40 protein-coding genes, 3 pseudogenes and 1 riboswitch are annotated in these 57,671 nt (G+C 58.1%); of the genes and pseudogenes, 18 read left to right on the forward strand and 25 right to left on the reverse strand.

Annotated features, from left to right (window positions below):
* The 3 genes from I6F36_RS31920 to I6F36_RS31930 all read right to left on the reverse strand — a co-directional run.
* Nucleotides 1-1,816 (reverse strand): amino acid adenylation domain-containing protein (locus I6F36_RS31920; RefSeq protein WP_225130828.1); only part of this gene is annotated, 1,816 nt, incomplete at its 3' end.
* An 808-nt stretch (nucleotides 1,817-2,624) separates the two neighbouring features.
* Nucleotides 2,625-3,011, reverse strand: a complete 387-nt coding sequence (locus I6F36_RS31925; protein WP_225130830.1) for an ectoine synthase — start codon at nucleotides 3,009-3,011, stop codon at nucleotides 2,625-2,627.
* Nucleotides 3,012-3,784: 773 nt separating this feature from the next.
* Nucleotides 3,785-3,994 carry a hypothetical protein gene (locus I6F36_RS31930; RefSeq protein WP_225130838.1) on the reverse strand — a complete coding sequence of 70 codons (210 nt, stop codon included), beginning with the start codon at nucleotides 3,992-3,994 and terminating at the stop codon, nucleotides 3,785-3,787.
* Nucleotides 3,995-4,386: 392 nt separating this feature from the next.
* Between I6F36_RS31930 and I6F36_RS31935 the strand changes: the two genes are divergently transcribed.
* Together I6F36_RS31935 and I6F36_RS31940 are read left to right on the forward strand one after the other, a co-directional pair.
* Nucleotides 4,387-4,590, forward strand: coding sequence for a hypothetical protein (locus tag I6F36_RS31935; protein WP_225130840.1), 204 nt, complete (start codon nucleotides 4,387-4,389; stop codon nucleotides 4,588-4,590).
* A 1,347-nt stretch (nucleotides 4,591-5,937) separates the two neighbouring features.
* Nucleotides 5,938-6,141 carry a hypothetical protein gene (locus tag I6F36_RS31940; RefSeq protein ID WP_225130842.1) on the forward strand — a complete coding sequence of 68 codons (204 nt, stop codon included), beginning with the start codon at nucleotides 5,938-5,940 and terminating at the stop codon, nucleotides 6,139-6,141.
* A gap of 231 nt (nucleotides 6,142-6,372) precedes the next feature.
* Here I6F36_RS31940 and panC read toward each other — a convergent pair whose 3' ends face one another.
* The 7 genes from panC to bioB form a co-directional block, all read right to left on the reverse strand.
* Nucleotides 6,373-7,224, reverse strand: a complete 852-nt coding sequence (panC, locus tag I6F36_RS31945; protein ID WP_225143632.1) for a pantoate--beta-alanine ligase — start codon at nucleotides 7,222-7,224, stop codon at nucleotides 6,373-6,375.
* A gap of 3 nt (nucleotides 7,225-7,227) precedes the next feature.
* A complete protein-coding gene (gene panB / locus I6F36_RS31950; RefSeq protein ID WP_225145056.1) occupies nucleotides 7,228-8,106 on the reverse strand; it encodes a 3-methyl-2-oxobutanoate hydroxymethyltransferase in 879 nt (292 codons plus the stop codon).
* A gap of 1,280 nt (nucleotides 8,107-9,386) precedes the next feature.
* Nucleotides 9,387-10,652, reverse strand: coding sequence for an adenosylmethionine--8-amino-7-oxononanoate transaminase (locus I6F36_RS31955; protein ID WP_225130855.1), 1,266 nt, complete (start codon nucleotides 10,650-10,652; stop codon nucleotides 9,387-9,389).
* The gene (bioD, locus tag I6F36_RS31960) at nucleotides 10,649-11,284 is read right to left on the reverse strand and encodes a dethiobiotin synthase (protein ID WP_225130857.1); all 636 of its coding nucleotides are present in this window, start codon (nucleotides 11,282-11,284) and stop codon (nucleotides 10,649-10,651) included. Before bioD ends, I6F36_RS31955 begins: the two co-directional genes overlap by 4 nt.
* Nucleotides 11,277-12,434 (reverse strand): 8-amino-7-oxononanoate synthase, encoded by a 1,158-nt coding sequence (locus I6F36_RS31965; RefSeq protein ID WP_225130859.1) that lies wholly within the window; start codon nucleotides 12,432-12,434, stop codon nucleotides 11,277-11,279. The genes bioD and I6F36_RS31965 overlap by 8 nt, the downstream gene beginning before the upstream one ends.
* 74 nt (nucleotides 12,435-12,508) lie before the next feature.
* Entirely contained in the window at nucleotides 12,509-12,862 is a 354-nt protein-coding gene (panD, locus tag I6F36_RS31970) for an aspartate 1-decarboxylase (RefSeq protein WP_225130861.1), read from the reverse strand.
* 51 nt (nucleotides 12,863-12,913) lie between these two features.
* Complete coding sequence (gene bioB / locus I6F36_RS31975) at nucleotides 12,914-13,909, reverse strand: biotin synthase BioB (RefSeq protein WP_225142073.1); 996 nt, start codon at nucleotides 13,907-13,909, stop codon at nucleotides 12,914-12,916.
* A gap of 114 nt (nucleotides 13,910-14,023) precedes the next feature.
* On the opposite strand from bioB, the gene I6F36_RS31980 reads away from it, so the two are divergent.
* From I6F36_RS31980 to I6F36_RS32005, 6 genes and pseudogenes are all read left to right on the forward strand, one after another.
* Nucleotides 14,024-14,659, forward strand: a complete 636-nt coding sequence (locus I6F36_RS31980) for a GntR family transcriptional regulator (RefSeq protein ID WP_225130873.1) — start codon at nucleotides 14,024-14,026, stop codon at nucleotides 14,657-14,659.
* A 135-nt stretch (nucleotides 14,660-14,794) separates the two neighbouring features.
* A complete protein-coding gene (locus tag I6F36_RS31985) occupies nucleotides 14,795-15,079 on the forward strand; it encodes a Dabb family protein (protein WP_225130875.1) in 285 nt (94 codons plus the stop codon).
* A 184-nt stretch (nucleotides 15,080-15,263) separates the two neighbouring features.
* Nucleotides 15,264-16,658, forward strand: a complete 1,395-nt coding sequence (gene pabB, locus I6F36_RS31990) for an aminodeoxychorismate synthase component I (protein WP_225172865.1) — start codon at nucleotides 15,264-15,266, stop codon at nucleotides 16,656-16,658.
* On the forward strand, nucleotides 16,655-17,251 hold the full coding sequence (locus I6F36_RS31995) for an aminodeoxychorismate/anthranilate synthase component II (protein ID WP_225130879.1): 597 nt from the start codon (nucleotides 16,655-16,657) through the stop codon (nucleotides 17,249-17,251). The genes pabB and I6F36_RS31995 overlap by 4 nt, the downstream gene beginning before the upstream one ends.
* Before the next feature lie 293 nt (nucleotides 17,252-17,544).
* A pseudogene (locus tag I6F36_RS32000) lies at nucleotides 17,545-17,733 on the forward strand (transposase); the annotation flags it as partial.
* Between the two features lie 364 nt (nucleotides 17,734-18,097).
* Nucleotides 18,098-18,469: pseudogene (locus I6F36_RS32005) on the forward strand (transposase); the annotation flags it as partial.
* Here I6F36_RS32005 and I6F36_RS32010 read toward each other — a convergent pair.
* From I6F36_RS32010 to I6F36_RS32060, 11 genes are all read right to left on the reverse strand, one after another.
* Entirely contained in the window at nucleotides 18,470-18,940 is a 471-nt protein-coding gene (locus tag I6F36_RS32010; protein ID WP_225131000.1) for a hypothetical protein, read from the reverse strand.
* Nucleotides 18,941-21,216: 2,276 nt separating this feature from the next.
* The gene (locus I6F36_RS32015) at nucleotides 21,217-22,554 is read right to left on the reverse strand and encodes a glutamine synthetase (protein ID WP_225130881.1); all 1,338 of its coding nucleotides are present in this window, start codon (nucleotides 22,552-22,554) and stop codon (nucleotides 21,217-21,219) included.
* Nucleotides 22,554-23,840, reverse strand: coding sequence for an ATP-grasp domain-containing protein (locus I6F36_RS32020; protein ID WP_225130883.1), 1,287 nt, complete (start codon nucleotides 23,838-23,840; stop codon nucleotides 22,554-22,556). The genes I6F36_RS32015 and I6F36_RS32020 overlap by 1 nt, the downstream gene beginning before the upstream one ends.
* Entirely contained in the window at nucleotides 23,837-24,739 is a 903-nt protein-coding gene (locus tag I6F36_RS32025) for a DMT family transporter (RefSeq protein ID WP_225130885.1), read from the reverse strand. The genes I6F36_RS32020 and I6F36_RS32025 overlap by 4 nt, the downstream gene beginning before the upstream one ends.
* Nucleotides 24,740-24,868: 129 nt before the next feature.
* On the reverse strand, nucleotides 24,869-25,654 hold the full coding sequence (locus I6F36_RS32030) for a gamma-glutamyl-gamma-aminobutyrate hydrolase family protein (protein WP_225130887.1): 786 nt from the start codon (nucleotides 25,652-25,654) through the stop codon (nucleotides 24,869-24,871).
* A 29-nt stretch (nucleotides 25,655-25,683) separates the two neighbouring features.
* Nucleotides 25,684-26,742: a dhydrorhizobitoxine desaturase gene (gene rtxC / locus I6F36_RS32035; RefSeq protein WP_225130889.1), complete on the reverse strand. Its 1,059-nt coding sequence runs from the start codon at nucleotides 26,740-26,742 to the stop codon at nucleotides 25,684-25,686.
* Between the two features lie 31 nt (nucleotides 26,743-26,773).
* Nucleotides 26,774-29,305 carry a 2-aminoethylphosphonate--pyruvate transaminase gene (locus I6F36_RS32040; protein WP_225130891.1) on the reverse strand — a complete coding sequence of 844 codons (2,532 nt, stop codon included), beginning with the start codon at nucleotides 29,303-29,305 and terminating at the stop codon, nucleotides 26,774-26,776.
* A gap of 1,225 nt (nucleotides 29,306-30,530) precedes the next feature.
* Nucleotides 30,531-30,989 (reverse strand): hypothetical protein, encoded by a 459-nt coding sequence (locus I6F36_RS32045; protein WP_225145058.1) that lies wholly within the window; start codon nucleotides 30,987-30,989, stop codon nucleotides 30,531-30,533.
* 477 nt (nucleotides 30,990-31,466) lie between these two features.
* A complete protein-coding gene (gene cysN, locus I6F36_RS32050) occupies nucleotides 31,467-33,350 on the reverse strand; it encodes a sulfate adenylyltransferase subunit CysN (RefSeq protein WP_225145059.1) in 1,884 nt (627 codons plus the stop codon).
* Nucleotides 33,350-34,315 (reverse strand): sulfate adenylyltransferase subunit CysD, encoded by a 966-nt coding sequence (cysD, locus tag I6F36_RS32055; protein ID WP_225131002.1) that lies wholly within the window; start codon nucleotides 34,313-34,315, stop codon nucleotides 33,350-33,352. Before cysD ends, cysN begins: the two co-directional genes overlap by 1 nt.
* A 210-nt stretch (nucleotides 34,316-34,525) precedes the next feature.
* A complete protein-coding gene (locus I6F36_RS32060) occupies nucleotides 34,526-35,680 on the reverse strand; it encodes a sulfotransferase (protein ID WP_225145060.1) in 1,155 nt (384 codons plus the stop codon).
* Between the two features lie 799 nt (nucleotides 35,681-36,479).
* On the opposite strand from I6F36_RS32060, the gene I6F36_RS32065 reads away from it, so the two are divergent.
* The gene (locus I6F36_RS32065; protein WP_345944124.1) at nucleotides 36,480-36,809 is read left to right on the forward strand and encodes a MarR family transcriptional regulator; all 330 of its coding nucleotides are present in this window, start codon (nucleotides 36,480-36,482) and stop codon (nucleotides 36,807-36,809) included.
* 810 nt (nucleotides 36,810-37,619) lie between these two features.
* Here I6F36_RS32065 and I6F36_RS32070 read toward each other — a convergent pair.
* From I6F36_RS32070 to I6F36_RS32080, 3 genes are all read right to left on the reverse strand, one after another.
* Entirely contained in the window at nucleotides 37,620-37,805 is a 186-nt protein-coding gene (locus I6F36_RS32070) for a hypothetical protein (protein ID WP_225145061.1), read from the reverse strand.
* A 655-nt stretch (nucleotides 37,806-38,460) separates the two neighbouring features.
* Complete coding sequence (locus I6F36_RS32075) at nucleotides 38,461-38,793, reverse strand: hypothetical protein (protein ID WP_225145062.1); 333 nt, start codon at nucleotides 38,791-38,793, stop codon at nucleotides 38,461-38,463.
* A gap of 875 nt (nucleotides 38,794-39,668) precedes the next feature.
* On the reverse strand, nucleotides 39,669-39,887 hold the full coding sequence (locus tag I6F36_RS32080) for a hypothetical protein (RefSeq protein ID WP_225130907.1): 219 nt from the start codon (nucleotides 39,885-39,887) through the stop codon (nucleotides 39,669-39,671).
* 865 nt (nucleotides 39,888-40,752) lie between these two features.
* Between I6F36_RS32080 and I6F36_RS32085 the strand changes: the two genes are divergently transcribed.
* The 5 genes and pseudogenes from I6F36_RS32085 (at nucleotide 40,753) to I6F36_RS32100 (ending at nucleotide 44,477) form a co-directional block, all read left to right on the forward strand.
* Complete coding sequence (locus I6F36_RS32085; RefSeq protein ID WP_225145063.1) at nucleotides 40,753-41,091, forward strand: hypothetical protein; 339 nt, start codon at nucleotides 40,753-40,755, stop codon at nucleotides 41,089-41,091.
* 235 nt (nucleotides 41,092-41,326) lie between these two features.
* A complete protein-coding gene (locus tag I6F36_RS32090) occupies nucleotides 41,327-41,569 on the forward strand; it encodes a hypothetical protein (protein ID WP_225145064.1) in 243 nt (80 codons plus the stop codon).
* 123 nt (nucleotides 41,570-41,692) lie between these two features.
* The gene (locus I6F36_RS39760; protein WP_275945328.1) at nucleotides 41,693-41,821 is read left to right on the forward strand and encodes a hypothetical protein; all 129 of its coding nucleotides are present in this window, start codon (nucleotides 41,693-41,695) and stop codon (nucleotides 41,819-41,821) included.
* Between the two features lie 449 nt (nucleotides 41,822-42,270).
* Nucleotides 42,271-42,868, forward strand: a pseudogene (locus I6F36_RS32095) (response regulator).
* Between the two features lie 1,009 nt (nucleotides 42,869-43,877).
* On the forward strand, nucleotides 43,878-44,477 hold the full coding sequence (locus I6F36_RS32100; protein ID WP_225130916.1) for a hemerythrin domain-containing protein: 600 nt from the start codon (nucleotides 43,878-43,880) through the stop codon (nucleotides 44,475-44,477).
* A 1,267-nt stretch (nucleotides 44,478-45,744) separates the two neighbouring features.
* On the opposite strand, the gene metE is transcribed toward I6F36_RS32100, so the two are convergent.
* Nucleotides 45,745-48,090, reverse strand: coding sequence for a 5-methyltetrahydropteroyltriglutamate--homocysteine S-methyltransferase (gene metE / locus I6F36_RS32105; protein WP_225145065.1), 2,346 nt, complete (start codon nucleotides 48,088-48,090; stop codon nucleotides 45,745-45,747).
* Nucleotides 48,091-48,192: 102 nt separating this feature from the next.
* Nucleotides 48,193-48,396: riboswitch (cobalamin riboswitch) on the reverse strand.
* Between the two features lie 1,007 nt (nucleotides 48,397-49,403).
* Here metE and I6F36_RS32110 point away from each other — a divergent pair.
* From I6F36_RS32110 to I6F36_RS32125, 4 genes are all read left to right on the forward strand, one after another.
* Entirely contained in the window at nucleotides 49,404-50,186 is a 783-nt protein-coding gene (locus tag I6F36_RS32110; protein ID WP_225145066.1) for a nodulate formation efficiency C protein, read from the forward strand.
* 1,739 nt (nucleotides 50,187-51,925) lie between these two features.
* Nucleotides 51,926-52,678, forward strand: coding sequence for a thermonuclease family protein (locus tag I6F36_RS32115; RefSeq protein ID WP_225145108.1), 753 nt, complete (start codon nucleotides 51,926-51,928; stop codon nucleotides 52,676-52,678).
* 10 nt (nucleotides 52,679-52,688) lie between these two features.
* Nucleotides 52,689-53,432, forward strand: coding sequence for a carbonic anhydrase (locus I6F36_RS32120; RefSeq protein WP_225145067.1), 744 nt, complete (start codon nucleotides 52,689-52,691; stop codon nucleotides 53,430-53,432).
* A gap of 1,667 nt (nucleotides 53,433-55,099) precedes the next feature.
* A complete protein-coding gene (locus I6F36_RS32125; protein WP_225145068.1) occupies nucleotides 55,100-56,266 on the forward strand; it encodes an acyl-CoA dehydrogenase family protein in 1,167 nt (388 codons plus the stop codon).
* The last annotated feature ends 1,405 nt before the right edge of the window (nucleotides 56,267-57,671 follow it).

Below are 57,671 nucleotides of genomic sequence, written 5' to 3' on the forward strand. Positions count from 1 at the left end.
CGTTGCGGCCCAGGAACTCAAGATTGCCGTCCGGCAGATAACGTGCAAGGTCGCCGGTCCGGTACAGCCGATCGCCCTCGACAAAGGGACTGGCGATGAACCGCTCCGCGGTCAGCTCAGGGCGGTTGAGGTAGCCCCGTGCCACCCCCGCCCCGCCAATGTAAAGCTCGCCCACCGCGCCGAACGGCACAGGCGCGCCATAGCCATCCAGCAAGTACACCCGCGTGTTGGCGATTGGACGCCCGACGTGAGGCATCTGGGGCCAACATGACGGATCAGCTGCAAGGTGGTGCTCGGAAATGACGCTGATTTCCGTGGACCCATATTGATTGATCAATCTCGCGTTCGGATGTGCTTCGAAGAACGCCCTAAGCAGTGGAGTGGCCTGTAATCGCTCGCCGGCTGTATAAAGCTCTCTTAAAGCGCGCAGCTGCACCCGCTGCGTGCTCCAGACTTCCGCAAAATGATTCAATGCCACGAACGGGAGGAAAAGCCGCTCGATGGCCTCCCGCTCTACAAATTCCAGCAGGTCGGAGAAGCGCCTCCGGGTCTGTTCCCGCACGAGCACAAGCACTCCGCCGTCCTTCCAACAGATGAACAATTCCTGACAGGACACATCGAAGTTCAGGGTCGCGAATTGAAGTGTGCGCTGTTTTGACGTGCCAATGCCCGCAAGCGAATTCACAAGCGCGCCATGGGACATTTCAACGCCCTTGGGGATTCCGGTTGAGCCGGAGGTATAGATGACATAGGCGAGATGGCGCGATGTGAGGCCAAGCGTGCCCGGGTCCGGGTTCGAAGGCGGCCGCTCGCCCCAAGCCGGGGTCGTCGTCTCCAGATCGACCACCGTCACATCGGCCACGGCATCGGCGCCCAATGCGGTTCGACCGGCGACATCGCAAAGCAGCAGTTTCGGTTTTGCATCGTCGACAATCTGCCGCAGCCGCGCTGACGGATAAGTCGGATCTAGCGGCAGATAGGCACCGCCAGCCTTCATGATCGCCAACACACCGACCACCATCGCTAGGCTGCGTTCCAGGCAGATCGCCACCGGCTGGTCCGGCTTGACCCCGAGCTCGATCAGATAATGCGCCAGGCGGTTGGCCCGCGCATTGAGTTCGCCATAGCTCAGTCTCTCCCTCTCATGGACCACTGCAACCGCTTCCGGCGCCCTTTGCACCTGCGCCTCGAACAACTCATGGATACATCGCTCAAACGAAAAAGGCGCCGCCGTCCGATTCAAATCCTCAAGCAGATACGCGCGTTCGTCGGTTGGCAGAATGCCGATTCGGCCGACAGACTGCCCCGCATCGTCCATCACGCCGCGTAACAAAACTTGCAAATGCTGCGTCATGCCGTCGATCTGCTTGGGCGCCAATCGAGCGGCATCAAAATGCCAGCGGAAGCTCCCATCCAGAGCGCGAACCTCAAAGGTCAGCAAATCGCCGCATAAGGCTTGGCCAGTCTTGTGGCTCGCCGACAGATCGTCGGCGACGGAACAGCTTTCTGTCGCGATTGCAATACCAATCGGCCAAGGGTGGCGCGCCCGTAGCGCCTCCACTCCTCGCAGGGTCGGGCAGCGCGCGATAAGATCTCGGGCAAAGCTGGCGTGTGCCCTCAGCTGAGCGACTTCGGCCGCTACGGTTTTGCGCACTTCTTCAAAATCATAAGCAAGCTCAATGCAAACCTCCATCGGCACGACGGAGGCGATTACGAGTTTGGAGCCAGTTTGCAATCCGTCCCATGCAGGCTTCCATCCCAGTTGAAACTCTTTTTGCCCGGTGACTCGAGCGAGATAGATCAGCCAAGCGGTCACCAAATATTCCGAGCGATCTTGTGGGGAAAGTTTAGCCAAACCGCTTGGGCTAAACCACGAACTCGACTGCCATCGGGAAGGCGCCGCAGCCACGGACGATGACAGAAAAGGAAGATGCAATCTGCTAAACTGCTCGAGCCGCCGTCGCCAAAACTCCTCCCCACGCGCTAGCAGTTCATGCGCGGCAGATATGCTCTGCACCTGTTCATCGCTCAAGCTCGGAAGGCGACTTTCTTGATTCACGCAAATCGCTCACATCGGTTCGTATCTGTTGTCGGGCTTAGGCTGGTCTGCATTGATGTGACGAAACCCTTCGCCGAAGCAGATCACTCAATCTTCGTGCCAACCTTGCGCATCACCAAATATGGTGCCGGCAGCATCGCAGCTGCCACTCAACCGCGTCAGAGTTTCTGGTAAGCGTCCTCATCGAACGACTTCTCCTCTATGGCGCCCTTTAGACGATTACGCATCTATCGTGCCAACGGTGAAATCGAATTCAATCAATGCGAAAGCCACAGCAGCGCTATGTCAGCTGTCCAACAGCGTCGCCAGACATCGTACAATTGAGCGCGCTATCAATCGGCACAAACCTCCGCCCGCCTGGTCTTTCCGGACAAGGGAAAATGGACCTGGAATGCCAAAGTATTTTGTCAGCTCCGCCGAAGCGCATCGCGTGCGCCTTTCGTAAAACCGGAACAAAGACTTTTTCTGAGGTCCGCGTGCGATACGAGGCAGCGCTGGATTGCTCGAGTAAATGTATCTCGCAATTAGCGGCAGTTCATGTTGTATTGGCGTTTCTTCGCATCACTCAATATGTGGAGCCCGCCGGGTCGTCGAGCTTGTGGCGCTCGGTTCCGGTAAGGGGCGGGTTGAAGATGCTTACGAGGATCATGTCGTTGTTCCGTCCCCCGCGCAGGAAATGCTTGTCATGCTTGTCAAGCACATACATGTCACCCCTGCGAATGGGAAAGACATTGCCGTCCATGTCCTCGACCTCGCCCTCTCCGCCGATGCAGTAGCAGGCTTCGAGATGATTCCGGTATTGCAGAAGCGAAACGGTGTTAGCGCGCACCACGGTGTGGCAGATGCTAAAACCCATGCCGTCCTTATCGGTCAGAAGGCGGTGGCTAGTACCATTGCCCCAATCGACGAAGTGATCGGTTGCTTCGACGTCGCGCAGGCTACGCACAATCATAGTGTTCGATCGCCCGGTGCAGGTTGAAGTGATTGATCCAAAAGCTGGAGGCCGTTGTTCTGCCCCGGAACTGCGACTTCCCTGTCGCGCTGCCGACTGCGGTCCGTCGAAACAACCAACCGTCGGTCGCGAAGAGCCCGTGCAGCAGTCCTATGGGATCGGCTACACGCAAAAGGCCTGCCATTTGCCCGACGGCGACTAGGGAAAATATCGGCGCGAGGGTATTTCGCAGCCGAGCCCGATCGACGCGTACCAATTTGATGTTCCACCTTTGGCGTGGTGCCGCCGCTTACCTTTGGATTCCCCAGAATGCTGCTGGAGATATTGCCGGCGACATAAACTGTCTCCAATCGCAGATTTGGCAAGTCGTTTCCCTCCTTGCTGTGCCTCTCGCCGCCAGTAGAGCAAATCTCATGCCGTGGTGGCAGGCCGATGAAAGATGAAGTTGTGGCTGTCTCAGCTGGCAAGCGAGTGAGAACGATTTGGCTGGGCGTGTAGCCAATCTAACAAATTGTCGAGATATGGCCGAATACAAACGGGTCCGGAGCGAGAACCGGTCGAATAGTTCGGCTTTCTAAGGCAAAAGCCGATATAGATTGAGCAGCTGATACCCGAGCCGAATGAACTCATGTGCAGGTCAGCAGATTAGGTCTTGGGGCTGGGCCGACAGCGGGCGGATATCATCGATTATTTGCCGGGTCGCGAGCCCATGATGATGCCGTCGGCGAGAAATCGCGTGGTCCCGAATGCGAGCGTCGTTCGCGGCTCCGCGCCTATCTTGCCGACATGTCCGTCCGCTTCGGAAGGCTGAACGCGAGCGGGAAGGTCTCGGCCGAAAGAGACTCGAGGGCCGCCTGCTCCTCGGTGAGGCGTCCTTCAATGAACTGACGTTCGACATCCGACAGGTTCGACTTCAGCAGGCGAGAATAGCGGTGGATGGTGTTACGGTGAGCACGAATGCGGGCCAAATATTCATCGAGCATCCTGGACGCTCCTGAGGTCGTCGCAATCTCTACGAAGAGATATTCAGGCGAGCATGTCGTCGATCAACGCGCCGCCTGCCATCGCATCTCGGAAGCCGTTCGGCAGGCGGATAAGACTATGCTAGTTCGTGATATCATTCCCTCCCCTAGCCTAGCAACCCTCGCGACGATCCGCAGCGTTTTTGGCTCGCCATAGCCGTCCTTCTGCTCGGCTAGTCGCTCAAACAGAGCTGGATGCTTGTAAGGCGCAAGGAATAGTCGGTCACGCCCCCGGCGCCGGACGCTTGTCGCTAACAAGCTCGCCCGTCAGTATTCTCTCCCGACGAGCTGAACATCGTTTGTCGATGTGCTATACGCATCTACGTTGAGAACAGCTTTGGTTGAGAGTTTCGATGTCTCTTTCGATTGGATTGATCGTCGACGGCTATGTGAAACTAAGCAACCGCAGCGCGCTGGAGACCCTTCTGGCGCATCGGCGGGAGCTACTGCAGCAGTTGAAGTGCGTTACCGGAGTTGATCCGAAGCCAGCGATCGCTCAGGTCAGTCAAGACATCACAGTGATTGAAAGGGCACTTGCGGGGCTCGCACAGGAGTAGACAGCAATGGCGCACCCGCTCGCTTGAGTGATGGCGCTCCGGCGCCGAACACTGAGTTCGCCCTCGTTTCCGGACGAAGGTTATTAGCGTGACGCCTCACCGGCATCGTGGCGCGCAAGGGTGCGTGCGCCAAGGCTTGGATGCGCTGCCTGTTGTGCGAGCAGCTCGTTTCAACGATCGGCCTCGCAGCGAGCAACGCGCCAACCGATTCACATCGGATAACGCCGCGTCTTGGGTGACGTTAGGCCGCCATCGATTTGCGACCACGATACACCTCTGCGAGCTGGCCGGATCGCTATGCCGCAGGCGACGCGACGGCGCGCGCGAATCTGGATAGCAGGCCAGGACCTTCAGCACTGTGACTTGGAAATTCGCCTCAATGACAAGCCATGTCCTAGATCTAATCGCCACATCGTTGGTGCTCTGGAAGAGCTTCCTGACCGATCTGTTTAAGCAGATTGGGGCACGTCTCATCTCTGATGGCGGCCTTCAGGATTTTGGAGGCAACGTAGGCGCGGACGCCGGCGTCATAAGGTGAGGCGCTTTCGCAGACCTCCCTATCGGCTCCAAACCCGACCGCTTGGCATCCTGCACTGTAGAGGGACTTCAATTCATGCGTTGAAGCATATCTTTGCGTCAAAAACCAGCGCCCGCCCCGCGTCTGGCGACGAAATCGGGCCAGGATCCGGCGCCCGCGCTAAGTGCCCCCTTGACTCGCCCTCCTGGCCGCTCTTGAGGGAACTTCGGCTTTATGCAGCTTAGGAGGTCGTCTGCGCGATCGTGAAGTAGTTTCATGGTCATGGGCGTGTGGTTAGTGATCCATAATTGCAGGTATTGGCAGCACACGATTTTGAGCAAACCTCCTTTGGCATGCCCGCTTGCAGGCGGATGATTTCGGTAGCGACTTGCGTTTTGGACATATAAGCCTGCTGAAGGACCCCAGCACGGAGACGCGAACGTCGCGTGAAAATTCATCGGAGGCGCTGCCGCAATGCAGGATTTGAGCGCGAGAGCGCGGCTCGTTGCATTAATCGATATTGCCATTTTGTTACCAGTCTGCGCCCAGAGCAATCACATGCAGCCGGAGGGCGGCATATTCCGCGGCCACATTGTTGGGGGTCATTACTGCAACTGAGCTTGAGCGACGAGCGAGATGGCGTCGCCGAAAGTGCCGTCGAATCTACGACCTGGGCGAAGGCCCTTTGCAGGGAGTGAGCTAGCAACCAGCCCACCGCGGGCTGCGTGTGAAACGCTCTGATCTGACGCCGAGGCGCCTCGTTCAGGGAAGAGAAGCAACTGGGCTGTTCAGATTATCTGCTGTGTTTGTCGAATCGGAAAGGGAGCTACATGAATCATCTCGGCAGCAGCTATCGTCGCACACCATCTGTGATGACAGACGAACAGCACGAGCTGAAGCGGTGCAAGCAGGAGATTGCGCGCCTCAAACAGCTGGTTGTACGACTTTCTGAAATTGTTTTGCGCGACGTCGTAAAAAGCGCGCAAAGCGGTCGGAACGCCCCGGAGTGTCCAAGCGAGCCGCCGAAATCATAAAACGGAAAGCGAACTCGCACTTGGCTGCTCTCGGCAGCGCGGCAGCGGCCCCGCCTCGCTCCACCCCGTCAGCCGGCAGAGCCGATCTCAGCCGACATCATGAGGTTGAGCGGGGGGGCAGTTGTTCAGCACGCAAAGGGCAGTTCCGGGTCGCCTTCGAGAGATGTTGAGGATTTCAGGGCCAACCCATCCGGTTCGACTGTTTGTGAGCGCAATCACTTGCGGATCTAGCTACGATGGCGACCGGGATAGGACTACATTGTCGATCAACCGAGTGGAGCCGACGTACGCTGCGACACAGAGTGCCGCCGGGTAGCGCAGAGGGCTCTCGGCAATCCTTAGGGTCCCAGTGTCGACAAGCTCAAGGTACTGCAGTCGATCGACCATTTCCAAATGCTTTCTTGCAAGCGCAATCAGCGTTGCCGCATCGCGCTCCCCTGAGGCAAACTCATGCGCTGCGGCGAACAAGCCACGGCTGATCGCAAGGCTCCGACCACGTTCTTCCGAGCTGAGATAACGGTTGCGACTGCTCATTGCCAGCCCATCTGGCTCCCGCACGGTTGGCACAGTGACAATCTCGATCGGAAGATTCAGATCAACCGTCACGCGGCGTATCACAGCGCATTGCTGAAAATCCTTCTGTCCAAAGTACGCGACGTTCGGCTGCACCATGTTGAATAGCTTGCAGACGACAGTCGCTACACCACGAAAATGTCCAGGCCTGAAAGCACCGCAGAGCGGTTTTGCGAGTTCGCCCGGCTCGACAAAGCTCTCAAATTGAGCCGGATAGATCTCCTCTGCACTTGGCGCGAAGATGATGGTGACCCCGGCACTGCGGCACAACGCTTCATCGCGCGCGAAGTCGCGAGGGTACCTGCTGAGATCCTCATTTGGGCCGAACTGAGTGGGGTTGACGAAGATGCTGACGACAGTGACGTCGCAGTGTCCCCGGCTTGCCGAGATCAGGGCCAGGTGGCCGTCGTGCAAGTATCCCATCGTCGGAACGAATCCGATGCGCTTATCGGCATTGCGAACGTCTGCAAGGGCGCGACGCAGCTCAGCGACCTTCGTAATGACTTGCATTTCTTACCTTGAGGTTGAATTGGAGGGCACCCAGTTGGCGACGGCATGCCGAAGCTGATCAGGAAGCCGATAGCACTCCTCCGAGCCCGGGAATGCACCTTTGCGGATATCGGCAGCCCAGCGCGACAGCGCCTCCTGGAACAGCTGGAATCCATTTGTATAGGCACGAACGAATTTGGGGCGATGACCTTCGGTTAGCCCCAAGACATCATGAAACACGAGCACTTGGCCCGAGCAATCAGGTCCTGCTCCGATCCCGATGGTGGGTATCGTGAGACATTCGGTCGCTCGCGCCGCGAGCTCGGCAGGAATGCCCTCCAGGACCAGCGCGAAGCAGCCGGCTTCCTGCAGACGGTGGGCGTCATCGAGCAGCCGCAAGGCGGTATCCGTTGTCCGTCCCTGCACCTTGAATCCACCCATGACGTTGACGCTCTGCGGGGTCAGACCGAGATGTCCCATCACAGGAATTTCGCAATCGACCAAGGCGCGTACCATATCGATGCGTTTGGCACCACCCTCGAGTTTCACAGCATCGGCGCCACGCTGCAGAAAACCTCCTGCGTTGCGAATCGTATCCTCAGAACCGACATGAAAGCTCAGAAAGGGCATGTCGGCCACAAGCAGGGCATGAGGCTTCGTGCGCGCAACAGCCTCCAGGTGATGATTCATCATGGCCACGCTGACGGGCAGCGTGTTGTCGAATCCCAGGCAGACGTTTCCAACGCTATCGCCGACCAGGATGATATCGACAATGGGATCCGCGATGCGCGTCGCAACCGCATCGTAGGCGGTGGTCATCACGACACGCCGTCCTTTATCCTTCCACTGCTGCAGTGCCGGAATCGTGACACGCTCTAGAGGCTGCTCTGAACTGTGGCTCATATTGAATCCGCTCCCCACACACCGTCGGCGCTTCCTAGAGAAGGCAGGAGAAACCTGTCAATGGTATGGAGGATGGAGATCCCAGTTTCTCTAGAACTGGAGAACAGAGCAAAAACAGCCCAATGGTCGCGCAACCATGAGACAAGACCTTCCTCATCGCGATTTCACCTCCCGATGGCTCGTCTTCCCGTGCAGTTTCAGCGGCTATGCCAGCCGCGGCCTCAATCGAGGAGCGGCGCTCGCGACGAGCCACCATCTGCACGCGTTTCTGGGCTAGTTGCAGTCTCTCCAAACGGTGACGGCTCGACCGGACCGAGCTGCAGATGCACGCGTGGGGACTTCGTCTTTAGGCACATCTGCGTGTCTGCCCCCTAGGGGTACTCGTTAGCCTCCCGCTTTCGCGCTGGCGCACCGAGCAAAGCAAACGGATGGCAGGCCAGGAACGTCCAAAAGTCACAGGCCGCCGTAAGCGCAGCGAGAGTCGCGGTCGAGTAGATGTCGTCGCGAAGGCGCTCAGACCGAGCCAGCCTGCTGGCCCTGTAGGCTCTGAAGTCGATTATTTTTGCCGATGTTTCTGTCACTTGATTTCCACGCGCTCTAGAGGGCCACTTGAATTCTCTGACCAGGGTCGTACCGGCACAACTCAGTCCATTCCTAAGCGGCTCGCCCCCGTCGCAACCAATTCTGATCGGCCTCCCGCCGCGCCTTAAAGCGGTTGACGCATTTCTTGGAGCAAAGGGCCGTTCGCCAGCAGTAATGGCGGATCAGCCCAAACTTTCCGCCGCATATCGCGCAGCATGTGGCTGAATGGTCGGGGGAATTACGGAATCCAATGTGCATTCTCGCCTCCTGTCAGACGTTTACTTGGGGAAGCCCCGCTGCCCTCTGACCACAGCACCACGCGCGCACCAAAGGTGCGGTCGCCCGGCGGTCCATTTCCCTGGTTCTTGCAGCCATCAAGAGTCTTGACTCTGATGTGCGGCTGCCTCGCGAAGCAGTACTTTCCGCAGAAAGCCTCGCCGAGAATTTGCTCAAGATAATGGATTTCTCTATCGTGGTTAACGCAATTCGCCCGACATTTCGGCCAAATGCTGCGCCTTTCATGGCTAGCCCGCAGGATTGCTGCGGCAGCGGGGTCGGGAGCGCTTAAGTGCTTAAAGCACGATCAGCCTGCGAGCCTTGGGTGCTGCATTCTCGTTGCACTATCAAGCGGCAGCAATACGGACACTTTCGCCTTCCAAGATGCTGTCGCTGCAGATGATTGCACAGCCTCGTGCATCTCACATCAGCAAGTCAGCAGCGTCGCGGATGGCAGTATAGATTTCATCAAGGTCGGCCGCCGTAACGCAGTAAGGCGGCATCACGTAGATCGTGTTACCGAGTGGGCGTAGCAGCAGATTCCGCGCTTGGAAGAAAGCCAAAAGCCTCGGACCGATGTCCGCCAGATAGCCGGCATCGCTCGTGTTGAGTTCAAGCGCTGTGACTGTTCCCGTGCGTCGGACGTTTGCGAACCGTGAATCGGCGCGGAATGGCACGAGTGCCTGCTCTTGCATCCTGGCCAAGGATGCCAGCCGCCAGCGATATTCCTGATCCTGCCATAGGTCCAGATTAGCCTTGGCCGCGGCACAGGCCACTGGATTGGCCGTATATGAGCTCGAATGAAAAAACGTACGTGTGCGATCTTCAGAATAATGCGCATCGAAAATATCGGCACGACAGAGTGTGACGGCGAGCGGCAGCGCCCCACCCGTGAGGCCTTTCGAATAGCAGGCAATATCGGGCATGACATCGGCCTGCTCACACGCAAACAAGGTACCCGTCCGGCCCCAGCCGGTCATGACCTCGTCCGCAATGAACAAGACGTCGAAGGCTTCGCAGATCCGCTTCATCTCTCTTAGGGTCGAGGGAGAATACATCAGCATTCCACCGGCACCCAATATCAGGGGTTCCACGATAAAGGCTGCGGGATGTTCGTTTCTACACGCGTTTTCAAGCGCATCGAGCGCTCTTTGCTCACGATCTCTTGCCGGGAACGGAATCGAGGTCACCTCGAACATCAGCGCCCCGTAGGCCGCATTGAAGACGCCTCGGCTACCTACCGACATCGCCCCGATCGTGTCGCCATGGTACGAGTGCTGCATCACCACAATTTGGGTTCGCTGTCTTCCGGTATTGCGCCAGTAGCCGAGCGCCATTTTCAGCGCGACTTCGACGCTGGTTGACCCGCTATCGGAGAAGAACACATGTTCGAGCGCCGGGGAGGTGACCTTCAATAGTTCCGTCGCAACTTGCTCAGCCGGGTCGTGAGTGTATCCGGCGAAGATGACCTGGTTGAGCTTGCCTGCCTGCTCTCGGATCGCGTTCACGATGCATGGATGGCAATGGCCGTGGGTCACGACCCACCAGGAGGAGATTGCATCGATAAGGCGTCGGCCATCTTCGGTGTAGAGATAAGCCCCCTCTCCCCGCAGCACCTTCGTCATGTCCCGCTGTAGAGCATGCTGCGTGAACGGGTGCCAGATCGGCGACCTCCTGGCTATCTTCATAGGTTCAGGAAATCGCTGCTAACAAAGGAGTCTTTGAAAGCCGCCTGCAGCCTATCGTCCGTGAGGGGAACAACCCACGGGAGCCGTCCCAACCAACGCACTCTCCCGATCTCGCAAATCGCGCTTTCAGTTTCGGCGTTTCTTTCGCCAATGAACGCAATTCCAAGGATTCGAATCTGACGCTTCCGCAGAGCCTCTATGGAGAGCAGGGAGTGATTGATTGTGCCCAGTCCCGTCCTTGCGCAAAGCACGACGGGGAGCTGCCAGCGCTCGAAGATGTCGATGTAAAGAGTGCGCGCTGTCAGCGGCACCATGAGTCCGCCGGCGCCCTCGATCACGAGTTGCCGCTCGCCGCTGTCCGGCAGTCGAAGCGTCTCTGTATCTATGCGAACACCGTCGATCTCCGCGGAGTAATGGGGCGACGCAGGCGTCCGAAGTCGGTAGAGCTCCGGGACAATCCGATCGGACGAGAGGCCACCGAGGCGGCGGATGCACTCGGAATCGGTCTCTTGTTCGAGTCCAGCCTGGACCGGCTTCCAGTAATTCGCGCCGAGAAGGCCGGCGAGCCCTGCGGAAAATACCGTTTTGCCGACCCCGGTGTCCGTACCAGCCACGACGATCCGCTTATTCATCAAAACGAGCCCTCGTCACCTCAACCAGCGCATCGAGCATTGCGCGCACGTCCTCTTCCCCAACATTGAGTGTCAACGAAATTCGCAACCGGGCGGTGCCTGCAGGGACGGTTGGCGGCCGAATTCCGCGGATGTCGAAGCCGCGCGCCTGCAGAGCAGAGGCAAGTCGCATTGCATGAGCATTATCACCTACGATGTACGGCACGATCTGAGAGGTCGATGGTGTGCGCAAACCAAGCAAGGTGATCTGCCGATGGGCGAACGCAACGAGATTGGCCAGCCGCTGCTGCCGCTCCGGCTCTTTCTGCAGGGTGAGAAGTGCCTCTCGAACGGCAACGGCCATCAATGGTGATGGGGCGGTGGCAAAAATAAACGGACGGCAGCGGTTGACCATGAAATCGCGCAAGATGCCGGAGGCCGTAACCAGTGCACCCGCCGCACCGAGCGCTTTGCCGCAGGTATGAACGACGATGAGATTTTCGCGCCTGTCATAAGGGGCCGTGAGCCCTCGTCCCTGATGCCCGTAAGCGCCTGTGGCATGAGCCTCATCCACGATCAGAAACGCGTCGTGGCGATCGGCGATTGCCACCAGCTCTTCGAGTGGAGCGAAATCGCCGTCCATACTGTAGAGACTTTCGGCCACAATCCAGACGCGGCCCGCCCCACCTTTGTTTCGCCAGTCGCGAATTTCGTCTTCGAGTGACTGGGGATCATTGTGCGCGTGAATTCGACACTCTGCGCGGCCGGCCCGTGCCCCCTCGTGAATACTGGCGTGCACGAGCGAATCGAGAACGAGCAGATCGCCGTGCTGCGGCAGCGTTGTCAGGAGGGCAAAATTTGCGATGTAGCCGCCTCCAAAGAAAAGCGCTGCCTCCGCGCCAAAGAACTGAGCCGCTTCCGTCTCGAGCCGTTCATGCTCCTCGCAATTGCCGCGCAGAAGCCGCGACCCGCCGGCTCCAATCGGAGTGCCCGCATCGAGCGCGGCGACCATCGCCTTTTTGATGTGCGAGTCGTTGCCGAGCGCCAGATAGTCGTTCGATGCGAAATCGATCCCCACGCGGGGCTTGAGGCAGCGCAGCCGTTTATCTTCGTTCAACGCATTCAACGCTGCGACGTAGGGACCAAGTCTAGCTGTTTGGATTGACCGCATTCATCACTCCGAGGCTCGCATCAAATCACGCAAAAAATGCGTTGGCCGTTTAAGAAGGAAGGATGGCCGGAGGTTCAACTTGCCAGGATGCGATTGTCTCTGTCCACACGCACAATGCGTGGCTTGAATATCTTTGCTTCGGCCTCGTCGAATGAGGCATATGCAACGATAATGATCTTGTCTCCGGGCATCGCCAGTCGGGCGGCCGCACCGTTCAGGCTTATCGTGCCAGACATCGGCGGCGCCTCGATCACGTAGGTGGCAAAGCGCATCCCTGTTTCGACATTGTAGATTTCGACGCGCTCGTTGATCACCATTCCTGCCGCGTCCAGGAGCGTACGATCTATCGAGATCGAGCCTTCATAGTGAAGATCAGCTTCGGTCACTGAGGCGCGATGGATTTTGCCCTTCATCAAAGTTATCTGCATTTCTCACCTAGGCTGGATGTAGGGGGCAACATATTGCGCGCACTGCTTCCGTCAGGAGAGCCCGGACGTGATGCCGAGCCGGGCCAGCAGATCCGCGTCGCGATCAACTTTCGGGTTTTTGGTGGTCAAGAGCACGTCGCCGACGAAGATTGAATTTGCGCCGGCCAAGAAGCAAAGCGCCTGCAATTCATCGGTCATGTATTGCCGCCCGGCGGACAAGCGAACCACACTCCTCGGCATCATGATCCGCGCGGTCGCCAGCAGCCGGACCAGCGCGATCGGATCGGGAGGCCCCGCGGTGTCTTCCACCGGCACGCCCTCGATCTTGTTCCACAGGTTGATCGGCACGCTTTCGGGATGGTTGGGAAGATTGGCGAGCAGCACGAGCATACCCAGGCGGTCCTCGACGCGCTCGCCCATGCCGATAATCCCGCCGCAGCAGATCTTGATGCCGGCATCGCGCACATGCGCCAGCGTATCGATGCGGTCCTGCAGGCTGCGGGTGGTGATGATCTTGCTGTAAAACTCGGGCGATGTGTCGACGTTGTGATTGTAGAAGTCAAGGCCGGCCTCGGCGAGGCGCGCGGCCTGCTTCGTTGTCAGCATGCCGAGCGTGACGCACGTTTCCATGCCGAGTCCCTTGACCGCCTTGACCATGTCGCAGACGGAATCAAGATCGCGATCTTTTGGCGTGCGCCAGGCCGCGGCCATGCAGAAGCGCGTGGCGCCGGCACCCTTCGCGCGCTGCGCGGTCGCAACCACATCGGCGCAACGCATCAGACGAGTGGCTTTCAGGCCGGTCTCGTAATGCGCGCTTTGCGAGCAGTAGCCGCAGTCTTCCGGACAGCCGCCGGTCTTGATGCTGAGCAGGCTCGCAGTTTCGACGTGGTTTGGATCGAAGTTCTTGCGATGAGCGTGCTGCGCCTGAAGCATCAGGTCGGCAAAAGGACGGTCGTAGAGCGCCTTAGCCTCTTCGACATTCCAATGATAACGAACCTGCGTCCCGTTGCCTGCTTCCTTCCGCTGGACTTGCGCAGCAGCATCCATAAGCCAATCCCGCTCAATTGTAGATAATCGCGTCAATTATCTATAGTCATTGCCCTCGAAGAGATGCTAATCGAGCTGTCTCGCAAATGCACCGGTTATTGCGGTAGATAATCTATGATCACTAGTGACAACATGACGACGGTCGCGCGCATCGCGGACTCAATTGCTGAGCGCATTATCAGCGGCGCCTTAGAGCCAGGCGCGCCACTCCGTCAGGATCACGTGGCACGAGAATTCAATTCCAGCCACGTCCCCGTGCGCGAGGCCTTTCGGCAGTTGCAGGCACAACATCTTGTTGTCGCGGTGCCGCGTCGCGGTGTTCGGGTTTCCCCGCTCGATACCCGTTCAGTGAAGGAGATCGCCGAAATGCGCGCCGCGCTCGAAGTGGTGGCATTGCGCCATTCGGGGCCAAGGCTCACAACAGCTCATTTGGCTCAGATCGAGCTCGCCCTGATCGAAGGAGACAATGCAAAGACGATCGAGGAGTTTGAGACAGCCAACCGCGCCTTTCACCAAGCCTTGGTCGCGCCGTGCGGAATGCCGCGTCTGCTCGCGAGCCTCGATGGACTGCAGCTTGCCAATTCTCGATTGGTGTTCGCGATGGCGCGATCGGTGGGCTGGCGACCGCGCTCCAATCAAGATCACCGCCTGATTCTGCAAGCCTTGCGAACGCGCAACGTCGATCAAGCCTGTAATCTGCTCACGCGGCACATTCAAACCATTGAGCGCCTTGCCCTTCCGGCGCCCTGAGCAAATCTGGCAAGCTTCATTGCGGATCGCCGACGATCGCAAGCGACGATCATGCGGCAAGCGACTAGCCTCATTGCAACGGGCTCTATTCCCAGATAGTTATGCCACCCACTAGCGACATCTCCACGGACGGCCATGATTCGTCACATCGTCTTCTTCAGCGCCAAGGACGAGGCGCATATCGACCATATCATCGAAGGTCTTTCGCTTCTCACCACGATACCACATGCGCGCCGGCTTGAGGTTGCCCGCAACCGCAAGACCGATCAGCTCGGCAACGATATCGATGTCGTGGTCTATGGTGAGTTCGACAGCGAGGCGGAGCTCGCAGCGTACAAGGCGCACGATCTCTACCGGGAGTCGATTAAGCGGGTCCGACCGCTCCGCGAGCTGCGGTTCGCGGCCGACTACGATGCATAGATACCCCTTGCGCCTCCACGGCAGGATGATCCAGGTGCTGTCGCAGCAAAAAGTCCACCGCCTGGTTAACTTGGCAATGGGCCTCAAGTTTCGGCCCATCGCAGGCAAGCGTCGTTCTCATCGGGGGGGCCAACAGATGGAACGGCACTTTCACGACGTCAGCCGCCGGTGACCGATAACCACGATGTACGTTCGCGAGTTGCAGTGGGTTGACCCTGTCATAGCGATGCGACGTCTCGGGCATCGATCGCATCTCACGTTTCTCGATAGCGTAGCAAGGCACGAGCTGCTTGGGCGCTACTCATATCTAACGTGCGACCCGTTCAGCACCTATAGGGTCGCGAACGGCCAAGTCAGTTGGAACGGACTGACTCTCGAGGCCGATCCATGGAAGGTCCTTCGCACGCTACTCGCGAAGTACCCGCAAGAGCATCGTCCCGATCTCCCGCCGTTCCAGGGAGGAGCGGCGGGCTACCTTGCCTACGACATGAACAGGACATTGGACCGATTGTCTGCGCCGGCAATTGCCGGTCTGGGTTTGCCCCAATCCATCCTGCATTTCTATGATGTGGTCATCAGCTTCGACCACCGGGATAACAAATGCTGGATCGTCTCGACCGGATGGCCGGAGCAGGATCGGGTGCGACGGAGCGAACGAGCGCGTCGTCGAGCCGACCAGTTTGCAGCATTGCTTGCCGGTCCAAAGGCGCCACAGAAGGGTTGTCCCAGCAAAGCGGGCGCATGGCGCTCGAACTTCAGCCGCGAGGGCTACGTTGCGGCGGTACAACGCGTGATCGACTTGATCCTGGCGGGTGACGTGTTCCAGGCGAATATTGCGCAGCGTTTCAGCGCCCGCCTGTCGACCTCGTTTGATCCACTCGCCTTCTATTGCCAGCTACGATCATTGAATCCAGCGCCTTTTGCGGCCCTGCTGCGATGGGGAAAGCTGACCATCGCATCAAGTTCGCCGGAACGATTCCTGAAGCTTGAGGGACGACAAGTCGAGACACGACCTATCAAGGGCACGATCGCGCGTTCTCCTGATTTCAAGGAAGACCAGCGCCGTGCGGCTGTTCTCCTCGCTTCCGAAAAGGATCATGCCGAGAACACGATGATTGTCGACCTTTTGCGCAACGATCTGTCACGCGTTTGCACCGCGCATTCGGTCGAGGTTCCGGCCCTGTGCAATCTCGAGTCCTATGCCTCAGTGCACCATCTCGTGTCGATCGTTACGGGGAAACTTGCCGGAGGCGAAGACGCCGTTAGCCTGCTCCGTGCTTGCTTCCCCGGCGGCTCCATTACGGGAGCGCCAAAGCTGCGGTCGATGGAAATTATTACAGAAATCGAGCGCATAGCGCGAGAGGTCTATTGTGGGGCGATCGGCTTCATCGGCTTCAACGGGCACATGGACACAAGTATTGCGATCCGCACGGTCACGATCGACGGCGACCTGGCTGTGTTTCATGCGGGCAGCGGTATAACGGCCCTGTCGGAGCCCGAGGCCGAATACGAGGAAACGCTCGCCAAGGCAGAGCGAATCTTTGATGCATTTGGTTCTGAACCAGCTGGTGCATTTTGATTGTCATCATCGATAATTACGATTCCTTCGTGTTCAACATTGCCCGCTATTTCCACAAGCTCAGTGAAGCAACGGAAGTGATCCGAAACGATGCTATCAGCATCAGCGAGCTCGTTGGTCTCAACCCGCGCGCGGTGGTCATATCGCCCGGCCCCTGCACCCCAAATGAGGCAGGAATATCGACAGCAGTGGTTCGCGAACTTTCAGGACGCGTACCAATTCTCGGCATCTGCCTTGGACATCAATGTATTGGAAGCGTTTTCGGAGGACGGGTGGCGCGTGCGCATCGGCCCATGCACGGTCGGCGCTCGTACATTGCGCATGACGGCCGAGGGTTATTCAAGGGGCTGCCAACCCCGCTTGACGTCGGACGCTACCATTCTCTTATCGTCGAGCTTGATCAGTCATGTGCGCAGAATCTCATAGTGACAGCGCGTTCGGAGGAAGGCGAGATCATGGCCTTCACGCACGGCTATTATCCCACTTATGGGGTCCAGTTCCATCCCGAGTCGATACTTACGTCACAGGGGCACGTCCTGCTTATGAACTTCTTGCGACTCACAGAGGATTTTCGAAACCACGCGGAGCAATGAGAGGCGGCTCGCCTGCCGATCAAGATGGTGGACTGTTGGTTTCCGACGTGGTTGGAAGGCGCAGCGCCATATGGCAGGCATTTTGTGGTAATCAGCGCTGTTCCGTGCTCGGCTCCGCAGTCAGCGGCGCGCCTCCGACAGAAACCGGACCTTGCGGTTTCGTGAGCGTCATCGAGGCACCACGCGCTGAGGGCTGATCTAGTCGGTTAGAAAGATCTCGTGGAATGGTTCGTCACGAGATCACCATGTCAAAGGATAGTCGTAAGGATGGCGATAAGGATAGGCATACGTCTATCCTCAAGGACGGCTCGGACACGCTGCAGCGTGTCGAGATCATTACCGGGACGGGCCGGCGACGGCGCTGGTCGACCGATGCGAAGGCGGCGATTGTCGCGGAGAGTTTTGCGCCGGGTGCAAGCGTGTCCGCGATGGCGCGACAACACGACATCAGCCCAAGCCTGTTGTTTCTGTGGCGTCGTCGGACAATGCGGGCGAAGGTGGTGGAGCGCGGGTACGGAGACGTGCCAGCTGGCTTTTGCCGGTCGCGATCACCGGCTGCGGGGGCAAATTGCCCTCGTGCGAAGAGCAGGCGGCAATCGAGATCGAGGTCGGCGCGGTTTGTATCCGTGTCAGGGGGACGGTCGACCGCCGGGCGCGGTGCGAGGTGCTGGCCGCAGTAGGGACGGTTGGCCGATGATCGGGCTCCGACCAGGGTTGTCGATCTGGATCGCGACGCAGCCGATCGATTTCCGTCACGGCATGGACTAGCTAGCGATGCTGGTGAGCGAGGCGTTTGGGGCCGATCCGTACGACGGCGGACTTTGTGTCTTCCGCTCCAAGCGCCGAGATCGCGTGAAGAAGTCCGGTCTTGGCAAGGCCATCAGCTACACTCTCAACCATTGGGAAGGTCTGACGCGCTTCATCGATGACGGGCGCATCGAGATCGACAGCAATACGGTCGAACGCAGCATCAAGCCGATAGGCCTGGGAAAGAAGAACTACTTGTTCGCCGGCAGTGAAGGCGGGGCCGAGACATGGGCCATTCTCGCGTCGCTCATCAACACGGCGAAGCTGAACGACATCGATCCGCGGCACTATCTGACCAATGTTCTCGAGCGCATCGTCTCCGGACGTACAAAGATCAATCGGCTGCACATGCTGTTGCCGTGGAATTGGAAAGCCGAGCGCGATGGTTCTGAGGCAAAGCTCGCCGCCTGATCAGTTCGACGGCAGGGCATCTGTAACTTCCTGCGCATCGCGGGTGTCGTCCGTCATAGACTCGTCGCGGATCACGCGCGGCGTCACCTCGTGCAGATAGACTTGCAGCGACCTCGCCAGCTCGGTGAACTCCGGCAGCAGCACCTTGTCGACGAAGCCCAGTGACGCACGGATCATCACCGTGTTGCGTCGCTGGCGGTGATAACGAAATGGCCGGAGCCCGTATCGACGGCAAAGCGCTAAAACAAGCGTAAGCGCGTAGGTCACCCCATGTAGCGGATGATGTTCGATTGTCAGAGAATCTCCTGGCGATTTGTCCCAGGAGTTCATGTGAGGGAACATATGTCTGATACCAAGAATTTCGAAGTTATCACGGCTGCAGCCGAGCGGCTTAAATAGAACTGCTGTGTCTATCATTTTGCGGACAATAGCGCGCTCTTGGATCGAGAGACGGCTCGGCAATATGGTCATGTTCACGAGGAATGTCTAGCCAGCTAGACCGCTACTGTGTAAGCGGTGCGACGTATTTGGTCCGGACGCGCCTGATGCGTGATCCAAATGGTAAACTCTCCTCCTCGAAGACCCGCCCGAAGCCGGATGTCGTAACCGGCGATCAGTCATAAAGCTTGCAGTGGACTAGGCTGACCGCCCCTCCGGTCCGTCGCGCCGCTGTAGCGGCCGCTGATCGTAAGCGCGCCGAACGGCCTTTTGTCTGGACCTGAACGTCCTGACGTCTAGTGGCAAGCTGCCCTGGGGCCCCTTCCATTTGTGATTTGTCGCGCAGGTCTGTCAGCTTTCAGTAAGCTCCCCCGGATACAGAGCCGTTGAGGTTGGCGGGATGTGGCAGGGACAGTGCTAGCGTACCAGAACGGTCGGCGCCGAGTCATGTTTCTCGTCAGCCTCATCAGCAGTGCGGATGCGGCAGGAACCTTTCGTCAACTCAGCCCCCCGCCGGTAGGATCCGGACCGCGCCCGCACTGCTTCATTGGGCGGCTCGGCGTACAAATCAAGCACATCCTCGATGCGCCGGAGGCAGACAGGCGGTGCGCAAGCTAAAGGCGCAGATGCCGCCGATGCCGGGATGAGTGGTGACGATATCGCCAGCAGCGTGGACGTCGGCCACTCGATGGTCTATCGAACCCGTCGGCGTTTTGTCGCAAGGCAACCCGGTGGCCGCCCAGAGCGGAGAGCCCGTGCAGGGGCAGAGCGCGAGCTCAACGACAAAGAAGAGGTCCTTCTGGTGGCCACCTCCTGCTTCAGCCCTCCGACCGCGCGCGCTGGACACTGGAGCTGCTGGCCGACGAGACGGTCAGACTGACGTCGCAGGAGAGCCTGTCGCGCGAGACGGCGCCTGGCCGAGAACGATCTCAAGCCATGGCGCAGAAGCATGTGGTGCACTCCAAAGGTACAAATGGGGTATGTGGCCAGTGAAGGCCATCTAGCACCGGCCGCCGTCGACTTTGCCGAGCGCATGCGCGAATTTCATTGCCCCCGAAGCATGCCAATTGGCTCAACATCATCGAGATCGAGATTAGCGCGCTCGCCCGTCAGTGTCTCGACCGGCGCATCGACAGTTATGCCCATCTCGTCAGAGAGACCGCTGCATGGGAGAACGCCGCAACGCCGAGCGCGCACCCATCAATTGGATGTTCGCGATCGAGAAGGCGCGCACCAAATTAGGCCGCTCTCTATTCTAAAATATCTACCAGAGTGCCGAAAGCAAAAAGACTCAAAATCTCTGTGCCGAAACACTAGGTGCCCACGAGCCCCGTTCAGCCAAGTTGCGGCCGATGGAAGAGAAGAACGCGGCCTCCCGGTAGGCTCTCGGCCGTGTAGGGCTGACCGTGGACTAAGAAACGGGTCATTGGGACATCCCGGCTCGGCAGAAGACCTAGGCTCTGCAATATGTCGATCACGACAGGCGAAGCCTCTTGGGGGCCGTGCGTCCAGTGATCGCCGAACAACTCTCTCAGTTCAGGCACTTGCGGGAGTGGCTGATGGCCTGATGCCGGTGCGGCAGACGGCAGGGAAAGGTTTGGCGCCAGCGCCGAAGGAGCGTCCTCACGCCATTCGAAAAGTGCCGGCGAATCAAACCCTGGCGCAAGACCGCCATAGATATCTGAGGAAGTCCTTGGTGCCGCAGCTTCACTCGGCAAAGTTGGCCGAGGGTGATGAATGAGTTGAACGTCGTTGGGGCCTTTCGGTCCCAAGATGGCCGTGTAGCGTTCGCCGCCATCGCTCTCTCATGAACTTAATGGACCCAAGGTGACTGGGACCTCTTCCCTGATGGGATTTCAGAGCGCCGCGCCAAGAGTATAAGTCAGCACCGATCAACGCCAGCCTCGTTGTGGCCGGCGGCGGCTAAGCCATCGTCTGGTCGCGCTGCCCCCATTAATGGTGAGCCTCGCGTCCTGCGTGGCTCTGCGGCTCGGCTACAGCGTCGCGCATCACGGGCCTCTTCGGCTCGTGCTCTGAGCATAATCGACCATGCCTTCCCGCTTGAAGAAGTCGAGAACGTCTTCATTGATGCGAATGGAAATGGTGTTGTTCGTTGCTAGAACGGAGCAATCGCGGTTGCTGCCATAGAGCAGATAATAGCAGACCTCCTCACCGTTCCCAAGGTCCTCACTTAACGAGTAACGCACACTTGCTCTGTATGAAGCTCAACATCAGCGGCACAGACAGCCGCGATGGTCGCGCCGGCACCGGCCAACGGAAGGAGGTTCAGAACTAGCGAAGAGCTCAAGCTAAATGATCTCGAAGTATCTCCGACGTTCAAAGTCGGTGACCCGATGTTGAACGGATTCCCACTCCCAACGGCGCGAGCAAGCGAACGCTTCAACAAACCTTTCTCCGAAGACATCACTGGCCGCTGCAGACTCTGCAAACCGAGATGTTGCCTCTGATAGGCTTTGAGGCAGCCTCGCGGACGGACGACACATTTCCAGGCTTGCATCACCGACGATCGAAGCCGGTAGTTCCGGACCTGTCTCGACGCCCAATATTCCTGAACCAATCGCACATGCGAGCGCGAGATACGGGTTCACGTCTGCGCCAGGCAGCCTATATTCCAGGCGATGCGCAGATGGCTCTCCCGGAATGGCGCGAACCGCGCAGGAGCGGTTGTCAAGGCCCCAGCTTGGACAGATTGGTGCCCAGCAGCCAGGTACCAATCTCTTGTAGCTGTTGACGTTCGGCGCAGCGAGCACACAGAACTCATTCATGTATTCTAGTTGTCCGGCGATGAATTGCCTCATAAGATCGGAGACGTTGCCTAACGCATCACCGTCGTAAAATACATTTTTACTATCCGAGGACATCGAGATGTGAATATGGCCGGACTGGCCGGGCCATTTCTCGGAAACCTTGGCCATGAATGTAGCCATCATGCCTCGCGTTTGCGCCCAGGCTTTTATCATCGACTTGAATATGATTGCTCGATCGGCGGCTTCCAGCGCATCACAATGACGAAGTGACGCTTCGACAACGGCAGGTCCCGTTTCAAAGTGTAGTCCGCTGAGAGGTATTCTAGCCTTCTCACAAATCGCCAAGATCTCATCGAACAGCTCATGTTGTGCGACAGAGCGCGCAATCGAGTAGCCGAACGGGCCGCGCGTTAAAGGAGCCCATTCGCCGAACGGCTTGTCTTCAATCGTGTCTGCGTTCTCCTTAAACAGCATAAATTCAAACTCGAACCCGGCAGTGCAGTCGTATCCGTGGTCAGCAGTCCTTCGCAGGACCTTACGCAGAACACCGCGCGGACAGATGTTCTCATGTGCGCCCGCGAACTCCGCGAGATAGAGATATTGATCGCCGAGATGAGACACCGAACGGCCGGTGCCTGACAAAATCCGCAGGTCAGCATCTCCGAACGCCGATAGCGGCTTTTGCGTGAAACTGGCCGGAATGACCCGGTCCGTACAATCCCACGCCAGCACCGCTTCAGAGAACTTGATAACTTTATCTTCACCCGCGAGATCTTCACCTAAGACGTGTTTGCCTCGCAGAACGCCATCGAAGTCGCTTAAGCCGACCATCGCCGCGCGGGCTGGATTCGCTCCGGTCAACCTGGGATCAGTTGGCATCAGTCGCGATCCTGCATCACCAAATCGAACACCTGGTCCATCCGCATTGCTCGCAACTTGCGATAGTCATTCTCAAGCTGAGTCAAGTCGCTATTCACGAGATAAACGATGCCTGGTGTCGACACTAAGTCGATCGTGGGAACTAGCTCTTGACCAATCGGGACGAATGCAATGGCATCCGCGAAGCTCGGGAGCTTGCGGATTGCTTCGAGTCCCGGGTAACCGGCAACGACACCGCTCATATCTGAGATCAGCGAGACGCAAAGTGCGTGAGCCTGCCGCTTGTAGGGCCCGCGCAGCCTCATATATTCACCAAAGCCCTTGGGATCTGCGTAACGCCAGGCCGTCAAGGTCATATGGTTGTGCCCCAACGCCATCGTTCGTGCTTTTGCCGACATGGTCCCTTGAAGCCTCGCTCCGAAGTCCACCAGAACCGGTCCCCGATGATCGACGATGATCTCAGCATGAGCCGGTCCGTCGACGATCTGTAGTGCCTGCAACGCACGCACCAAGTAGTCGGACAGTTCCTGAACGATTGGTTCGTTGCCCCCCAACAATCTCTCAAGTGAGCAGACCGATGATGCCCTCTCAATCGGAACCGTGTCATAGGTCCACGCCTCCGTAACGAAGGCTTCCCCTTCGATCGAGACGGCATTTACGGTATATTGCTGGCCGTTTATTTTTTCTTGCCCAAGGGCAAAACGATTCAACGCTCCGACACGGTTCGTCTTCCCGACAATTGCGCTCACAGCCCGCTGAATATCAGCGTCTGTCGAGCAAAAGAATACATCCTCGGTACCCGTACTGTTCAGCGGCTTGATCACGATCTGATCGAACTTCGCTTCACGCTTCCAGCTCGCGATCTCTACAGGACTGTCGGACACGACTTGTCTGATCGATCGCACGCCTGCAAAGGTCAGCGCGCAAGACAATCGCGCTTTGTCACGCCGAGCAGCGGATAGCGCAGTCCCATTTGATGGTAAGCCAAGCCGCTCCGACAGAGAATCGGCGAGTTCAACTCCGGTCTCGCAGCCCGCGACAACGAACTCCAATTCCCGGCCATGGAGAGCCTGAAGATGATAATCAACGATGTCGTCATATCCCATGCGCTCGGTGGGGCGAATGACTTCATCATAAAGATCCGCATTGAAATGCGATTGGAATATGGACGGAATCTGTGCAGCCGACATCACATGCACCGTTCCAATTCCATAGCGCTTGAATTCTTCCGGTAGGTATCGGCCGGTAGAATATGCGTCTACGATTACACAACTCCGTTCTTTCATGCGGATCTCCGATACTGCAAGTAGATGTTTCCGACAGCGACAGCCGTAATGAGAGCATTTCCTATGAACGTATGTAACGAAGGCACGATGCGAGAATCGAAGTACTGGAACAGGAAGGTGATGATAGGGGCGGTGGACAGGACCATGTTGACGGTGAAGGGCTCTACCCGGCGAATGCCCTGCTGGATCAAGAGCAAAGGAACAATGATCGTCGACAGCCCAATTGCCGCGATCGCAAACCAATGCTGCGAGATCTCAGGCACGATAGATGAATGGTCGACCAGTCCCAGCAGCAAGAGAATCGTTCCATAAAAGCGATGCGCCAGGACTTGTCGGCCAGAAAACCCACGATCGAACAGCAGTTTGACAAGTATATTTGTAAGGGCCAGCGATAGGCCGGCCACGATCGCCAAGACGATGCCGAAGGACGATCGAGCCCCCCACTCCACGCCTGCGTTGCCGCTGGCCGAGATCCAAATCATGTAACTCCCGATCGTTGCGATCGTAACGCTCACGACAATATCGGATGCTGGAGGGGCACCCTGGCGCCTGATCAGTGCGTTTAACCACACTGTTGCGGTGGGCCCCAGCGCCACCATGAAGGCGATGACGATCGCAGGTTCAGCGTATTTCAGTCCGATAAATAGGCCGATCCAGCTGATTGCTGTCACGACATTGAGCGCGACGAAGACGAGGAGCGACCATTTCGCCACCGTTGCCTCGCGTCCTTCCTGGCGAGCCAGGAGATTGAACATCAGACAAACCACAGCGAAGGTCAGCAGGAGCGCGACGAACACATCCGCTTGCTGAAAATACGACGCCGCATAAACCTCGCCTGCCGCGCTCACGACGACATAAAGCGCCACAAATAGGACTCCCAGAACGAAGCGATTCGCCAATCCTCCAGTCTTCCTGTGCCCGCGAGGCGGCGCACGGCCCTCGCAGGACCGGACGCGTGCTTCGGCTCCGAGGGAGTGTCCTTTCGACGTGCACGGACCACGTTTGGTTTGAAATGTCACAACCTGCCTCTAGTTCTTCTTAGTTCGGTAGTACCCAACACACGCCTCTCCAAATGCCTTGAACAGTTGCTTGCTGAGGAGATCGGTTGAGACGTGCCATTCGGGGTGCCATTGCACACCGATTTGGAGCGTCGGGGCGCCAATGACCGAAGCCGCCTCGACCAAACCGTCAGGCGCCCACGCCTCGCGCCTCAGCGCCGGGGCAAGCGCCTCGATGCCTTGATTGTGCAGCGAGTTGACTTGCGCTTCGATCGTCCGCGCGATTGGAAAGAGCGCGCCATCGGAGCATATCCTGACGGTGTGCGCGGCGTCGTACTGACGGTCTCTTGGACGATCTGGCTTCTCGGCATGCATCGCGCCACTTTCCGGCTTCCACTCCGCAAGCGATGAGCGGAGCGTGCCGCCGAAATAGACGTTGAGTTCCTGAAGCCCACGGCAGATGCCCAGAATAGGCATTCCGAGCGCGATGGCGCTCTCTATAGTTACGGCAGAGAGCCTGTCCCGCGGACGGTCAAGGATCCCAAGCTCAACGTCCTGCCGATCAGCCTGCGTCAAGGACGCAGGCGCTCTCAGGACGGCGGGGTCGATGTTCGATTCATCACCTGTCAACACTAAGCCGTCGAGCCGGCGCATGATCGCCGGGGCGATCTCCTCCCTCGCATCTTCGGCGTCGATCGTCGGCAATATGACGCAAGCCACTCCCGCATGACGATGGAGTGCCTGCAAGTACTTGCGCCGCAACCAGTCGCGATGCACACCATCGACCAGAAGACGGTTCGAAGTGACGCCGACCACGGCTCGGGTGCTCTCTGGCCGTAGAAACGTCACGCGAGCTGCCCTCGCGCGCGAACCTCGGCAACGGCCTGCTCATACAAGCGTCGATTTCGCTCTTTTAACTGACCTATGACGCTAGGTTGACCTTGAGGTCCCTTGACAAAGAGACCACCCCAGGTCGCGGCAACCTTCGCATAGTTCGGATCCTGCATTCGGATTTTCTGAGCTTTGCGCAACAGCCAAAACGGGATGCCCGGCGAAAGATGATGCTCAAGGTGGTACTCATCCAGATTCTGTCCGAGGATGGCTCGTTCGAGGAAGTTTCCTTTCCGATTCCTGGTGAGATAGACGTTCTGCGTCTCGGTTTCGCACATAGGTGAGTGCTCGGCTAGCTCGATAAACCATCCGAGGACCTGAAACGTGGTGAGATAGGGCACGATCCAAAACAGGACGACGATATGGAGCAGCCCAACAGCATATGACCCGGCCAGGATGCTGATCCAGAAGAGATAGAAGCCATACTTGTCGATAAGTATGCCTGAGCGGCTCTGCTCCTCGACATCTGTGATCGAAAATCGATTGGCCCAAAGATACTTCAGATACGCTACTGTCGCGCCGCCGAAGATCGGCTTCCAGATCATGTTGAAAGCGTACCGCTCCGGAGGCTGCACGTTGTAAACGCCGCTGGCCAGAAAGAACTTCAGGTCGGGATCCTTGTCCGGATCTCCGAGATAGGGATGATGCAAATAGACGTGCGAGATCCGGTAGGCCCAGTGGCGCTGGAACAAGGGATAGGAAGCGAACAGAATGCCCAGGACGTAGTTCCAGGTCGTGTTCTTCGCGAGCGTGCGGTGAGCCGCATCATGAGCAATGGTTGTCAATCCGCGCTGATAGGCGCCAATCAGAAGGACGGCCAGCGGGTAGAGCCACCATGAGACCGACACAGTCGCGAGCGTACACGCTGTGATGACAGCGTAATCTTTGGCAATATAAGCCGCTCCCGTTATGTTGTCGGGCCTGAGCTCGGAGAGCTGCTTATTGATTTCTCGGCTGAATTGAACGGCCTCATAGCGTGATGACCTCAATTTCCAAGCGTCTGCCTGATTCATGAGAACCTCCTCCTGATCGCCTTGCAGGTTGTCAGATTGCGGAAAGCGCCTTGTCCAGATCGCGCAGGATGTCGTTGACATCTTCGATGCCGACGCAAAGCCGGATCGAGCCGCCAAATATGCCGGCGGCTTCGCGCTTTTCCCGCGGGACGGTGGTGTGGGTCGTCGAGACAGGATGGGTCACGAGCGTGCGGGCATCGCCTACATTCGAAACGTGATACATCAAGTCGACGTTCTGGATGAACTTGCGCCCGGCTTGTTCGTCCTCCACCTCGAACATGACCATCGCCCCGTGTCCGTATGCAGCATTGAGTGTCTGTTCAACGGTTTCCCGATCGGCGCCTTCGAAGAGCCCGGGGTAGAAGACACGGCGCACTTTTGGATGCTCCTTGAGAACGTCGGCCACGATCCTGGCATTCGCGCAGTGCTGCTTCATGCGAAGTGGCAGCGTTTCAAGCCCTTGGATCAGTTGAAAGCTCGCAAACGGGGCGATGGCTGCGCCGGTATCGCGCAACCAGGTCATGCGAGCCTTGAGAAGAAACTCGCTCCTTCCAAGATCGTCGACATCGCGCACCGCATTATGCCAAACAACTCCGCCATGCGCATCGTCGGGACGGTTGAACAAGGGAAAGCGAGAGGCTCCCCGGTAGCTAAACTCGCCGTTGTCAACGATCAGTCCACCGAGCGTCGTACCGTGGCCGCATATATATTTCGTTGCGGAGTACGTCGTAATAGCAGCGCCGAGATCTGACGGCCGGCATACCAGTGGCGTCGTCGTATTGTCCACGACCAAAGGCACGCCGTACTTTCGGCCGATCTCGGCCAGCTGTTTGACGGGGAGCGGAATCAGACAAGGATTCGAAATCACCTCTCCGAACAGGCATATCGTGCGATCATCAATGGCACGTTCAAATGTCTCGGGCTTTCGAGGATCGGCCGTCCTCACGCTGATCCCAAGACGCTTTAATGTGTTGTGGAGCAGGTTCCAGGTATTGCCATATAGATACGGAGAGGCGACGACATTGTCCCCCACTTCGCCACTTGACAGGTTGACGATCGCAAGGAACGTCGCTGCTTGACCTGACGCAACGGCGAGCGAGTCGCTCCCCATATCGACGGCGGCGTAGCGCCTTTCCAGCGCGCGGGTCGTTGGATTGATGATCCTTGTGTAGGTGAACCCATCGGCCTTGACGTTGTAGACGTCAGCGATGTGGTTGAGATCGCCATCGAGTTCATAAGCCGTATTCTGGTAAATCGGCACTGCGACGGCTTTCGTCGCCGGGTCTCGCCGATAGCCCGCATGCAGAACAGCAGTCTCGGCCGAAAACGGCAGCCGCGGGTCCCCAGCCACTCGAGCCGGCATCTTTATGCGAGCCCCGCATGCCTCTTGGCCCGACATCGGCTTTGCTAACCGAGCCTGACCGGACCGGAAATATGTACGAAAAGCGCACCCCAACTGCTCGATCCAGCTGGATTGGATTTCCCCAATGCAACCGACGCGAAAACTCCGCGTGGCAAGATGCAGCTTTGAGTAGATGTAAAGGTTGTGGGCCGCCAAGTGGCGATAAAGCCCATCGAATCCTGCCTGGTCCACGATTCCCGACGGCGCACTGAACGCGACGCAGACCGGCGACTGCAAGTCCGCGGACAGCAGCGGAGACACCAGTCCTTCGAGTTCCTTGACGAGATCGTCCCTGACCTTTTCGTACCTGCAGCGTCTGGCATCGATGCCCTCCTCGTGCAGAATCTTCAGGGCCTTTGTCGTTGCCTGAACGATGTGGGTGGGAGGGGTCGACCGCCACTCACCGGTGCGCTCGAGCGAGAGCCATTGATCTCTCACGTCGAGGACAAACGACCTCGGTTCTTGAACCGCATTCTCCAGCAGCTCGCGGGACGCGATGACAAACGCCACTCCCGGCGGCCCTTCTATGCACTTGTTGCTCGACGTGACCAGGACGTCAGGTCCACGCTGGCTCAGGTCGATATTAAGGCCGCCGAAGGAACTCATCCCATCGACGATGGTCTTTACGCCACGTCTTCTCGCCTCCTCCACGATCGCGTCCAGCGGATTGACGATTCCGGTTGTCGTCTCACAATGCACGAAGCACAGGTGCGTAACGCCAGGATTTCGGCTCAGATGCTCGCCAATTTCTTGAGGATCCAAAGGATCGGTCGCTCGCTTCACAAGCTTCAGTGCTTCGACGCCCCACAGCCGCAAGATTTGCAAAATACGCTCGCCATAGATGCCGTTTATGCAAACGAGCGGCCTGTGGGCTCGGGACACAAATGAAGAGAGAGCGGCCTCCATCGCAAAGGAGCCCCCTCCCTGAATAGGCACGACCGAATAGTCGTCAGCATTTCCCAGCAAGTTGAGCATCAGCCGCCTCATGCAGGCGGTCACTTCCTTGAACTCGCAATCGCGCGATGCGAGATCAAGCTGCATCTGGCTCCTGACCGCCAGCGATAACGACAATGGACCAGGCGTCAGCAAAGAGCGCTGTCTTATCAAACCATTCCTCCTCAAGTTGTATTCTTCAATAGACCTGGAGTACGCCCACCCCACCAGGGAACCCCTGTGGCGAGTGTCGACTTCCTCCGTTCAACAGCTTCGGGTCAGATGCCCATAGATTGCGGGCGCGCTTCGCGTCTGTGTCCGAAACCCTGCCGGATGACAACCTCCACATCTCATCGCAGATGCAGAGCGATCTTTCACAAAGCTGCTCACCGATACCATTCATCACCTCCAAGATATTGGCCTTGCGACCGCGCCCTCGAACGCAACCGGCGGCGACGCGCGCTGTCATCTAGCCATCACGCATGCGCAGGCGTGAGCGCGGTCGCCTTCTTGCGTCGCGAAGCGGCAGGTGGACCGACCGACTTACGTGCGAACCTGCGTCATTCAGGCAAACCTGACATTAGGAAAGCGATGCAGCCGGATCATCGCGTCGGGATGCAGATTAAGGCATGGCACACTTGATGATGTCGCAGGCAGCGGGAGTCTGATGCATGGGCTTGAGACTTGATGCATTCGCACTTCGTAGCTCGTTGGAGGTTTGGGACGCTGATGACTGTCGCTGTCCATTTCGAGATCGTACAACTTGACGTTAGGGGCGTTTCAACCCTCTCCGGGGATTTTCTCGTAAGATTTTTTTCCTGACGTACTCCCATCTGGCGGCGACAAGCCGACGTAGGCAGCGGAGTGCGGAGGTTCACAGCGAGCTGAAGTATTTTGAGAGTTCGACATCAGGACATTCGGCATTCCGCCTGCGGCCGCATACCAGCAGGTAAGGATGGCCAGCCTTTCCGTTCACGTATTCCTCGCCATACCGCAGATGGAGGTACCGAGCTTCTCCGCCATGCCGCCGAGATCCTCCTGGATAGCTGGCACCTGGAAAGTGTACGCCTCGTCGCACATGACCGCCGCTGTCAGGTGTCGTTGCGCTGAATGAAGCGCCCTTGGCAGGCTGTGGTCGAATCCGGCTTGAAGGTAATCTGAGCGACCTTGCGATTGCTGTCGCTTTAGCAACGAACAGTTCGACCTTTCGGTGAGGCGCCGTGACGCAGAACCTGTCGTCCTGCTTTGCTAGGACCAGGTCGACTCGACTCCAGATGAGTGGCACGTGTCCCTCTGTGAGCGCGATCGTTAGGCTAGCAGCATCTCTCGGGCCTGCACTCTTCGTGGCGAGAAAGTCTCACGAACGATCATCGCCGTGGCGAGCGTGCCGCGGTTGACGGGCTGGTCCGAATCGTAAGGCCCAAAGTGAAAGGAGTTCCATCGCGTCCAACACTCAATGGAGCGCAAGTACCTCGGCGGTAAGGCGCTCTGATTCGACGGATCGCATTTCGCAGCCGTTCTGCTCGCGTTGGCCCCTCTGCAGCGCCTGCTCGTTGATGGCGAGCTCGCGTTCGACGCGGTCTACCGCGCGGTCGAACAGGTTGACGGTTGACCAGAGCAGATCATCAAGAGATCGTCCTTGTCGCTTGCCATGGATGAGCTCCCTTGCCTTTTCGGCCGCGCCATGGCCGCCTTCATGGCGATCAACGACGGCAGGCGGTACGAAGCAGAACCCGAAGCGCGGAAGTCCGTAGCGCAGCACGGGATGGCTAAGGTTCGCGGCTGCTTTGTCTCGCAATGCGAAGGCGCGGGTGTAGGCAGGCGTTGTCCGCCGTCGAGCGGCGGGCCACCGAGGCAAGCTTGCCGAAAGCCGGCATGGCCGCGACAGGAGGGAGTGGTGGTCGACTGCCAAGTTCGGGTCCTGAAAACAAGTGCCCGCTCGCCGGATGCGGCCAAGCCCGGAAACCGAGGCCCCTCATACTGCGCGAGAGATCGAAGCCGGCCGAGACGCTGTCCGGCTCGGCTTTAACGGGAGCTCGGCGTGTCGCTGGCCGTACGCGCAGCAAGAAGCGCCAAGCGAAAACTCAACTTACTGGAAGTCGGACTTCCTCTCTGGACTTTGTTTTCACATCGTAGATTCTGATCTGGAGCATGGGACGGCGTTTCTTGAGCTCCTCCGCTCCCGCCCATGCTCCATCTCTGCTCGCGTACTCGGTTTTGAGTTGGCCATCCACTTCGAGCACATAACCGGAAGCGGGCAATCGACGAGTGGGTGCGACCATTTTGTTCCTTTAGAGCCAAAAGTCCGATCGCAGGCTCGCCAGAGCTGGTTCGCCTTGGCCGGGCTTGCGGGATATCGTGCGAATCGATGGTGCGACGCGAGGGACCTCTAACCATCAAGAATTGACCGCGCCATCAAGACATCCACTACCGCTTCCGCTGAATGCTCTAGGGTCTGCTCCATGGTCCTGAGATGAACCTCCGGTGTCGTTGGTGCTTCGTAGCACGAATCGATCGCGGTGAAGTTCTTGATCTTGCCGGATCTCACCTTTGAATACAGACCTTTTGGGTCTCGCCGCGCGCATTCCTCGAGCGGCGTATCGACAAAGACTTCTATGAACTCATCCTTGCCAACCAGGCTGCGCACCCTGTCCCGTTCGGCCCTAGTGGGCGAGATGAACGAGCAGATCACGATCAAGCCGCTGTCCGCCATCAACTTGGCAACTTCGCCGACACGCCGGATGTTCGCCACGCGATCCGTCTCCGAGAAACCGAGGTCCGCGTTCAATCCGTGCCGGAGGTTGTCGCCATCCAGCAGCATGGTATGCCGCGACATCGCAAACAGCTTTTGATCAACAAGGTTGGCAATCGTCGACTTTCCCGCGCCAGACAAGCCAGTGAACCAGATGACGCAAGGCTTCTGATTCTTGAGCGCGGCGCGCTCCCTCCTGTCCACGGATAGCGCTTGCCTAGCAATATTGGTGGCCCGCCGTAGCGGAAAGGCAATCATGCCGGCCCCGACCGTACGATTCGTGTAACGATCGATGACGATAAATGATCCGGTCTTTCGATTGAGGTCGTAAGGATCGAATACGGCGGGCGTTGCGGTCACAACATCGCAGAAGGCGATCTCGTTGAGGGAAAGCGTCCCGGCGGCCAGATGCTCACAAGTGTTGACGTCGATTCGATGCCTAATTGTGGTAATGCTGCCAGAAATCGTCTGCGGTCCAATCCGCAGGACGTAATTGCGTCCGGGAGCGAGCGGCTCCTTGTCCATCCAGATCACATAAGCAGCAAGCTGGTCGGCCACCTTCGGTCGGTCGTCCGGTCGCGACAGAATGTCGCCACGACTGATATCGATTTCGTCTTCCAGTGTAATGGTAACCGCATCCCCGGCTTCGGCGGCGACGAGGTCACCATCGTGGGTCACGATCCGCTTGACGCGCGTGGTCCGCCCCGACGCAGCGACAACGATCTCGTCTCCTGTCGAGATCCTCCCGGAAGCCACCGACCCGGCATAGCCCCGAAAATCCGGGTTTGGCCGGTTTACCCATTGGACCGGAAAGCGGAAAGCCTGGCTTGCGGTGCCGGACTGGATGTCAATGCTCTCCAAATGCTCGAGCAGGCAGGGACCATGATACCAGTTGGCATGAGCGGAGCGGTCCACGACGTTGTCGCCGTAGCGGGCCGAGATCGGGATCGGAACAATCGAGGTGAAGCTGAGACCGGCGGCAAAGGCCAGATAGTCACGGGCGATCCGATCGAAGCACTCCTTGTTATATGCCACAAGATCGATCTTGTTCACTGCCAGCACGACATGGCGAATACCGAGCAGCGAGCAGATAAAGGAGTGGCGGCGGGTCTGAACCATCACGCCTTTGCGGGCATCGATCAGGATGATGGCGAGCTGGGCATGCGAGGCGCCGGTAGCCATATTGCGGGTATACTGCTCGTGGCCGGGAGTGTCGGCCACCATGAAGGAGCGCCGCGGCGTCGTGAAGAAGCGGTAGGCGACATCGATTGTGATGCCCTGCTCCCGTTCGGCCTCCAGCCCGTCCACGAGCAGCGCGAAGTCGATGTCATTGCCGGTGCTACCATGCTTGATGCTGTCGCGTTCCAGCGCCGTGAGCTGATCGTGGTAGATCATCTTGCTGTCGTGCAGCAATCGGCCGATCAGCGTCGATTTGCCGTCGTCCACCGAGCCACATGTGATGAATCGCAGCTGATCCTTCGTCCTGGCCGGGACCAGTTCTGTTGCCGGATTCGTAAACATCAAAAGTAGCCTTCCCGCTTCTTCTTCTCCATTGAAGCGGCTTCGTCGGCATCAATTAGGCGTCCCTGGCGCTCCGACACAGTCGTAGTCTGCATTTCCGCGACGATATCTTCGATCGTCGTCGCATCGGATTCAATAGCTCCGCTCAAAGGATAACATCCAAGCGTGCGAAAGCGGATCATGCGCATTTCCGGCGTCTCGTCGCCGTTAAGCGGCAATCGCTGGTCATCGACCATGATCATCGCACCATTTCGACGCACTATCGGTCTTTGGTTTGCGAAGTAGAGCGGAACCACCGGAATCTTCTCGAGCATGATGTATTCCCACACCTCGAGCTCGGTCCAGTTTGACATCGCAAACACGCGCATGGTTTCGCCCTGGCGGATCCGTGTGTTGAACAAGTTCCAGAGCTCCGGCCGCTGATTACGGGGGTCCCATACGTGTCCGGCCGAACGGAAGGAGAGTATCCGTTCTTTTGCGCGACTCTTTTCCTCATCGCGCCGCGCTCCGCCAAAGGCAGCATCAAATCCGTGGAGGTCGAGCGCCTGCTTCAGCGCGTCGGTCTTCATCACCTGGGTATGGAGCGCGGAGCCGGAATCGATCGGATTGATCCCGCGCGCGAGGCCCTCCTTGTTGACATGGACGATCAGGTCGAGGCCGAGCCGCCTGGCTGTCGCGTCCCGGAAGCTGATCATCTCGCGGAACTTCCAGGTCGTGTCAACGTGAAGCAGGGGAAACGGCAATTTTGCCGGATAGAACGCCTTGATTGCAATGTGCAGCATTACGCTTGAGTCTTTTCCGATCGAGTAAAGCATGACCGGCCTTTTGAACTCGGCGACCACATCACGCATGATTTCAATCGATTCAGCTTCGAGGCGGCGCAGATGTTTCGGTAGCATGTGCCTTCTTTTCGATGCAGGATCTCTGTTCTTCGCCGTTCTATGGCTCCAGCCTAGAGTGGGAATATCCGCGGCGGAAACGGCTGGCCAAGACGCATGGCTCGTCGATGAGCTCAAGCCCCACTGGAGAGGAGACTTGCAGACGCGGGAGCATATCGCATTCCGCCGCTGGTGCGGTCGGCGCCTGGGTCACACCTGATCGGGAGATCAGCTCGTGCGGGTTAAGGATAATGGCTAAATCAGCCAGCGTGTTTTATTCGCAAGCATTCAGATCCGTTAGCGGATATTGAGGATCCGCTCAAGCCGCGCGACTTCGCCTCGCAGCATCTCGATAGCCGCTTCGCTGTTGCGAATGCCATCCAGCCCCGCAGCTCGATCAGCTTCTGACGCCAACAGCGTCTGTTGCAACTGGGCAGCCATCGTGTGGACCGGCTCTCCAGCGTGAGGTGGGCCGGATAATGCTCCCGCCTTGGAGCTTCGCAAATCCCACCAGGTTCGGAATACCTGACGATAAAGTTCAGTTACCTCCCCTCCCCTATCCAGGACTCCGGCTTGCTGTGCATGTACCAGTTCCTGCTCATATCCGAGTTCTAGCAGAAGCTCGGCGCCGACCAGATCGGTCACGGTTTGCATCTCTTCGACGCTCAATTGAGATTGCCATGCCTTGACAGAGCTTTGGTCGACGGCGTTTCGTTCCAAGATTTTTCGGTCTCCGAAGCTACTCGATCGAAGATAATCTGCTTGTCTCATCCCCGCCGATGCGACGGCCGCTGGATCACAGCCGAGGCCCCTCAACAGACGCCGGATTTCCTCGTCCGGATGCGCCACGAACAGTTCGTATTGCACGAACTGTGTGCGCGGGCGAGTGCGGTGGGCGGCGAGCTTGGGAAGGCCCAGAACCAAATCGGCGAGTGACGTTATGATGCCGTCGGGCAGACGGAGCATGAGATCGACGAGACTGGAGACGCTGACCGGATGCGAGCTTTCTGCCCGCAGTGGGACCCCCCACGTCGATTTCAGTGAAGCCGCGATGGCATAGGGATTGCGCATCAGAAGGATGTGTGGCGCCTCTGGATAGACAGATTCAAGAAACTCAAGCGCCGTCCAATAGCGTGGTGTCTTGTCTAGGATGATGCGCTTGCCCGCTTGTGCCAGATACTGATCATAGGCTGCATCGGCAAAAGCGCGGCTAGGGATCGTGCTATCTATCCGACCCAAGAATTCAGAGGTCGCGGCCTCAATCAGCGAGCCACCCGCCGGATGGCGCTGATCCACCCTGCCAAATGCTTCAACCGCCAGCATCAACCAGGGTTCAGGCGGAGCCACAATGTCTGGATGGTGCTGCAGCAAATGCGCCAGGAGTGTCGTCCCGGATCGTGGAAGACCGAGGAGAAAGCACACCGCAGGCGAACGGCCAAAACATCCGCTCATCGTTCAGACGCCTCGTCCTTGAAAAGCGAACCCTGTCGGCGCTCGCTCGATTGATCGACAGAAAGCCAGCCGCAAAGCGCTAAAACGACCAGAATTTTGTCTGCCACTCATGACTTGAGAACCGTTCAGTTCGATCGATCGGCTGGATACAGAAAGACACCGCAATCGCGTCCTCGATTACTCGACAGTTGAAACGAAGTCACGAGCCAGCTCAACTACACGAAGATTGATTGCGGATATGGGAAGGTTGGAACGAACTATACAGACGTTTGCCGAAGACCGCCAAGGCACATGGGAAGGTTATTACGTATAATCACAGCTCCCTGTTGCTGAGGAAGACGTAAATGCGACATGCAACCTCGCTGATGCTCGGCATACACCAAAGAAGTTCGGCAAAAGAGCGGACGGCTCGGCGAGCTCGGCAAAGAAGCAGACCATGTCGCGGACATCTCACGTGGCAAGGTGCAGCAATCTTGTCAGCGCGCATCCCTGCCGACGCAAGCGTGAATGCTGCCCTTGGTCCGCCAAGACACTCCATAGTCCGGCCAGCCTGTTGTTCGCCAGCCCATCCTTCCGAGTTATACCAAGTAATTGATTTTCCTGCTCTTGGAGCGTTGCCCCTCCCTTAATCGGGCGCAAGGAGACTTGTAAACGATGGAACCTGACTTAAGATGCCTCCGGATCTACCTGATCCAGCAAGCGCGCTTGGCCTCATCTCTACTGACGGAGACGAGATTGTCCGGTCATTTATGTGGGAGATCAGATCGATTCGTGCGTCGAAGAACTTGCCAAATTAAATGTGCTGGGCATCACTCGGCCACGGTGGACGATCCTGATGGCTGTGAACTATTTGGGCAAAGAAATGCGTGTACCGGTCAACCTGGTGTCACGATTGATGCTCGTCGACCCCTCCTTCGTGACAACCCACTCAAAGCTGCTAGAGAAAAACGGTTTGCTGCGGCATAAGTCCTCCGCAGACGATGCCCGGATCGGGCAGATGTCGCTGACGGCCAAAACGCGCAAGCATCTCCGACTTTGGAGCCACGACAGGCAGCCCTGGTTGAGCTCGCTTTTGATGAAAGCGGCGTTGACCGATCAAGCGAGTTCATTGCCAAGGCTGCTACAGTGAGGCTTGGCCTGGAAAGGGCCCGCTCTGGCGTTCAGAAGATCAAACGCACGACCTTCAGAAATGGAGCTCGCTAACATGAGTCTCCCATCCTTCGAATATGTCTTGAAGCAGCGCGGTCGAAGATGGTTGTGGTCCGTTCACAACGCCTAGGGCGCTCAGGTGATGACGGGTTCAGGACCTAACCGCCCCGCCGCCATCTATCAAGCTAACAGAGCGCTTTTTCAATTGCTGTTGAGCGCGCCATATTGCCTCGGAGCTCGAGCTAGCCAATAGGCTCGGAGAGGTTCGCTTACGCCCAAACTTTAGTCTGGCACGAGCTTCGAGGATGCCCCATTCGCGAGTTGTTTCCATTTCGCTAAAGCGATCAGCCGATGTGTTCGGCCCAGCGCGGCCAAGACTGCCTCGCCGAAGCTGAAGAAGCTGCTGGCCGAACGGATGCTAGATTCGGCCCCTACAGGAGTTCCTCTCAGACTGGTCAGCTTCTCGAACTAACGCGCCAAGGACTGGGCGTAGTGGCACCATCGCATGCGTTCCGGGGCCGAGTGTCTTGGGGTTTTATCTTCGAGACAGGGCTATGGCTAAGCCTATCTCTTCACTCGCGATCATACATCGCAAGCGGCTGTCGAAACCGCCTTCCAAGAAACTTGATCAAAGCGCTGGAGCACGTTCCGCGACATTGAAGGCATCCACTACGTGCCTGAAAAATTCTCTCAGCGCGGGTCGGTAACGCTAATGTGCGACAAAGTCTGTATGGCCAAAGAGGGCGGCCCGCGAGCCGCCCTACCGGCCACTAGCCAGCGTTGCTCACAATTACCGCTGATGTCCGAGTCCGATTCCGAGATTTAAGGCCTTCTGGCGTAGCGCACCTTCGCTGCGTTTGGTCATTTTTGCTATTTTTATGACCGGGGTCCGAGCCTTCGAATGGACTTTGAGCTCTTTGATATCTGCCTTCGTCCACTCGCGCCGCTTAACGCGTTTCTTGGTTGCTTTATTCACGATGAATGCTCCTTCTGAGAGGAGCGCCTGTAACACATTTTTTTCGGAGCGACGACCGTAAAAAAGAGGCACTCATCGGAACTCGCGCCAGCGTATAAGTTCGGTCATGCTTTCTGCCCATAGTGTTTCGAAGAAAGGGTCAGCGGAGATAGCCGCCTTGGCTACGTTTGTGACGAGGTCTCAACTGCCGTCTCCGACCGATTTGAGGTCAAACTACGTCGGTGGTAACCGCGCCGTTGGACATCTTGGCGAATGGCATCGCTCACTAAACGCACCGCCCGCTTCTTTCGCTTCCAATTGCCGTCCAACCCCGCGGGGATCGCAAAGCCTCGCGGAACGACCAAAAGATCGCGCCTTCCGTTCAAATAAACATCAAACATGTCGTCCCTCGTCAGACACGAGCGTAGATCGCGGGTTCATACATTTGGTGATATCGAAGCAACAGTCGCGATTAAGAACTCTACGCGAGTTTTCTCCGGATGTTGCCGCACTTGAGGGTGCATGGCGCAATCCCGCTTCTCCTTCAGGTGCTCCGCATCGCCGAGAACACAGGAGCTTCTCACGCCTTATTGTCGCTAACAGATCCACTTATCGGGGCCTCGTCAGATCGACACGATAATGACCATCCGCGTTTTTAAGAATATTGCCGCCCTTGTCACGAATATACGCCCGAGCAGGTGGAGCGCACTCTTTTGTGTTGAGCGTCTGGATGCAACACGCCTTGCCCTTTGAGACTGATTTCCCTTATCCAGCGGCCACCTCGCCGTCGCTGAGGCGAATTTGATCGGACCGAGTTGTAGTTCGGCCGAACTTTGATCTCCTCCGGGGGTAGTCGCGCCGGCGGTTCATAGCGGCGATTGAGGACGACGACGGCGGCGGCGGCCAGGCTGGCGACGAAAGCCAGCAATACGCAGAACGTAAACGCCGGATCGTGTCCCATCGCTGCGGCAAAGAAGAAAACGTAGGCAGAAACAGCGAATATAGACATAAGGGCTGCTTCACTATGTCGTGGATTTCGAGGCGGCGATGGGCTTGTCCTGTATCGGCCTTCTTTGAATGAGGGCATGCTCAGGAGTCAAGATCTTCGGTGAGGAACTGATTGAGCGCGATGAATCGCGAAAGAGCAGCCGGAGGATATCTCACGACCAATCGCGCCGGGTCTGTTCGTTCGGGCAGTCTTTGAGCGGACTTGCATGGTGTTGGCTCTCGAGGTCGGCGGCGCAGCGGACTTTGGTCTGACACAGGCCACACACGCGTTGGGGATCGCAGTCTGGATTGCGGCAGCAAGCGCATTCTCGGAAACACCGCCAAGTGCGAGGCGCTTGCTCAAGAGTTCAGGAGAGCCCGGTCTTTGCGCCATGGTTCGAAAGGCGGATACGAACAGACTAAGGTCACGTGCGATCGCATCGAGGTCCTGCGAGCTCAACTAAGCCGGTTCGGATGTCTGGGACAGGCCCGCGCGTAACCGGCTGAGGAGATGTCTAAACCGTCAAGGGTATGTGTGCAGATTGGACAACCAAGCCTAACCCTTCGAAACAGCCATAGCTGCCGGAGGCAGACTTGTTTTTGACATTGGATCAAACAAGACCGACTTGTGGGAGCAGGTCCTTCGATCCGGATGGCCCTGCCGGTACGATGCTTGGCGGAGCGCTGCAGACCCCATTGAACGGCAGGCGGCAAACCGTCCAGCGAGGTCCGCTTAGGTGTGGTGAGACAACAGGGTGCCCGCCGAATTGACGAAAGCATCACCAGTTGTTCTCTCGAATCGACCGTCGACACGACCCTGTCCGGGATCACGCTTAGATTACAGATTGACCCCACAACTCAATTCGCAGACTTCTCGCCAAAGTCAAGCTAACCAGCCTATGCCGGCGGCAATGCAGGCGGGGTTCGAAGCTCGATCACATCGGCGAAGACTGTCCAATCGCGGACACTCTTTTGCTTGCAGAAATCGGTCTCCGCCTGCTGTGCAGCAGCACTTAGCGAGGCGGCATCGATCTTAAACGCTGCCTGACAGGCACGATGTTCGTGACCGGTATCGTCACAAACGGTCTTAATGAACCGAACGTTAAATGAAGGCATGGCCCCCTCTTCTTGTGGGTTTGCTTATCCACCATCCTGCCATTGGCGCCTCAAGAATATTTGATCTGCCTCAAGCAGCACCCCCAAGAGGTTTGGTTGTCCGCTGCTCCGTCGAGATAAAGTCGAGACTTTGGCAGCGCGGCCCGCGCGCTCCTGTTGTCCCGCAAGCCGCGCTATCTCTATCTGTCTAGCTTTGCAGATCGCACTCTGTTTGAACCGAGGGACAGCGTCTTCTGGTCTGCTCAAGCCCTCGACCAACAAATTGGGGTGCCGATGAATTGGGGAATGTCTCGAAGAGAGGATCGAGAGCAGCATGCGCCGTCACGCCCGAGATGCCGGCTATTGATCTCTATCGATCCCATACTCAACCGCTAGCAATATGGAGGCTCGAGACGCCGCGAACCTTACACGCGATATTTGGTGGTCTCACGAGGCATTGCCGCAAACACCAGGTCATTGCGCGAATGACCGGGCAGAGGCCTTTCTGAGGCGTGCCGGCGGCCAGGGCTATCGACGGCGAGACTACGCGCACGTGATCGTGGGCCAATGAGGCGAACCGCCCCACCTTCTGACGGTCCGCCCTGCCGCCCCGACAGCAAAGCCGATGGTCAGGCTTGTCGCAGCCAACGTTTGATAAGGCCAAGATTCCGGACTTCAGCGCCAAAGATTATCTGGGATCAGCGCCAGCAAGGCTGCCGACAATGCGAAGCGAGCGATCAATTGACTATCTGCTTGCTGGCTATCGCAGCATTGAGGACAGATGCTGTCGTGGCCCATCGCGAGGGATGCGCCTCAAATCAACCCGGCTACACGCTGGCGTGTTGCAGACCAACGCGGGACCCTGGCGGATCGCCCGAGTTGAGACATGTCGCCTGCCAACGCGGGCCTGTCGGGCTCGCAGCAGCCGCTCGAGCTTGGCCGTTTTGGACGCGCATCAGCTCGTTTTGACCTGTATCAATTCTGCGGCGACTGCCTACTGATAGACGTGAGCTTCCAGTCCAAGGTCACACACATGGCAGACAGAAAGACTTGGCGCCCCATCATCTTTTCATGTCCAGATACCGGCGACCGAGTTCAAGGACTGCTGCCGGGCGCACCCGTGCCGCGTGCCGATGACCTGCTCACAATAACCTGCGCCGCGTGCGATGGCGTCCACTTCATCGACCTGCGGACGGGCGCGATGATCGGCGCCGAGCGCAACTAGGCCCATCCGAATGGTGTCAAGAAAATTCCGGCGTCTTCCCGTTCTCGATTGGGGATGCCGCTCCGCTCGCAAGGGCGCGGCTGACGTCATCACAACCCAACGCCCCGCGCTGACGCCGTGGGACGGAGATTTTCACCAACGGAGGATGTTTCGACATGACAGACTACGGCGACATTTGTCGCGGCGCCGGCCAGATCGTGGCAGCGCAGTCCAGTTTAACTTCTGCAGGACAACGATGAATACCAACCGCCGCGGGCTTGAGCTGATCCAGATCGATTCGACCGAAGCCCGGGAGTTGTTTCGCAGCGCCAATCCTAATATTTCGGTTAGCGAGCGGATCATGTCCCGGCACGATAGGTTCAACGGCGCCACGGCCGATAAAATCCCGGCCGCGGCCGACCCCATCGAGAGCACGCGCCGCCTAGGTTATACCGAGTTGAGCCTGTTCGCGCGGCACGCCAAGCGATCTCGTCCGTAGTGTTCAGAAGGTTGCCTGAATTTGTCAGCCCGCAGCGATGAACTCCGTCCAGGATCTAGTGGCGACCTGACCTGGGAGCGGCTCGAAACTGCGCCGCCCTTTGATCGGGATCTGGAGATTGCCGTGATCGAGGGTAACACCATTCACCGGGTGGTCTTTCCTTGCCGCCGGATCTTCGACGGCTGGATTAAGGCAAAGACCGGAGAACGCGTCGCCGTGCAGCCGACGCACTGGCGCATCTGGCCCGGATAGCGGCGACCATCCTGCGCAATAGATTGGCGTGAGTTGAGGCCGGGACTGCCTCGGGGTGGCCTCTCGTGGTAAACAATGTAGAGTTGATCAATGAGAGGGCCTGCCAGAAACATGTCGGACCACATCAGGTACGGCTATTGGCCTGGCGCGGCAGACGCCGCGTTGGCTCTCGTGCTGCGACGGGCGTTAGTCCGCATCTTCAGGACCGCACGGGCACGATCATCTACCTTCCGGTCGTTTTTCCCGCTTTCGCCGCGGCCGCGGACTGGGGGAGCTTCGCTACCCTGCTCTGCATCAGCGACGGCCGGTTCCAGCCCATTGTCACGTCTAACACGCATGGCATGGGTGTGGGGCTATCGATCTGCTGGACGATCATCGAGCCACGAGGAATCCGGGCGGCGACAGGATCTTTCAGTTCACCGCGCGATTGCGGAGCTTAGTGAAGACACATGACTGGGCGGCGCATTCTCGTGATCGACGATGACGCCGCTATGCGGGACTCGCTCGCGTTTCTGCTTGATGTTAATGGTTTCTACGTAGCAACCTATGAGACGGCGACCGCGTTTCTCAATGACGTCGCAAGCGGTCCGGTTGACTGCATTGTGTCAGACATCTGTCTGCCGGCTATGAGCGGTCTCGAACTCGTCAGAAAAGTGAAAGCCGATCGCGCCGACTGCCCCGTCCTCTTAATAACTGGTCAAGGCGACGTATCGCTCGCAGTCGAAGCGATGAAAGCGGGTGCGGTCGACTTCATCGAGAAGCCGTTCGAGGAGGAGGTGCTATTGCGTGCGAAGTGCTTTGGAAGCGCGGCCAACAAAGCCAGCCGACGCAGCGAAACTGCAGGCGGAAGCCCGCCTCGCGGATCTCTCGTCGCGCGAACGCGACGTCCTGCAGGGACTATTAGCCGGCAAGATTAACAAAGTGATAGCCCATGATCTCGGCATCAGTCCGCGGACAGTCGAGCTTTACCGTGCGAACCTGATGGCCAAGACTAATGTCCGCAGCATGTCCGAGTTGATGCGGATCGCCATTACCGCGGGACTCTAGCAGCAGCGCAAAATAGCGTGAATGGCTTATTCATGCATCAAGCTGACGAACGGCGGGTTTCGCGCGCACCGAGCCGATCATGTTTTCGGTGACGCCTGCCGATGCAACACACCCAGGCCGGCCGTTGCGCCAGGTCAATATGTCACGCGAGCCGAGACCTATGATCCGGGCTAGACCCCAACTCGGTCCACATGCGTACTTATCGCATGATCATCAAGCACGTCACCACGCCAGCGTACATCGATCAGGATGCCGTCAACATCGGCCCCGTCACCTCCGCGGCCGACCGATGCTGACGAGGATCAAAGTCAAGGCGCCGAACAAGACTTCCTGCGGCGAGCCGAAAGTGGCGATGGACGATAACGTTTCGGCTGGCTGGAGCTCTTCAGGGGTACGGCAGTGCGCGGCCGACGAAGCCAGCATGCAGCTTCCTAATCCGATTTGAGCATGTTTGAGCAACCAAGTGACCGCGCCGCCCCATACAAGACGCCCCGCTCATGGACTTACGTGTAAATACTTAGGGGCTTCTACCTAGGGAAAACATCCAAATTTCCCAATTCGTCAGGAGCAGCCAATCTGCGTCGAATCGACGTTGGTAAGATAGGTCCGCCATGCACGCCCAGGCCGCCAGTTCTAGCGAGATGAGACGCCATCCGACCAGCGTCTTGCGTGGGCGACCTCATCGTCGTGGACCATTTGGCATAATTCCGAGACCGAAGCGTCTCACTCCCAATAGCGAGATCTACCGCGAGGACGAGGCAGCCCAATACCTCTATCAGGTGGTTTCGTGCGCTGTGCGGTCGTGCTGCGTAACGACGGACTGCCCAGGAGCTTTGTGCAACACTTCAGCTAAGTTGATTTACGCCAGCTCAAATTGAAGCGCGCTACTTTTTGCGTCGAATGGCGCGGACAAATCGCAGCCCCGCGAAGGACACCGAATTCGGCTTGGGCAGTCTTGCAAATGGCAGAAATCGCTTCCAGCCTAGATTGTGCCTCCAGGAACACCGCAATGATAATCGATCTTCTGCTTCGAGAGCATCGCAACATTGATCTTCTTCTGGTCGCTCTTCAACGCGAATTGGAGATTTTTGAGAAGGGGATCCGCCCCGATTATGAGGTCATTCGCGCGATTATCAGCTATTTCGAGGTTTACCCCGAGGTGTACCATCATCCACAGGAAGACTTGATTTTTTTCAAGCTCAAGTCTCGCGATCCGGAGGCAGCTGCAATCGTGGGCGATCTCGCGCTTGAACACCAGGAAGTCGTCGACCGTTTGCACCACTTCGCGCGAGCTATTGACGCTATTCTCGCCGATCGTGACCTCTTTCGGCAAGACGTCGGCAATATCATACGCGACTTTATAGTACGCGAGCGGCACCACATGATGTGGGAAGAACGAGATTTCTTTCCCGCCGCTCTGAAGGCTCTCTCGGCTAAGGATTGGACCGAAATCGCTTCCGCCCTCACGAATGATGGAGATCCGCTGTTCAGCGAGACAGCAGCAGCGACTTCCGATGCGCTAAGAGCGCATATTCTGCAATTGGAGCAAGAAGCTGAGGCCGAACGGAGCTCGGTCGCGTTGTCGTCCGCCAAGGCCGGCAATCCGTGACACAGCGCCGAGACGGACGGGCCGTATTGATCGCGGCCGTTTGACAGCAGGAAGTGGACCTCATGCTCATTCTGTCGAAAGAAAATGGGGGTGCTCGCGGGCACGTAGGCTGCCGCACCCCCAAAATGGCTTCTGCGCAATGTGATCGCTTCCTCGACCACCGGCGCAAACAGCATGGCCGAGCCTAGCTGAGCTCTGGTTCCGGCACCACAATGTAAACCTCGCAGGTCTGTCAGTTGCGCAGTGATATCGCGCGAAACGGACGCCTCTCATGTCCGCCGACCGATGAGGACGGACGATTGCCGCCGCGCGGGTGCGGCGAAGCACTCCTTGAGCCCCGCCCCATACGCTCTGAGACATCCGGCCGCAGCCGGTCCTACTCACTGCACGCGAAATGCGAGGCACTGCCAGTCCCGGGTACGTTCAGCACCAACAGCAAGGCGCTGGACGTGGATCGCCACGACCAGTTCTGGCGCAATTGGATTTCAACAAGCTATGGGGATCCGCATCGTAAATAATGCTCGTTCCTGACGCGTGTCCGCTTCATCGCGATCCTACATACGTGTATGCGGCGTGCAGCATGCCCTCCCATTGGCCTTGGAGCGGCCATAGGCATCGGCGACGCTCCGGTAATTAGGTCCAGAAACCTCTGTTTGAGATCTATGAGCGGACCATGCGGAGGGTGTCACGAGCTTGATGATGCCGCGGTGCCGATAGGGTGCTCCTCAGCGCCCAAGCCGAAACCCGACTATCGGGTGGAACCGGTCGACCAAGGACTGCCTTAAGCAAGGTTCAAATTTAGCAACCGCTTATGCATTGGATAAGCTTGCGAGATCCATGGAGCCGGGCTTACGTCGCCCTAATCGAACATAAGGCTCCAGGCAGGAAAGCGCACCGAGTTTGCTGTTGGTGTCCTGCGGCGACCGCCCGGCATGCCCCCTCGCTGCTATCGTAATCGTGCCGACGTGCTCATGAGCGACAAACCTTGGTGTAGATTCTAACTCTCAGGCTATACGGTCGCATACCACGGCATAATTGAGCTACGCTGAGCTTGTGCTTCAACTCGGCTCAGATTTTCGGCGAATGTCCTCGCCGTGATCGAACTGGCGGCTTCGCCGATGGAAGTCCGCGCGAATGCGTCAGCGTCGCTCCTCCCAGACTTTCGCCCGGCCCGCTAAGCGGGGCGGGGCATTTTTTATGTTCCTAAGGCTCCCGCGCAAATGACCACAAGCGGATCAGCTTTGTCGAAAAGAGACCGAAGCCCGGATCAACGGCCTCGCGGATCGAATGCAGCGCGCAGTTCGCGGGCGGCAGCGACCATGTTCGCTAGTGCTGGCCGAACCTCCTCCCATTTGCGCGTCTTCAGGCCGCAGTCTGGATTGATCCAGAGCTGCGAATCCTGCAGCCGCGTCCGAGCCAACACCATCAGCTCCTTCATTTCGCCTGTCTCGGGAACGCGTGGAGAGTGGATGTCGTACACGCCCGGCCCGATCTGATTTGGATATTCGTAGTTCCTGAACGCGTCGAGTAGTTCCATTTTCGAGCGCGATGTCTCGATCGAGATGACATCCGCGTCCATTGCAGCGATCGCACCAATGATGTCGTTGAACTCCGAGTAGCACATATGCGTATGAATTTGCGTTTGATCGGCGACGCCCGATGAACAGATGCGGAAGCAATCGACGGCCCAGTCGAGATAAGCCGCCCACTCCGATCGACGCAACGGCAATCCTTCGCGGACTGCAGCTTCGTCGATCTGGATCATGGTCGCACCAGCATTCTCGAGATCGCGGACTTCGTCTCGGATCGCGAGCGCAATCTGGCGGCAGACCTCGCTTCTGGGAATATCATCACGAACAAAGGACCAGTTCAAGATCGTCACCGGTCCGGTCAACATCGCTTTCATCGGCTTCCTTGTTAGTGATTGCGCGTAGCGCCACCAGTCCACGGTGATAGGCTTCGGCCGTGCTACATCGCCAAACAGGATCGGTGGCCTGACGCAGCGCGAGCCGTAGGACTGCACCCATCCGCTCTTGGTAAATACGAAGCCGGCGAGTTGCTCGCCGAAGTACTGCACCATGTCATTGCGCTCAAACTCGCCGTGCACGAGGACGTCAAGACCGATGTCCTCCTGCCAACGTACGGCGCGCGCAGTCTCCTCCTTGAGGAACTTGTCGTATTGCTCGTCGCTTATCGCACCTCGCGCATGCGCCGCACGGGCATTCCGGATCTCTGTGGTCTGCGGAAATGATCCGATCGTCGTGGTAGGAAAAGCCGGTAGTCCGAATCGATTGCTTTGGATCTCGGCCCGACGGGCAAATGGGCTCGCGCGCCGACACATGGTCTGGTCGATCGCTCTCATCCGGACAGCGACATTGGCATCACGGATTTTCGGCGAAGTCCGGCGAACAGTCGCGGCACCTTCCGACTCGGCAAGAGCTAACGCAACATTCTGGTCGCCTGCGAGTGCACGCGCTAGGATCGCAAGCTCCCGCATCTTCTGGACCGAGAAAGCAAGCCAGCTCTTGACGTCGGAAGCGAGCCCGGTCTCGAGTTCAACATCGACCGGCACATGAAGCAGCGAGCAGGATGGGGCGATCTGTACACGATCCTTGCCGAGCTTCGCAATCGCGGGTTCGAGCCGCTGGCGCAGCGACGACAAATTCGACCGCCATACATTCCGACCGTCGACGACACCGAGCGACATGACGAGATCACTTCGGCCGCCAGCGATGATCTGGTGCAACAACTGTGGCGCTCGAACCAGATCGAGGTGCAGCCCGGCAACTGGCAGGCTCAAGGCGGTGTCCAGATTGTCGCCGAGGTCGCCGAAATAGCTGGCAACCATGATCTTGATCGCCGGCCCCTCCTTGGCGAGCCGGTCATAGGCATGTCGCAAAGATTTTCGCGTCCCCTCATCCAGATCAAGAACTAGGCTGGGCTCGTCGAACTGAACCCAATTTGCCCCACGTTTGGCCAATTCCTGCATAACCTCGATATAGGGCGGTATCAGTTCATCCAGTAGTGAGAGTGGCTGGAACGTGGGATCGGGACTCTTGCCGAGCTTTAGGAATGTGACCGGCCCGATCAGGACGGGGCGGGTCTGAAAGCCAAGGGCCTTGGCTTCCTCATACTCCTCGATCGGCTTGCGAGAGCATAGCCTGAAAGTCTGTCCCCTGTGAAACTCGGGGACCATATAGTGATAGTTGGTGTCGAACCACTTGGTCATCTCCTGCGCGGGTGCGCCAAATCCGCGCGGTCCGTGACCGCAACTCGCATCCTGGTCGTCGCATTGTGAACCGCGGGCCATGGCGAAGTACGTCTTGAGCGAAACGGATTCGGCTTTCGAGGCGTAGATCTCCGGGATGGCGCCAACCATGACACTTGTGTCGAGCACCTGGTCATACAGCGAGAAATCGTTCGATGGAATGACCGTGACGCCGATAGATTTCTGACGGGCCCAGTTCGCGGCACGCAGGCCAGCTGCGTCCTCGAGCAACTGCTGTTCGCTGCTTTTTCCGGCCCAGTAGCTTTCTAGAGCGAATTTGAGCTCGCGCCTTGGACCGATGCGTGGCGTTCCGAGCGTGGCAACAGGAAGGGAGAGAAGAGACATAGCGTTAACCCCATGTTGGGGGCAAAGGCCATGGCGGACGCAGGCAGCGGAAGTCGCGCGGTGCGACGGCTGCTTGGCGCACCACCGGGACACCCCGCCCGTGGACGAATATAGTGTCGGGGCAGGTCTCCTGGCTCGCAGGTCATCGCTGCTGTCCGGCCTTCCCGAAGCCGCGCAGGCTTCAGTGACATCGTTGGACAGCGGCTCGCCGCTCACAGTTGCGGGGGCAGCGCCGGCATATTCACCGGCTTCCCTCTTAGCTCCGGATCAAATGGAAACCGGAGAACCTCGACGACTTGGATTATCGGCAAGAGAAGTCTTCCGTCAACCTCTCAGATTATGTCTCAAGCTGATGCTGCGACATCTGCTACGCGAATGACCGTGCATCTCTACCATTGAGCTGATGTAGAAGTGCCCTCCAATCAGCGATATCGCAATGAGCATCGCAGGGCGCATGGCAGATCGGTGGAAGGGACAAATGCGGCTTGTGCGGTCGGGATTGCTGCCTCGAGCAGAACGCATTTGTCGCCAGTCCCGGCTTCCCAGCGGTTCGAGCACGTGCGCCATCCAGCCACCTTCTCGACCAACAGATCCGTGTTGAATAGGCCCAAGACACCTGGCTAAGCCAGCAACATACCCGGGCAGCACCTTTGATTTGCGGTGCCAGCCACACCCCAAATGCTCGGCGAAGATCGGCTTGGCGCCGTTCGCCATCGAGTACAAAGCGCGCTGCCTGAGGCTGTTCTCGACCTCCGGAGCGCCGCACGTCTCGAAAGGAGCGCCAAACGCGCCATGGCCCCTTGGCCGAAAGTGCCCGAAGGCATGGCAGAGATCGAAAGCCCACATTCCGGCAACGATAACCGAACCACACGGTTCAATGACGGCAAACGTGCTGCCACTTCTCATCAGGAACTTGGCACCGAGGCGTTCCGCTGTGTCGTCGAACATCCGGTGCGTGACGGGATGCATAAGCCGCGCTGGAGAGGTTGAACGGAAACATCGAGACATGCGCCAGTCGGAAAGTCGACAAAGAGGACGCAAAACCGGTGCGAATTGCCGTCTATTATCTGGCACGAAGAATGCACGTCCTCTGCATGCCCAGTCCTCCTGCTGGGCATGTCCAGCACAGCAAATTGAGGCTGTCGGTGGCAGTGAAGTTAGCGGCGCGTGACATAGAGGGGAGCGCCTGCTCGCACGGGAAAACCAGTGGTCGCCCCGTCGCGTCGCCGCTAACTTCTTGCGCTCGCGCATAACAGGTTGAAGGTTGCCCGCTCTAGAATTGCGTGTGGATGAGACCGGATAGGCCGACGGTTATGAAGAAAACGTCAGGAAGACGCGCGCTATGGCTTTGGCTCAGTCGATCCCTGATCTGCCTGGCCGGGCTGGCTGCGACGAGCAACACTGTTCGCGCTAACGACAGCCCCCTTGTCGAAAGAGTCAAGTCAACGTGGCGAGCGCAAGACGGTGAGACAATAGAACAAGTTATCTCCAACGTCTCGAAGGTGGCACAGTTCGTCCCTCGGATGTGGGGCGTCGCTGAACTTGACCAAAATGAATATGTTTTTGTTTCTTGGACCAGGCACCGGGATGATAAATCAGACGAAGAGTACGTTATCACCTGGAAGGCCGCGCTCGACGGGACGATTGAACTTGCGTCGTCCTATGCGAAGCCAATGGAATTGGGCTGGCGCGCCTTCGCGCTCTCGTTGATCGCCAGTGAAGTCAAGGATGGCGAAAGGGACGCAAATGTTGGCTTTCTGCATGACCCGGCCAACTTCAACTTTGTGACGACCATGCAAGGTCGGCTCGGTGATCTTCTGCGGCAGGGCAGCTGCACTATCGTAGATCCTGTTGGAGTGGACTACTTGCCGAAGCAGAATGACAAGCCGACCGAGAAAGGTGATCTGTGGCGCGTTTTGCTTGTGGTGAACTGTAATATCCCAGGGCCCCGCTATTTTACATACAACGGGGTCATCACTTTCGAGAAGAGTGAAGGACAAGATTGGGAGCCGCAATCCTCCTTTGCCAAGCGTATCGCGGCTTTTCCTCCTGGCTCCTGGTTCGCTCGCATGGAGCCAAAGGAACGGGAGGATTAGAAGGGAGCGAAAGGCCTCGGTAAATGATCGCGCAGAGCAAGATCGCGCCGTAGCTCCTGCAGGGCCGAACGCCTCAGAGCAACGGCAAGACTATCAGCTCTAAACTTACCGGTGTTTACACCTTGAACAGTCGCGAGCTTTCCCGCGGCCTTCAGCCGGCCATCGAGAAAATGGGGCAGCACGATTACCTCCGACTCTTTCTGCGAGGAGTCGAGCTCAGCGGCGCGTGCGCCTTGCGAGAAGCGGCTTGACCTCGGCGCACCCCACGCAGTGGAAGGACACCATTTGCGAGAGAACCAGCTCTCTACGCCATTCTTCACGGGACTGGGCCATCCGGCGTGCGAACCGCGCATCACGCGACTGACTGGCACCCGCAAGAGCGTGACCATTCCGAGGCCGAGGTGGCACGCGGGATCGACTGCTGCGACGAAACCGGTTAATAGGGTAATGGGGCAGTGTTAGCGGCCCCGGCTTGACCACCGGTCCTTCGAGTGCCCTCAACGAGGAGCCGGAGCCGTGCGCGAGGCATCGAAGACCGGACTGAGTCGCCCGCTAGATTTCCTCGCACGCATTCGTCTGCGCATCGTAGATCCGGATTTGAAGCATGGGAAAACGCTTCTTTAGTTCTGCTCCACCTGCCCTGGCGCCGTCTTTGGTTGCGAATTCAGCTCTGAGTCGGCCATCCACTTCAAGCGCGTAAGAAGAGACGGGCAATTCCCGGGGGGCTGAAACCATTTCATTTCCATTGGGTAGTGAGGTGGCTCAGAATGATGTGTAGCTTGAGTCGGCCATACCACACCAGAGCTACCTGCTCGGATGCCGCGATGGGCCTACCCATTTGTGGATTGACGCCTCGCACCGAATGGCATCAGGACGGCACTCGCGATCGTCCGAACACGCGGGCGGCTTACCCCTCGCCGGTGCGTATACGAAGAAGCCACGGCTCCACATGGTTGTCCTTAAATTTCCCTGGCGCAAACGCATGCCCTCATGCCGGGCTTGCTGGGTAACTCTCCACACGAGAGTACGGGGAAGCGTACAACGAAAGAGCCGGCCGCCAGTCGCGCCGACCGGGTCATGAAAAACCCGGGCCTTCTCCGAACGGGGCCGCGGCACTACCCGACCATCCCGGCTGGCTCTCAAGAGAGCTCCTGGTTTTCTGCGGTTTGCGCAAACGATACCGATTCAGTTGCGCTGCGAGCGTTGAGCTGGACTCCGTGGCGCCTTTCGTCCAAATCTCAGATAGGACGCGAGACCAGATTTCTTTCGAACGTCGGTCTTTCGGTGGCAAGAACTTAAAATGTCATCGCTCTCGCCGAAACCGTTGGCAGCGCCTTCTGTCTGCCGATGGGGGTTGGCACAAAGCATAGCCAGGTTGCTCCTCCACGCCTGACTCCCACTCGACTGTCACAATTCACAGGCGCTTTTCTTCTTCAATCGCGTGAGAAACAGCGTTCCGAGGCTCGGCTTTCTCCCGCATGCCGAGTTGGCGGCTGAGCGATGGGGATCTCCTCCTTAGGCCGAGAGAGGGTGCAGTGCGCGCCCACTGAGTGAGACCGGCGAGGCTCGAAGGATACCGCGATACGCACACCGGAAGAAATCGCTTGAACCTCACGCAGCGTCAGGTCGTAGCTTGGAAATGAGGGCCAAGCTTTCATAAAGCAAACGTCGAAAGATGCGGCCCGATAACGGACATAGTGCGTTTAAGCGTCGAACGCGGCGCCGGATCGCACGTGAACATGAATCAAGAGCGAAAGGCTATTGTCGGAATGAAACACCGCATAATGATGGTCGCATTGTTCGCTGTCATCACATCTCCGGTCTGCGCGGCGAAGCTCAGCGGCCCTCCGCGCATCCTCGACGGCAATACGATCGAGCTCGAGAAAACCACGCTTCGGCTCTCAGACATCGACGCTCCTGAGACTGACCAGATTTGCCTCGACGCCCACGGCCGGAAATGGGCTTGCGGCGTGGCTGCTCGCGACGAGCTTATCAAGCATTCGAACGGACGAACGTGGGATTGTCATACCACAGGAGTTGATGAATACGGCAGGTCGCGTGGCCGTTGCTTCATCGAAGGCGAGGACGTGAACGCCTGGATGGTACGCTCCGGCTGGGCACTATCGTCCCCTTCTGCCAATACGTACGTTATCTATGAGGTTGTGGCGAGCAACGCCTATGCGGGGCTGTGGTCGGGGGCGTTCATCGCGCCCTGGGACTGGCGTCGCCGCAACAAGGGGACGATCATCATCGGCGCGAGCTCGGTTCCGATCGACGCTCAGGAGCTCCTGCTCGGATCCGCTTTGCTATCGGACCCGCCCTCGTCAGAGTGTATGATAAAAGGCACCGTGGGCCACAACGGCGAGCGACTTTATCACTTGCCCGGGCAATTCGGTTACGAACAAATCGACATGACGAAGAAGTCCGGTGAACGCTGGCTCTGCAGCGAATCGGAAGCCGAAGCGACCGGGTGGCGCAAAGCCGCGCGATGAGGTGAGATGCATGCATGCAGGCCATTATCCGAATATGTCCTATCTGACCAAGATCGCGCCTTCACGCCGCTCGCTGTTGCTGTTCGCTGTTTCGGCGGCTTGCCTGCGGCTTGACAACAACATTGTCGATGCGAAGGAAGCAAAAACGCCGCCCAAGCCGGATAACCTGCTCTCGCCGGATGCTGCCCTGAAGCGGCTGATGGAAGGTAACGATCGTTATGTCCATGGCGTATCACGAGGCGACGATTTCAAGCGCGAGCGCTCTGTTTTGGTGGATGGGCAAAATCCATATGCCGCAGTTCTGAGCTGCGCCGATTCTCGCGTGGCGCCTGAACTTGTCTTCGGCAGCGGACTCGGTGATCTGTTTGTCTGCCGCCTCGCCGGCAACTTCGCCAACGATGACACGCTTGCCAGTATGGAATATGCGGTCGCCGTGCTGAATACGCCGCTGATCCTGGTACTTGGCCACGATCATTGCGGTGCGATAGACGCCACGATCAAGTCGCTCCACGACGATAAGCCGCCGCCGGGGCACATTTCATCCCTCATCGCTGCGCTTGCGCCTGCAGTAACAGCATCTCGCCAGCAAACAGGTGACACGTTCGCAGAAGCAACCCGACAAAATGTAGTCGATAATGTCAACAAACTCAGATCGACGGGGCCGATTCTCAACGCGGCAGTTGAGCAGAACAGACTGAAGGTCGTCGGGGGGCTATATCGGCTCGACACCGGCAGGGTCGAATTGCTGAGCTGACGCTGGCACCTTCGCGCGGCCAGCTGGTCGTTTGCCGCCTGATACAGGGCTTCGTCGAGTCCCGCGCAATTCGCTCGTGCATCGGCTGCATCAACTGCACCGAGTACAATCAGCTCCACAATTGTTATAGCTTCGGGAAGCTTTATGGTATGCGCGGCCTCTTAATCCTCCTTGTGTTCTACGCGCTCATGTTGGCAACGCGAGGCCAGCACCAAGAAACACTCATATCGCGGCCAACAGTATTCAAGCCTGCACCTTAATGCGCGAGGCGGGCCGAGGGGGGTCAAGCGGCAGATCGCGGTGCGAGGCATGCAGGGTCTGAGCTCTCGGCCCCCGGAACAAGCGACAATTCCGGCAGACTCTCACTCCCGATCCGGCAAGGCATCTATGGTCCTGCTTATGATCACCAGGCTCAGGCAGGGCCGGAAGATCAAATAGAGCAGGATTACGACCGCCATGACTAACCAGCCGACTGACGTAAAGAAAATAGCTACTCGCGTAGGCATCGGACGTCTCTCTGCATCAGCCATTTGGGAGACCACAAGTGTCGGAAAGCAGCCTTGTCGCATCTGTCTTGGGCCTAGCTTGGATCAGCATAAACAGAAACTTGCCGCGCGCACGACGATGGCGACCATCGGTTCGAGCGGAGAACAATCTTTTATGCCCGCGCCGGAGTTCGTGAAGCCTGACGGTCAACTATCGACAGACGCGTTGACGTGCCATCTAAAAGGCACTCGTGGCTCTGCGCAGGCGGGTCTTGTCATTGGAAGTTCCGAAGTGGCGCATCGGAAAGGAGCATCTTCGCGGCCGGCGTGCACCTTTGAAGTGCGTTTTTCCAATGCGGACATCAGCTTGATGATCGCGACTCGCGCGGTCATCGCACGTCGTCCATAGTCTCTTCAACCAACGCATCGTCGACCGGATTGATCAGGCGTTGCCGCCGCTCAGGCTCCGCGACCACGGTAAATTGCGCTGTTGGTAGTCTCAGGAGATCGCAGCGGGCCTGAAACTCCAGCAGGCAAGCCGAGCCCGACTGGTCCGCGGCCGAGGTCCACTTCAGTCGTTCTCCTCCCGCCTTGTTCGGTTGATGACTTCTTGTGCCTGGTATCAGACACGGGAGGCGCGAGCATCCTCCTGGCGCGGCACGGGTCACGTGATCTCGCTCGATTCAGACACGACCGGCAGACATGATTGATGGCACGTCGATTGCTGGGGATATGGAAACGAGCCGCAGGCTTGGGGTACCGGTCGCCAAGTCAGGTATTCACAACGTGGTTCGCGCCGGCCGAGCCCCAATTGTGACAACCTGTCCGTTGGATAAGACATGACAAAACGAGCGCTGCCGTCAGCCGTCCGAAACATAGTGCAGCAGAGGCGGATCGATCTCGCCGCCTCATATCGGTTGCCTTGCCAGTTCAGCCTCAATGGCAACATCGAGGCCACATCTCGATCAGCCTTCCTGGCCCTCAACACCTTTTCTTTGAGCCAATCCGCTCGGGGTGCGGTTTGGACTGGCAACCGCCTGCAATCGCATCACAGCCGATTATCAACTGCGACAGTTTCGACGATCCCTCCGGCTGGGTATCAATCCGGCCAGCTTCGCCATGCGCGCGCAATCCATATCAATGACACGCGCCGTCGATCGGCTCAACACCCGAGGAAAGTTTATGAACGCTCCACCAGAGAAGATCACTGCAGAAGCCGACGCTACGGCTGCGACCTGGGATAATCTGTCGCCGCTACTGGTCGATATCCGCGCGCGTCGAGACGAGTTCGCCCGAGCGCAGAAGATTCCCGACGAGATCATCGAGGGCTTCAAGCGCGTTGGCGTCTATCGGGCTATGGCGGCCAGGCGATTCGGCGGTGAGGAGCGAACGCCGGCCGATTTTTGTCGCCTGATCGAGCGCATTTCTGAAGCCGACGGCTCCGCCGGTTGGGTCGCCAGCTTCGGCGATGGGGCTCGCTACCTCGCTGCTCTTCCGGACGACACGCTTCGCAAGGTATACGCGAATGGACCTGATGTGGTGTTGGCAGGTGCGGTTTTCCCACTCCAGCCCGCCAGGCGAAGCACCGACGGATTTGTCGTGAACGGCGTGTGGCCATTCGCCAGCGGCTCACCGGGCGCGGACCTGATAGGCGTTGGCATCACTGTGGAAGACGATTCGACCGGTGACCTTGTGCGTGTAGCCGTAATGCCGGCCGAGAAGGTGACAATCCGCCCCAATTGGGACGTCATCGGCCTGCAAGGCACCGGCAGCCACGACGTCGTTGTCAACGATGTCATTGTGCCGGAGGAATGGACCTTGATCCGCGGCGGTCCGCCGACACTCGACGGGCCGGTCTATCGTTATCCGTCCGTGGCTTTCGCTGCGCAGGTGCATGCAATTGTCGGCATCGGTATTGCGCGCTCGGCGCTAGACGAGGTGGTCGCCATGGCCGGAAGCCGCGCCTCGATCACTGGAGCGCCCGTGATGGCGGAGCGCGGCTATGTCCAACTGGAGATGGCCAGAGCCGAAGCCATGCTGCGTTCCGCCCGTTCCTTCTTCTATGAGGCCACCGAGGAGCTGTGGAAGGAAGCGCTCAAGGGTGCGGTAAACCGGAGCACGGCGACGCTGGTGCGACTCGCCGCAACGAACGCCGCGCGGCAGAGCGCTGAGGTCTGTAGGATTGCGAGCGGTCTCGCTGGAAGTACCTCGCTCTATACCACCAGCAATCTGGCGCGCGCCATGTGCGACAGCTTCGTGGTTGCCCAACACGCAGCTCTAAACGAGGGAACGCTCCAGAGCGCCGGCCGACTCCTGCTCGGAAGTGCAGCACAGCCGGGCTTTCCATGAAGTGGTTCACCCACGTCCCCCCACGCTCTGCAGCTACGAATTGCAGAGCCTGCGATATGATGCGGCCTGCGGTTGCAAGGACTTGGCGGCCTGCCGGCCTTGTTTAAAGGACAAGAAAGAGAGAGAGAGAGAGAGAGAGAGAGAGACCCTTGCGGTCAGGCGCTTCTCAAAAACACCACCGCATCTCCATAGAGCATCCCCTCCCCGCCGCACTTGCCCCATTTCCTCATACGACCGCTCGGCGGCTATCGGCCCGGAGATCAACCGGCCCGCACATTCCGGATACGCGCCAGCACGCTCCAGAACATCTGCATCGTCAGGCTAAAAGGCCTTGAATCGCACGCGACGTCACGGTGTACCATGAGAAATAGATGACGAGGATGCCCGGAAAATCGGAGCGGCCTGCGGCTTCCTGCCATCGGTGAGACGATGATGCCAATGCGGTCGTTGTGTGTGCAGCAGAGGGCCCTCGCGTGCGGGATCGCGCGAACGGGCAACGAGTGCTCGCATGCGAAAAATAACGTACTTCGTCCCAGCCCAGGGGAAGCTGGGTTGCTGCGCTCTGCGGCCGACACATTGACGCCATTCAGCTGCGGATCGTCTCTGTTCGGCAACGCTCACTTTATCACCATGGCTCGACGATCCTCAGGATAACGGACAATACACCCTTCAAGGTTTGTGCGAGCCAGCGTTGAGCCGCATTCGGTCAATATCGTCTGATAGAAAGGAAAAGGCGCGAGATTTCTCCGGTCATTAATCCTTTCGTAATTAGAATTTGCGGTGAACGTTTTGCCGCAAATAACCGTCGACAGTTCTCCCTCTGTCGACGACTGACTTCGGCCCGGCTATCGAAATGAGGCCGGGCTTTTTTTTGCCACCGATCGACGACAGTTTGGACTGTTCTGGCCCGTGGTATCTGATGATTGCGAAGCTTGGGAAGACAGAGACAAACGTCAGAATGATCGAGGGGATAGTTCATCACATCCTGAAGCCGGTTGATCCGATCCTAGTGCCCGAGCTGCTCTGGCTGCTCGCCTCCATGGGCCATGGCGACCACCCTCGCGGCCCGGCCACCCACGACTCTGCTCGGAGCGCCTGATCCAGCTCCCGGGCATGAGTATGGAGAAGACTGCCATCCTAACCCTTCTACCCGCTTGAGATTTCGTCGATCCGCGCTCGTGATGATGCCGGTCGACGATCTCGACCGTGTACCCGGACGTACGCACGGTGCAGACCGAGATCGAGCGCTCGGTCGGTCGCCCCATCAGTCGCAGCAAGCTCTCACGTCCGGATCTTCTCGCGCTAAGGCTTAGGGCTGGCGCGGTGCAGGTGGGTGACAGCACCGGATATGCGTGCTTTCTGATCAGGAAGGGCGTGATCAGCTGAGAGAACAATTCTGCGCAAG

This window comes from Bradyrhizobium sp. BRP19 (genome assembly GCF_020194195.1).
Classification (GTDB): domain Bacteria; phylum Pseudomonadota; class Alphaproteobacteria; order Rhizobiales; family Xanthobacteraceae; genus Bradyrhizobium; species Bradyrhizobium yuanmingense.

Excerpts from the sequence above, each read along its gene's own strand:
- I6F36_RS32080 (WP_225130907.1), bottom strand. The coding sequence starts at position 39,887 with ATGCCTTCATTTAACGTTCGGTTCATTAAGACCGTTTGTGACGATACC.
- metE (WP_225145065.1), bottom strand. The coding sequence starts at position 48,090 with ATGTCTCTTCTCTCCCTTCCTGTTGCCACGCTCGGAACGCCACGCATC.
- I6F36_RS32100 (WP_225130916.1), top strand. The coding sequence starts at position 43,878 with ATGATAATCGATCTTCTGCTTCGAGAGCATCGCAACATTGATCTTCTT.
- panC (WP_225143632.1), bottom strand. The coding sequence starts at position 7,224 with ATGCAAGTCATTACGAAGGTCGCTGAGCTGCGTCGCGCCCTTGCAGAC.
- I6F36_RS31940 (WP_225130842.1), top strand. The coding sequence starts at position 5,938 with ATGAATCATCTCGGCAGCAGCTATCGTCGCACACCATCTGTGATGACA.
- panD (WP_225130861.1), bottom strand. The coding sequence starts at position 12,862 with ATGCAGATAACTTTGATGAAGGGCAAAATCCATCGCGCCTCAGTGACC.
- I6F36_RS32115 (WP_225145108.1), top strand. The coding sequence starts at position 51,926 with ATGAATCAAGAGCGAAAGGCTATTGTCGGAATGAAACACCGCATAATG.
- pabB (WP_225172865.1), top strand. The coding sequence starts at position 15,264 with ATGTACGTTCGCGAGTTGCAGTGGGTTGACCCTGTCATAGCGATGCGA.
- I6F36_RS31985 (WP_225130875.1), top strand. The coding sequence starts at position 14,795 with ATGATTCGTCACATCGTCTTCTTCAGCGCCAAGGACGAGGCGCATATC.
- I6F36_RS32120 (WP_225145067.1), top strand. The coding sequence starts at position 52,689 with ATGCATGCAGGCCATTATCCGAATATGTCCTATCTGACCAAGATCGCG.
- I6F36_RS31965 (WP_225130859.1), bottom strand. The coding sequence starts at position 12,434 with ATGCGGTCAATCCAAACAGCTAGACTTGGTCCCTACGTCGCAGCGTTG.
- I6F36_RS32075 (WP_225145062.1), bottom strand. The coding sequence starts at position 38,793 with ATGTCTATATTCGCTGTTTCTGCCTACGTTTTCTTCTTTGCCGCAGCG.
- I6F36_RS31935 (WP_225130840.1), top strand. The coding sequence starts at position 4,387 with ATGTCTCTTTCGATTGGATTGATCGTCGACGGCTATGTGAAACTAAGC.
- I6F36_RS32090 (WP_225145064.1), top strand. The coding sequence starts at position 41,327 with ATGAATACCAACCGCCGCGGGCTTGAGCTGATCCAGATCGATTCGACC.
- I6F36_RS31955 (WP_225130855.1), bottom strand. The coding sequence starts at position 10,652 with ATGAAGATAGCCAGGAGGTCGCCGATCTGGCACCCGTTCACGCAGCAT.
- panB (WP_225145056.1), bottom strand. The coding sequence starts at position 8,106 with ATGAGCCACAGTTCAGAGCAGCCTCTAGAGCGTGTCACGATTCCGGCA.
- I6F36_RS32085 (WP_225145063.1), top strand. The coding sequence starts at position 40,753 with ATGTCGCCTGCCAACGCGGGCCTGTCGGGCTCGCAGCAGCCGCTCGAG.
- bioB (WP_225142073.1), bottom strand. The coding sequence starts at position 13,909 with ATGGATGCTGCTGCGCAAGTCCAGCGGAAGGAAGCAGGCAACGGGACG.
- cysN (WP_225145059.1), bottom strand. The coding sequence starts at position 33,350 with ATGTTTACGAATCCGGCAACAGAACTGGTCCCGGCCAGGACGAAGGAT.
- I6F36_RS31930 (WP_225130838.1), bottom strand. The coding sequence starts at position 3,994 with ATGCTCGATGAATATTTGGCCCGCATTCGTGCTCACCGTAACACCATC.
- I6F36_RS31980 (WP_225130873.1), top strand. The coding sequence starts at position 14,024 with ATGATCACTAGTGACAACATGACGACGGTCGCGCGCATCGCGGACTCA.
- I6F36_RS32020 (WP_225130883.1), bottom strand. The coding sequence starts at position 23,840 with ATGAAAGAACGGAGTTGTGTAATCGTAGACGCATATTCTACCGGCCGA.
- I6F36_RS32110 (WP_225145066.1), top strand. The coding sequence starts at position 49,404 with ATGAAGAAAACGTCAGGAAGACGCGCGCTATGGCTTTGGCTCAGTCGA.
- rtxC (WP_225130889.1), bottom strand. The coding sequence starts at position 26,742 with ATGAATCAGGCAGACGCTTGGAAATTGAGGTCATCACGCTATGAGGCC.
- I6F36_RS31925 (WP_225130830.1), bottom strand. The coding sequence starts at position 3,011 with ATGATTGTGCGTAGCCTGCGCGACGTCGAAGCAACCGATCACTTCGTC.
- I6F36_RS32015 (WP_225130881.1), bottom strand. The coding sequence starts at position 22,554 with ATGCCAACTGATCCCAGGTTGACCGGAGCGAATCCAGCCCGCGCGGCG.
- I6F36_RS32060 (WP_225145060.1), bottom strand. The coding sequence starts at position 35,680 with ATGAGCGGATGTTTTGGCCGTTCGCCTGCGGTGTGCTTTCTCCTCGGT.
- I6F36_RS32125 (WP_225145068.1), top strand. The coding sequence starts at position 55,100 with ATGAACGCTCCACCAGAGAAGATCACTGCAGAAGCCGACGCTACGGCT.
- I6F36_RS32010 (WP_225131000.1), bottom strand. The coding sequence starts at position 18,940 with ATGACCATATTGCCGAGCCGTCTCTCGATCCAAGAGCGCGCTATTGTC.
- bioD (WP_225130857.1), bottom strand. The coding sequence starts at position 11,284 with ATGAATAAGCGGATCGTCGTGGCTGGTACGGACACCGGGGTCGGCAAA.